This window comes from Empedobacter tilapiae (assembly GCF_004785645.1).
GTDB lineage: Bacteria > Bacteroidota > Bacteroidia > Flavobacteriales > Weeksellaceae > Empedobacter > Empedobacter tilapiae.
The window spans coordinates 1-57,671 of sequence record NZ_SRPE01000007.1; the positions used below are offsets into that span (position 1 = coordinate 1).

A 57,671-nucleotide genomic window follows, 5' to 3' on the forward strand; every position below is an offset into this window, starting at 1 on the left:
CGTTCGTTTGATCTTTCCTTATTCCTCGATAAAGTACTATTAAAATCAATCGGAACAAAAAGATGATTAATTCCTTCAAGATGATCAAAAATAATTCGTTCAGAAACTTTGCATCTCTCGTTATGAAAATATTTTAAATCAACAGGATGAATCTGTAAGCGTTTTGTAACAGATAATAACGTATCGTTCTTTTGGATTTTATGTACATAAAATTCAGTAGTTGACATAGTGGTAGGTTAGTAAGTTGTAATAAATATACTACATATTTTATATCTACCTGATTATAAGTGTTTAAATTACAATTTTAAATTTAATTGGGAGGCATTCTTATTAATGAAGAGATGGGGTAGAGTAATTCTTGTTCTAAATAAAAAATGCAGTAGTTTTTCTACTGCATTTTTTGTTTATGATTAACCTTCGAAGCTTCTTACAGCATCTAATGTTTTATTGATTTCTGCATCTTTAATTGCATCAGAAATAAACCAAGTTTCGTATCCAGAAGGAGCGATGTAAACTTCGTTCGTTAACAAATGATGGAAAAATTTATTAAATTTTTCGTGGTTACATTTCGTTACATCTGTAAAGTTTTTGATTTCTGTTTGTTCCGTAAAGAACACTGACATCATCGATCCTAAACGATTGATATGATTTGGAATTCCTTTTTCTGCAAAGATTTTAGAAATCTCTGTATCCAAAGTTTCTGTTGCGTTATCAATACGATTGAATAATTCTCTATCATTATTAATAATATTCAAAGTTGTGATACCCGCACGCATGGCAATTGGATTCCCAGATAAAGTTCCAGCTTGATAAACAGGACCAAGAGGAGCAAGGTGATTCATGATTTCGCGACGAGCAGCAAAAGCTCCAACAGGGAAACCACCACCAATTACTTTACCAAATGTTACGATATCCGCATTGATGTTTAAACGCTCTTGCGAACCTCCCATCGCTTGACGGAAACCTGTCATTACTTCATCAAAAATTAACAAAGCACCGTTTGCATCACAAATTTGTCTCAAACCTTCTAAGAAACCTTTTTCTGGAACAATACATCCCATGTTTCCTGCGATTGGTTCAACAATAATAGCTGCAATTTCATCTTTATTTTGTTCGAATAAAGTTTTTACATCTTCCAAATTATTGTATTCAGCTAACAACGTATCTTTCGCTGTTCCTTGCGTTACACCGGGAGAATTTGGATTTCCAAAAGTTGCAGCACCAGAACCAGCTTTTATCAAAAATGAATCTGAATGTCCGTGGTAACAACCTTCAAATTTTACAATTTTATCACGATTTGTATAGCCTCTTGCTAAACGAATTGCTGACATACAAGCTTCTGTACCAGAGTTTACCATACGAACCATGTCGATATTTGGAACGACAGAAGTTATTAATTTCGCAATTTCAGTTTCCAATTCAGTTGGTGTACCAAAAGAAAAACCATTTTTCATTTGCTCAACAGTCGCATTCAAAACACGCGGATCTGTATGCCCAATAATCATTGGTCCCCAAGAATTGATGTAATCCACGTAAGCACGTCCATCTTCATCATAAATATAAGCACCTTCGGCTTTTTTGATAAAAATTGGCGTTCCTCCAACAGATTTAAATGCACGAACAGGAGAATTTACACCTCCCGGAATATATTCTTGCGCGTCTTTGAATAATGCGCTACTTCTTTGATACAACATAATTTTCTACAAATAGTTGCACAAATTTACTGAATCTTAAATGAATTAAGAAGTGATTTTAATTAGATTGTCAGTTTATGAGTAGATTTATTTTCTAAATAATCAATTAAGGTTTTAATTAATTGATTTTCTTTTAAAATGGCTTGATTTCCAATCAAAAATAATTGTTCTTTTGCACGCGTTAAAGCAACATTCAGCTTTCTATCTACATTTCCTTGATCGTTCATATTCACCAAGGCATTCAATTGCGAATGATAGGTCACAGCAAAACTATACAGAATAATATCGCGTTGACTTCCTTGATAACGTTCTACTGTATCAACAGTAATTTGATCATGATTTGGAATATTTGCTAATTCTAATTTCTGTTTAATTAGTGCAATTTGATTTCGAAAAGGCGCAATAATTCCAATTGTTTTCTTTGCATCAAATGTTTTTTGATTGATTTCGTATAAATGAAGAATTTCTTGCACAAATTTTACAATCAAATCAGATTCTTGCACATTCGTTGAAGGTAGATAAGGATTTTCGTCAACATTGATAAATGCAAAACGATGAGTTGTAATAAAGTTTTGTAAATTATTTGATTGATTATAATTTTCGAAATGTAAATCCGCACGTTGACGATTTAAACTTTGCTTAATTTCTTCATTTAAATTTGGAATATCAAATGCTACATTCAATTTTCCATCATAAAAATAGTTGTTCGGAAAATCTGCAATTTCGGCGTGCATCCTTCCTTGATATGTCAATTGATCAAAAGCATTTTCGTAATTATTTCGTTCACAAAATTCATATAAACGCTCGAAAATTGAGTTTTTACGATTATAAAGTCCAATATTTTCTAATAATTCGTTATTCGTTTTTGCTAATTCAGGATTTTGTAAAACGATTGCAGGTAACTGTTTGTGGTCACCAATCATGATAAAACGTTCTGCTTTTGGGAGAATTCCAACAATTTGTGGTTCTAAAATTTGAGAAGCTTCATCAATAATAATTGTATCAAATTTTTTTAATTTTAGAATATCATTCTTACTCGAAATCGAAGCTACGGTCGAAACAAAAATGCGCTGTTTACGAATAATATCTTGAATCGTTTTTCTCGAAAATTTTTCTCCTTTTTGTTCTAAATCAGCATCTTTTTGCTCAATAATTTTATTCAATAAATTTTGATGAAATTCAGGAGAAGTAGATAATTCATTCCCAATTCTGATGAATTTTTGTTCAATTTGATTAGAAATGGCCGAATTGATTGATTCACATAATTCATCAACTGCACGATTGGTATACGCCAAAAGCAAAATATTACAATCCTGTTTTTCATAGATTTCTTTCACCAATTCTTTGATGATGATTGATGTTTTTCCTGTTCCTGGAGGTCCATTCAACAAAAAGTAATCTTTTGCGGAAAGTGCTTTTTTCAGAATTCGATTTTGTTCATCCGAAAGATTTGAATTAAAATAATCATAATCCATTTGACTTTTTGGAATAGATTGTGTTAAAATCAAATCTTTTTTCGCTTTAGAAGAATGAATTAATCCATACAAATTTCGGTACATCGAAACAAAAGAAGAATCCATAAAATCTCGTTCTAAAGCCCATTTTCCTGATGAATCAAACGAATCAAAAAAGCGTGTATTAGGTTGTTGATAACGAAAACGCAACACAATAAATTCTCTCGAAATACTTTTGATTGAGCATTTAAAAACTTGATTCGTTAGAACAGAATTTTTGAAATTATTTCTTGGATAAAGAATGCAAATATCACCTTCTCTAATCGAAATAAAATCATTCGCAGGATTGGTTCTTTTTAATTTAATTTCACGTTTTGGATCAGAAATATGATTTTCTACAATTTCTAAATCATAAATTATCTCGAAATTATTGTTTTTTTCTTCGAAAGTATTCAGCCACAAACTCGCCAAACCATTGTTGGAAGTCGATTGTCCCAAACCAAGTTTCGCCATATATTGCTCTTTCGCAATGAAATTGGTAAATGAATAAAAATAGGCTTTTTCTAATGGCGAACTATTTTTTATCGGATAGATAAATTTATCTAATTGTTCTTCTAAAATTTCTTTGAAACGAGGATTAATTTTTCGTTTAATAAAATTCGCAGGTTTAATCGAATAAATAGTTGATTCAATATCGGTTAGTGTATGATTTGCTAAACGATTTTCATTGATAATAATTCGATTTCGTAAATCAAAAATGCGTTGAACTCGCGCTAAAGTTGGCACATCAAAACGTAAATTTCCTTGATATACTTTCGAATAGAAAATATATCCTTCGGTGTTTTTGGTAACATCTTTAAATTCTAAATCATACAAAACACCAATAATTTGGTAATATAAAAAGAGCTGCGTCGCATGATTTGGTTTGACACTTTTTCCATCATCAGGAAAAGGTGCACCACCAGATTTCAGCTCGATAATTTTATTTTTTCCTTCTGGATTAATATCTAATAAATCCAAACGACCTTGAATACCATATTGTTCGCACAAAAATGAAGGTTCTATTAAAGCACGATCTAACGAAATATCATATTGTGGAAAATCCTCGGTCAACACTTTCTGAATACGATCAAAATGACCTTTTGCTTCCGAATAATAATCTTTCAAATCTTGTGGATTCGTCAAATCGTTGCAAGCCGTATATTCTAAAGGATAATTTTTAAAATCATTCTTGAAAATCTCATTAAAATCCGTTTTTTCAATGTTTTCTGTTGAAAAGTGATCGACAACCGAATTAGCAAAATTTCCTAAACGAATGTGTTTGCTGTTTGGTGCTTCTTCAAATTTTTTCTGAATATAATGCAATTCGGAAGTTCCATAATCTTGAAAGCATTCAGCAATTGTCGAAATATCAACCAAATAATCTGGTTCGAGAATGATAAAACGCGGATGATAAATTCCTTCTTCATCAATCGTTGAATTGACTAAATTTAATTGCGCACCAACCCAAAAATCTTCAATAGAAGTAAAGTTTTCATTTACGCCATCTTCATCAATTTGAACTGTAATATTTTCTTCTGTTTCATTATCTTCATGATCACAAATCAAACAATCTCGCTTGATTTCAATCACTTGAACACGCAATTTTTTTACCCGATTTAGAGTAAGAATTTTGTTGGTATAAAATTCTTTTTCAGGAAAATAATAGATAATTTCTGCTGGAATCATTACTTCATAAATCGAAGAAATAAAATCTGCAACATATTTATAATGTGTAAAATATTCGTGTTCTGTCGGTTCGTATTTCTCGCTCAGAATTCGTTGAGCCGTTTTACGAAATGAATGAATTTTAGTTGAAACTTGATATTGATTACAAATAAAAGATAGTTTCGAGAAAAAGTTAGAAAACTGTAAAGCTTCGTTTTTTGTCAATTCAAATGCAATATTTTCAACCAAACGTTTTAAATCTAAATATTTAGAATTGATTGGTTTATTGGAAAGTTGAATATTTAAAACTTCATTTAATAGTTGGTTTCCTATTTCTTCTCGATTCACGGCGATTAATTTGGTGTAAAATTAAGACTAAAAATTGTATTAAAAAGACGTTTAATCCCACGTTTTCCAATCATTACTTGTAAACAACCATTCTGGAGTTTTAATTTTACCTTGTTGCACTTTATACCAAGGATTTATTTTTTTATCCATCGGATTATTAAGAATCTGAATTTCTTGCGCAGGCATATAACTTTGAGCAAGTAAAACAATTTTTTCACCTTTTTCATTTTTTGCAAAATCGACTACCATAACGGCGTGTCCATAAGGATTTCCTTGTTGTAAAAGAATATCTCCAATTTTTACTTGATTATATTTTACCGATTCTAATTGATTTTTTAGAGAAGTTGTATTCGCATAACTGAAAATATATTCCAAATACCTCCAATAATTTTCTGGCGAATAATCTCCACTTGCAAAATCTGTAAATTTGCGTGGTTTTCCGTCTGATAAAAAGTTGAAAGAGATTTCATCATAACGCTTTTGTAGGTAGAGATAATCGGCTCTCAAACGCATTGTAGCATCTGCACATTGATGTAAATCTTTGTTTCCAATCGGTAAATCAATCACTGCATTGTACACATTATTTACAGGTTTTTCTTTTCCATTATAATATTTCACAAGTGTTCCAAAGTTTTTCAATTGCAAATGTTGTAGAAAATAGCCGAATTCATTTTGATTATAATTTTCTCTTTGAAAACCTTTAGGAACCGAATATCGATCAATTATTTTATTTTCTTTTTCGCTGATAAAACTTTCTTTCGTATTAATTTTTAGAATTGAATCTTGATGATTTTTAGAATTCGTAGGATTTTCATCTTTGCAACTGAAAATGAAAAATGGCAATATGAAGCAGATATATTTTTTCAAATTATTTAATTCTCAAAGGTGAAACAATGATAACAAATCCATCAGGATCTAAGAATGAAATTCCGTTATCATTCCAATATGGATTTTTAGATTTTATTGGTTTGATATGATGAAATTCTAAACGCTCAATAATTTCGTCATATTCTTGCTGCGTTGTTGGATAGAATACCAAACAATTGTCTTCATCAAAGCGATGATCGACATTTTCGTGAGTTGTTGTAAATTCTAAATGCCAGTTTAAATTTGGTTTTCCAATAAAAATACCATCATATCCATTGTGATTTTGAAACTCTCCAAGTATTTTAAAATTCAAAGCTTTAATATAAAAATCTTTTATTTCGTTGATTTGGTTGGTATGTCGAGCGACTCTAAATTGCATAAAATTCACTATTATTATTGATTGAAAATTAGTATATTTTATTGAATTTTATGGAAATAATTTTAGTACGATGAATAAAATACTTTTATTAATTCTGTTTATCATTTTTAGTACATTTAATGTGTTTGCTCAAAAACAAAAAGATTATAAGAGGGTAGAAGTTATTGTTTCAAAAGATCTTGAAAATAAATTAGAGCCAATTAAATCAAATTTTAATCGAATTAATTCAATTAAAAATTGGTCAAAAATAAAAGAAATTGAAACTGATGATTCTACCGAAGGTGGTTTTATTAATTATTATTTTTTGAACGATAAATTAGAAAAAATTGTGGTACGAAAATTTGGAGAATCTGGTCAATATTTGGCTGAATATTATTTATTGAATCATAAATTGTCTTTCGTTTTTGAACAAGATACAACTTATAATTTTTCTTTGTATTGGAAAGAATTTGATGATAAAAAATCGAAAATTGAAGATTCTCGTTATTATTTTGAAGATAGAAAATTGATTCATTTTATAGGAAAATCTAAAAATTATAAGACTGAAAGTGAAAATACTTTAGTTGAATTTGATGAATTAATTAAGATGAAAAAATGAATTAAATGTATTTCAGTTGTAATATTAAAAATAAAAAATCCGTCAATTGACGGATTTTTTATTTTTAATACACTTCTTCTTTTTTGAAGAAAACTGTGTCATTTCCTTTTCTAAATTTCAGTTCCGAATATCGAATCGTATAATCATCGGACATTCCATAAGTTTCTAAAATAAAATTATCCTTAAAACGATAATTTCTATTGGTTTTATGTTTTGCATTCGAGCCTAATTCTTCTTTCAGACTCAGTGTTTCTGGAGAAATTTTGAATCGAGGATCAGTTTCTATTCGATTAATAATTGTATTGACATCGGCAGAATCCATTATCAAAACCGTTTCTTGTTTCATGTTTTTAATTCCAGAAATATCTGTCGATACAATTTTTAAATTTCCTTTAAACCCAATTCCAGATTGGTGTAAATCGGTTTTCAAATCATCATTAGAATACATTTGACTTCTATAACCATATTTCACCATCGGAATCATCACAATAAAAAATATCGCAAGCGAAACAATCATTGCAGCTTTGTTGTAGCCTGCCATTCGTAATCCATAATAGATAAATGGAATCAAAATCAATAATAGAATTCCGAATATAATGATAGCAATTAATCCTGATTCCATTAGCCGTTAATCATATTTAAAAATTCGTCCTCGGTCAACACGACAACTGTTCCTATTTCTTCTGCTTTTTTTAGTTTACTTCCAGCTTTATCGCCAGCAACCAAGAAATTTAAGTTTTTAGAAACTGCAGAAATATTTTTACCGCCATGATCTTCCACCATTTTTTGGGCATCAGTTCGATTGAATTTTGTCAAAGTTCCTGTAAACAAAAACGTTTTGCCTTCCAAAGAATCTGACAAAGGTTTTGCTTCTTCACCAATCTCGAAATTCAATCCATAATCGCGTAAACGTTGAATCAAAATCTGATGTTGCTCTTCTTTGAAATAGTCTTTAATCGAAATTGCAATTTTTTCTCCAACATCCGTTACAGAAACCAATTCTTCCATTGTAGCATTCATCAAACGATCAATCGTTTGAAAATGTTTGACCAATTTTTTTGCAACTGTTTCACCTACATGACGAATTCCAATCGCATACAACACCTTTTCGAAAGGTTGCTCTTTAGATTTTTCGACAGAATTAATAATATTTTGAGCAGATTTTTCAGCCATTCTTTCCAGAGGCAAAATATCTTCTTTTTGTAAAGTATAAAAATCAGCAATATTATTTAACAAATTTGCTTTGTGTAACAAAACCGCTGTTTCGCCACCAATACTCTCAATATCCATTGCTTTTCGAGAAACAAAATGCTCTAATTTTCCAATAATTTGAGGTTCGCAACCGTTCTCATTTGGACAATAATGTTGTGCTTCGCCTTCGTTACGAATTAATTCTGTTCCGCAAGAAGGACAATTTTTAATGAATTCGATTTCTTCGGTTCCAGGTTGACGAACATCTGTATTTACACCGATAATTTTCGGAATAATTTCACCACCTTTTTCCACATAAACCATATCACCAATACGGATATCCAGCTTTTTGATGATGTCTTCGTTGTGGACAGAAGCACGTTTTACAATTGTACCAGCCAAAGAAACAGGTGCAAGATTCGCAACAGGCGTGATCGCTCCAGTTCGACCAACTTGATAATCGATGCTCAATAATTCGGTTTCGGCAGCTTCTGCTTTGAATTTATACGCCATTGCCCAACGCGGAGATTTTGCTGTATAACCTAATTCATCTTGTTGCGAAAAAGAATTTACTTTAATAACAATTCCGTCCGTTTCGTAAGGTAAATTTTTGCGTTCGATATCCCAATGGTCTACAAAAGATAAAACTTCTTCCAAAGAAGTACAAAGTTTTGATGTATGCGGAATCTTAAAACCTAATTCATCAGCGGCTTGTAGCATTTCCCATTGTGTAGAATAAGGTAAATTATTTCCAATAAAATAATACGGAAAACATTGTAAACCACGTTTTGCAACTTCGGTATTATCTTGTAATTTCAACGATCCAGAAGCGGTATTTCGAGGATTTGCATACAATTCTAAACCATTATTAGCGCGTTCTTCATTAATTGAAGCAAATTTATTGAGCGGAATTGTAATTTCGCCACGCATATAAAAACGTTCAGGATAATTTCCTTTCAATTTTAATGGAACAGATTGTATTGTACGAATATTATTGGTGATTTCATCACCTTGTGTTCCGTCTCCACGTGTTACAGCCTGTGTCAATTCTCCATTTTCGTACAAAATAGAAATCGAAGCGCCATCATATTTCAATTCGCAAACAAATTCTACTTTTTCACCTAACGTTTTCTCAATTCGTTTTTCCCAATCTTGCAAATCTTCAACTGAATATGAATTGTCTAACGAATACATTCTGAATTCGTGCGTAATCGTTGGGAAATTTTTCGTGATCATTCCACCAACACGTTGAGTAGGGGAGTTGACATCAAAAAAGATTGGATTTTCGTCTTCTAATCGTTTCAATTCTTTCAGTTTCAAATCAAATTCGAAATCAGAAATTGTCGGATTATCTAAAACGTAATAATTATAATTATGCTGAGTAAGCTCTTCTCGAAGCGCTAAAATTTTGTCTTGTATTTCCATTTTAAAAATGTTACTGAACAAAGATAAACACTTGAATTAATACGAACAATTTTTAAAATAATTTGGATTGATTTATATTTAGGAATATTTATTGCAACAATTATAAAAAATAATCAACTATGAATAATTTATTAGAAGTTTTAGATACAAAATCAAAAGGTTTTGAAAATACAGTTTCGATTGTTACAACTGGAGCAGCAGCGGGAATTGCAATTTCGAAGGCAATTAATAAGAATGAAAAAATTGGCGCTGTTGTGGGAGTAGGAGTAGGTTTGCTTGTTTATGCAATGTTTAGCCCTCAAAACAAATTGAAAAAAGTGAATAAAAAATTAGAAAAACAAATAGAAAAATTTGAAGCTAAATTGGAAAAATAATCTGTTTTTATATGTAAGTATCTTAACTTATTTGGTAAGTTTAATTTTACCTGTACATTTCATTTTTGTTAATTCCGATGAGTATTTAGGTTACGTATATGCTTATGTAGGTTGGATGACTTTTCCTTATTTGGACTTTTTTTGTTGGTTAGGAAATATTACGTTATTATTTTCATGGATATTTTACCGTAAAAATGTGAGTTTTTATGTTGCAATTCTAACTCTAATTTTAATGTCTTTTTATGGTATTAATCATTTGACAAGATTAGATATTTTGCAAGTACATGAGTATGATTTACCACTTTTCGGTTATTGGATTTGGTTATTTTCGTCCATTTTTGTCCTAATTTATCATTACAAAAAATATAAATTAAAAAGTCAAACTTTGTAAAGTTTGACTTTTTTCATTTTACGATATTCATAATTTGTTCTCGAAGATGATTAGATAGAATTTATTTTTATGATATTTTAAATATTTTTATCTTAATAATTATATTTATTTTTGAGTTAATTAATAATTTAAACACTTCAAAAACCTCTATTTAATGCTTATTTGGACTGATTTTCTTCTTTTTTATGAATATAATAATTTATTCCCAAAGATGATTTAAGTATAAATAAAATTTTCTTGTATAATTTATTGATTCTATATCAACTTATGTCTATAAAATTAATCGAGTTTAGTTTTGTTTAGAAAATTAGAATTTTTACATTTGTCATCACAATTACTCTACAAAAGCTATAGAGATTATATATGTAAAATGAACGAACTAAAAAATATATTAGAGAAAGCTGCAAAGCAATCAAACTTAGAAGAAAAATTATTGTTTTTAAATAATTATATAAACAATAAAATTGTTTTTTCTACAAGTTTTGGTTTTGAAGATCAAGTTATTTCTCATGCTATTTTAAGTCAAAAGTTAGATAAAATAGAAACTTTTACTTTAGATACAGGGCGAGTTTTTCAAGAGACGTATAATACGTGGAATAAAACTGAATTAAAGTATTTATCTAGAATAAAACCATTTTACCCACCAACAGAAGAGTTAGAAAAGTTTGTTGAAAAAAATGGGATTAATCCTTTCTACGATTCGATTGAACTAAGAAAACAATGTTGCTATATCAGAAAAGTAATTCCTCTGAATCGAGCTTTAAAAGAAGCTTCTGTTTGGATTACAGGTTTGAGAGCAGAACAATCGAATAATCGACATGACATGCATGAAATAGAGTTTGATGAAGAAAGACAATTATTCAAATTTAATCCTCTGATTGATTTTACAACAAAAGATTGTTTTGATTATTTAAAAAAGAACAGAGTTCCTTACAATCCATTACATGACAAAGGTTTTATAAGCATAGGTTGCGCTCCATGTACACGTGCTATAAATGAAGGTGAAGACTTTCGAGCTGGACGTTGGTGGTGGGAAGATCAAAGTAAAAAAGAATGTGGACTACACTCTAAATAGGTTCATGTGTTTATTTAATTTCAAGAGCTCAACTTACAGTTTAAGTTGAGTTTTTTGTTTAATTTTACTTGACAAGTTTCATTATGGAAATCGAGCAAATATTAAAACAAATTTCACCACTTTCATTACCATCTATTCAACAAATTGTAAATAGAATAGAATTGATTCATTTACCTAAAAATACTACCCTTTTAGATGCAGAGAAAATTGAGAAAAAAGTATATTTTATAAAAAAAGGAATTGTTCGAGCGTATACATTAGATGATGGAAAAGAGATAACATTTTGGTTTGGAAAAGAAGGAAATTCTATTTTATCAATGAAAAGTTATGTAGAGAATAAGCCTAGTTATGAAACGATAGAATTATTAGAAGATTGTGAATTGTATGAGATCAATATATCTGATTTACAACTATTTTACGCTACTAATTTAGAGATTTCAAATTGGGGTAGAAAACTAGCTGAAATTGAATTAATAAAAACTGAAGAACGTTTTATTTCAAGACAATTGAGTACAGCTATTGATCGATATAAAAAATTATTAGTAGAAGATCCTAGTTTAATAAATCGAGTTCAACTTGGTTATGTAGCATCTTTTTTAGGAATTTCTCAAGTTACATTAAGTAGAATTCGAGCAGAGATATAACCGAATTATTTTTTTACATATGTTAAAAAATAATATTTTTTTCTAATTCATCTTTGCAAAAAATATAAGTAAATATGAATTGGATTTTATTAGTTTTAGGAGGTTTATTCGAGGTTGGATTTACATCTTCTCTAGGAAAAGCAAAAGAAACAACAGGAACAGAAATGTATGTATGGTATAGCTGTTTTGCTGTTTGCCTTGTTGTAAGTATGGTTTTATTAATTAAAGCAACTCAAACTTTACCTTTAGGAACTGCATATGCTGTCTGGACTGGAATAGGGGCAGTAGGAACTGTTTTAATTGGAATTTTCGTATTCAAAGAACCTGCAAATTTTTGGAGAATTTTTTTCATTTTTACATTAATTAGTTCAATTGTAGGATTAAAATTTGTGTCAAACTAATTATTATAAATAGTACATTTTATGACAAAATGTCTTATTAATTGAAGTGTTTATCAATAATGTAAAGTGGTATTATTTTTGAAATAATAATATCAAAATATATTTATGAATAATAATAGAGATTATACTTTCGAAGAAATACCTGATAGCTCTCATAATGAGCAAGACTTTTATGCAAAATTTAGAGAAAGGTTAGATGATGTACAAAAGTTTCCAGCAGATTATTTATTCAAATTTATTTATCCTTCAAATGAGGAAACGATGAAAAGAATTAAAGATGTTTTTGCTGGTACAAATGCCGAATATGAATACAAAGCTTCTGCAAATAGAAAATATACATCAATTTCAATAAAATTATATATAATAGACGCTGATACAGTTATCAATTATTATAAAGAAGTTGCAAAAATAGAAGGAGTTATTATGCTATAAAAAAGCTGTCTTAAATAAGACAGCTTTTTTATTTTATCTCATTGTTTTTTCTATTCTTTTATCAGGAATTAGCCAAATTAAAGCAATTATACCATATACAATCACTCCAATTTCTGGCTTATAAAATGAAATAATAATACCAAAAATATATCCAATACTTGAGCCTATTTCTTTTATATTCTGACTGACAGACTTTCCTATAATAGATTCCCTTCCTTCTTGTTTTACAGCAACTTTCTCTATAATCATAAAAGCAATACTACTCATTAAAAGAACAAATCCATAAAAAGCAACAGGAAAAGTTGAGTGAAAATTTTCTCCCATCCAACCAGTTGAAACAGGCAATAAGGACAACCAAAAAAGTAAATATAAATTACTCCATAATATTCCTCCATTAACTTTCTCAATTGCTTGAAAAAGATGATGATGATTATTCCAATAAATTCCGACATAAATAAAACTAAATAAATAGTTTAAAAATTTTGGGAGATACGGTTTTAAACTCATTAAATCATCTCCTATAGGGACTTTTAAATCTAAGACCATAATAGTAATAATGATAGCCAAAACGCCATCACTAAAGGCTTCTAATCGGTTAGTTGTCATTATATTTAATTATAAATTTGAATGTAAAAATAATTATTTTTCGAAAATATTACATATTATTAATCCATTAACTACATGACATTTTTGATAGTATTCAATTGTTGTTTATTTGAAAATATCAAGTATATTTAATTATTATATAATTTGTCATTATAATAAAATGGTTATGAATATCTTTATTGCAGTTTTAAGAGGGATAAATGTAAGTGGGAAGAAAATTATCAAAATGGATATTTTGACTAAACTTTTAGAAGAGCTTAATCTAGAAAATGTAACAACTTACGTACAAAGCGGAAATGCAGTATTTTCCTCAAATTTAACAAATGTCAAAGAAATAGCAGATCTTATTCATGACAAAATACTTGAATCACTAAACTTTGAAGTTCCAGTCTTAATTCTTTCAATTAAAAAACTTAAAAATATTATAGAAAATAATCCTTTTTTGATGGATTTGAATATTGATAAGGAATTTTTACATTATACTTTTTTAGCAAATAAACCTTCAGAAATTAATACAGATAAAATTGAAAAAGTAAAGAATGAAGATGAACAATATTTTATTGTCGAAGATGTGGTTTATTTGTATTGTCCTTCTGGATATGGAAAAACGAAATTAACTAATATTTTTTTTGAGAATTTACTAAATGTAAGTGCTACAACTCGTAATCAAAATACAACAACTGCTTTATTACAATTAGCTTTGATGAGAGAAAATTAAAAAGAGAATTAAATTACAGATATAAAAAAAACCGTTATTAATCAATTAATAACGGTTTTTTCTTATTTTCTAAATGAAGTTATTCAGCGATTAATTTATCTAATAAATCATTAATTTCTTTATCGTTCCAATCTCTTGTTTTTGTTTCTTTCAACACAACTTCACCTTTTTTATTTAAAATATACGTTGTTGGAAAAACCTTTGGTAACATATTATTCGAAATAGGACTATTTGGCTCATAAACTGGCATTGTATAATTATTTTTTTGTAAAAAAGGATTAAAAACAGTCGGTTTATCTTGAATTGCAATCAATACAAATTTTACTTTTTGTCCTTTTGCTTCATACAATTTCTGAATGGTTGGCATTTCAGCAACACAAGGAGGACACCAGCTTCCCCAAAAATTTAGAAAAACAACTTCACCACTTTTCTTGAAATCAATCAAGTTTGTATTTGCAGCACCGTTATGACCAATTAAATCAATATCATAATCACTTTCTGTTAATTCTATCTCAGAACCAGCAACGTGGCTATTATCTTCCATTTTACTTTTAAAAAATGTACCGATTGGCGTAAACATAATAGCGACTAAAGCGACAACTACAACGATGGCAAAAATAATTTGTTTATTTCCTTTCATTTTTCTTTTCAATAAAATCTTACACAAAGATGCGAACAAATAACAAGTTGAACAAATTGAAAAAAATGATTAATTACCGATATTTTCGTCAATCAAATCTAAAATTTCATTTACAATATCTTCACCTTTATTGTTGTTATAATATTTTTGTAAATCTTCGTGAAAATCATCTGCTGAATATGTATCAGGATTACTTTTGAAACGCGCCAACATTTCCATTCCAGCTTGTGGACGAGGACCAAAACGGAAAGCTTCTTCATTTTCTTCATTCACTCCAATAATAATCGGAATAGAAGCTGCACCATTTGTTTTGTATTTTTCCATCAACTCCATGTTTTCATCACGTAAAACATAATGCGTCGAAACTTGAAGTGCATTTGCCAATTTCTCCACAACAGGCAAAATTTGAGATGCATCTCCACACCAACCTTCTGTAATTACTAATAATTTTAAATTATTTGCAGTTGATTTAACGCGTGTTTCTTGCGCAGGATTTAATTTGAATGTTTTAAAAATTCTGTTCATGCGTTGCAATCCCAAAGCATAATATTGTACATATTCTTTCGGATCATCATTTTCTATTTCGTTTTCCAAATCATCTTCAACGCGTGTAATATAATCTTCGTATGATAAACCTTTGTTGATGTATTCTGTTAAATTCATTTGATTCTAATTTGTTACAAATATAAAGCAATTTTACGAGCTTATTTTGTAACAACGATGACATTGTTTGTCGTTAAAATTTGGTAAATTGCGACTTTCGAAAGTAGAAAAATGTATCAAAATCCATTAAAAAAAACAATAGAATATTTAAAAGGTGCTGGACCTGAGCGTGCTAAAACATTGCAAAGTGAATTCAGAATTTTTAGATACGAAGATTTGATACAACATTTTCCTTTTCGTTATGTTGATAAATCGAAATTCTATAAAATCTCTGAAATTTCATCAACAGCAGCCGAAATTCAATTGAAAGGTAAAATTGTTAGTTTAGAAGAAATTAACCAAGGAAAAGTAAAACGTTTGGTGGGGAAATTTCAAGATGGAACTGGAACTTTAGAATTGGTTTGGTTCAAAGTTTCTTCTTGGCAAAAGGAGAAATTGAGAAATGATCTTTTCAAAGAAGTTGTGATTTACGGAAAACCAAATGTATTCAATAATAATTTCAGTATCACACATCCTGAAATTGAATTAGTTGAAGATGCGAAAAATATTCCGCTTGGATTATTTCCCGTTTATCCGAGTACTGAAAAGTTAACGAAAAAAGGAATTACGAATCGTGTTCTTCAAAAAATGATGATGAATCTTTTTGCTGAAAATATCGATATTCCTGAGAATTTACCTTTAAATGTTCTCGATCATTATAAATTAGTTGGAAGAAATGATGCGTTAAAAGCAATTCATTTTCCAAAAGATGTAACAGAATTAAATGCAGCGATTCGTCGACTGAAATTTGAAGAGTTTTTCTTCCTAAATCTTGCAAATCTCTCTCAAAAAGCAGTCAATAAACAAAAGAATAGAAGCAATCCCTTTCCAGAAATTGGTCATTATTTCAATACATTTTACAATGAATATTTACCTTTTGAATTGACAAATGCGCAGAAAAGAGTGATTAAAGAAATTCGTTTTGATCTTCGCCAACCTGCACAAATGAATCGTTTGTTACAAGGAGATGTTGGTTCTGGAAAAACGATGGTTGCATTATTAACGATGTTGATTGCAGTTGACAATGGTTTTCAGGCAGCTTTAATTGCACCAACAGAAATTCTTGCACAACAACATTATGAGAGCATTACAGAATTGCTGAATGGTTTGGATATTTCGGTTGAATTATTAACGGGTTCAGTGACAAAGAAAAAACGTCAACCAATTTTAGAAAATCTTGAAAATGGAAACCTTAAAATCATTATCGGGACGCATGCATTGTTAGAAGATAATGTGATTTTTCAGAATTTGGGATTAGCTATTATTGATGAACAACATCGTTTTGGAGTTGCGCAACGTGCTAAATTTTGGAGAAAAGCTAAACTTCCGCCACATATTTTAGTAATGACAGCTACACCAATTCCGCGTACACTTTCGATGACAATGTATGGTGATTTGGATGTTTCAGTGATCGATGAATTACCAAAAGGACGAAAACCAATTAAAACGCTTCATAAAACGGATGCGCATCGTTTGAGTGTCTTCAAATTTATGAAAGATGAAATTGCGAAAGGTCGTCAAATTTATGTGGTTTATCCATTGATTGAAGAATCTGCAAAATTAGAATTGAAAGATTTGATGGATGGTTACGAGAGTATTTCTCGTGCTTTTCCGTTGCCAGAATATGGAATAAGTATTGTGCATGGTCGTCAAAATCCTGCGGATAAAGAATTCGAAATGAATCGTTTCAAAAATAACGAAACTCAAATTTTGGTGGCTACAACTGTAATAGAAGTTGGTGTTAATGTGCCAAATGCTTCGGTAATGATTATTGAAAATTCTGAACGTTTTGGACTTTCTCAATTGCATCAGCTTCGTGGTCGAGTAGGTCGTGGAGCGGAGCAATCGTATTGTATTTTGATGACTGGAGCAAAGCTGAATGAAGTTTCGAAACGCCGTATACAAACGATGTGTCAAACAAATGATGGTTTTCAGGTAGCAGAAGTTGATTTGGAATTGCGTGGTCCTGGAGATATGATGGGAACGCAACAAAGTGGTGTTTTAAATCTTAAAATTGCTGATTTAGCGAAAGACAAAGAGGTTTTGTATGCAGCAAGAAAATGTGTAGAAGCTATTCTTTCACAAGATCCGACACTTTCTTCTCCGATTTATGACGCAACAAAAAAATATTTCATTGAAAATCATAAAGATAAAGTTGGTTGGAGTCAAATTTCTTAAAATTTAACATAAAGGAAATGATTTGTATAATTTTTTGGTATAATTTATGTTTGTTTAAAAACAAATACAAAACACCGAATTTTATTAGAAACTTTTAATTTTATTAATTGTGTTAAATAAAATTAACATTAAAAATTATTTTTAACACAACATTAGCGTCAACCAAAAAATTATAGATTATGATGTACACAAATTTAGAACTTATCAGAACTCCACAAGGAGTAGAGGTTGAAGGAAATTCACTATGGATGTTCAATCAGCATTTAAATTTAATGGTATTAATCACTAATGAATCGATAAAAATTAAACCTTCTATGTCTTTTCAACGATTTAGAAAAAATTAAGTAATATATCCTTAAAACCGCTAAATAAGCGGTTTTTTTATTTCTAAAATTCTTAATCATTTTTATTTATTCATTTATTGTGAAATAATATATCATCTTATTCTACCTTGTAAATAATTCAGTTCTAATTATTATAAAAATTAATTATACTTTATAGATTTTATAGATTTGATTTATAATTATAGCCGATTTAGTTTTGCTCTGTCTTAAAATGATAAATAAAGAATAAAACTATAATTATGATCAAAAGAAGTTTAGTATTAAGTTTAGCATTTCTTTCTACGATTGGATTTGCACAACAATTAACGACAAACACAGGTGCACCAGTTGGAGATAATCAAAATTCTAAAACAATCGGAAATAACGGACAAGTTTTGCTAGAAGACATTCATTTAATTGAAAAATTAGCAGCATTTGATCGTGAACGTATTCCAGAACGTGTTGTTCATGCGCGTGGAGCTGGAGCTTTCGGAGAATTTATTGCTGATAAAGATTTTTCTGATGTAACAATGGCTGATTTCTTGTCAACAGCTGGTAAAAAAACGCCATTATTTGTACGTTTTTCTACTGTAACGCATCAACAAGGTTCGCCAGAAACTTATCGTGATCCACGTGGATTTGCAGTGAAATTTTATACAGAACAAGGAAATTACGATTTAGTTGGAAACAACTTACCTGTTTTCTTTATTCGCGATGCGATCAAATTCCCAGATATGGTACATGCTTTCAAACCATCTCCTGTAACAAATGGTGCATCTGATCCAAATCGTGTATTTGATTTCTTCTCTAATTTGCCAGAATCTACGCATATGTTAACGTGGTTGTTTTCAGATTACGGAATTCCTGCAAATTTCCGTCAAATGGAAGGAAATGGTGTACATGCTTACAAATGGGTAAATTCAAAAGGTGAAGTAACTTATGTGAAATATAAATGGGTTCCTCAACAAGAAACGAAAAATTTAACGCAAGAAGAAGCAGATAAAATTCAATCGACTGCAATTGAGCATGCAACATTAGATTTACGTAATGAAATTGAAAAAGGAAACTTTCCGAAATGGGATTTATATGTTCAATTATTGAAACGAGAAGATTTTGATAAATTAGATTTCAATCCTGTTGATGTAACGAAAATTTGGCCAGAATCTGTTGCAAAATTAGTTAAAGTTGGAACAATGACATTGAATGAAAATCCAACGAATTATTTTCAACAAGTTGAGCAAGCAGCATTCGCTCCAGCCACTTTGGTTCCAGGAATTGAAGCTTCTGAAGATAAATTGTTACAAGGTCGTTTGTTCTCTTATTTTGATACACAGCGTCACCGTTTAACAGGTAATTTTCAACAAATTCCTGTAAATGCTCCAAAAAACAATGTGAAAACATACAATCAAGATGGTTATATGTCGATCCGAGAGCAAAAAGGTGATGTAAATTATCAACCTTCAACTAATCTTCCTGAGGTTGTAGATAATGCAAAATTCAAGTATTCAAAATCTGTTTTTCCTGCGGGAGCAACAACAACTCAGCACGTCATTGATAAAGAAAATAACTTTGTGCAAGCTGGAGATTTGTACAAATCATTCTCTAAAAAAGATCAAGATAACTTAATCAAAAATTTATCAGGAGCTTTGAATGCGGTTAAAAATAAAGTAATTGTTCATAAAATGATTGCACATTTTTACCAAGCAAATACAGAATATGGAACACGTTTGATGAAGGCTACAAATAGTTCTATGAACGATGTAAAACAATATTTACCAAAATAATTTCTATTGGATTGGAGTCGATTGAGTTCGACTCCATGACTTTCATAAAATCAATATTATCATGAAAAAGTATATATTTTTAGCCTTATTTCTATTCAGTTTTTCTTCAATTTATGCACAAGATTTGTTTAGTGCGGCGAGAGAAAATAATGTGAAGCAAATAGAAGAATTAATTTCGAATGGAAAGCATGTAGATGAAGCAAATCAACGCGGATTCACACCTTTAATTTTAGCGATTTATAACAATAGTTCAGTCGCTGCAAAAGTATTATTATCAAAAGGAGCAAATCCTAATGCGCAAGATTTATCTGGAAATAATGCGTTGATGGGCGCAGCTTTTAGAGGATTTCCTGAAATGGCAAATTTATTAATTTCGAATAAAGCTGATGTCAATCAAGTGAATTTCAATGGAGCTTCTGCTTTGATTTTTGCTGTAACATTTGGTCAAAATGAAATTGCTAAGAAACTAATCGAAGCTGGAGCGGATTTAAACATTAAAGATAATAATGGTAAAACTGCTTTAGATCATGCTATTTTACAAGAAAATAAAGAAATGATCGAGTTATTATCGATCAAATAATTTTTATATTCTTAATCTAATCAAAAAGGCATTCAGAATTTTTCTGAATGGCTTTTTATTATTTTGCAATAAACACCGGAATATTAACGCGATGTCTTAATTTATTAATCGTTTCTCCAAAAATAAAATCCATAAAACCTCGGTGTCCGTGTGAACCAACAATCAACAAATCTGCTTGATTTCGTTTACAAATTTCAGCAATCGAATTGATTCGATTATTGTAACCTAGTTCAATTTTAGTTTCATTAAACAGAGGACGAATGATTTCTGCATATTGTTCTAAACGTTTCAAATCTGATAAAGATTCTTCATCATTCGAACGCTCTCCCGTATATTTCGCAGAAGCACTTTCGACAATATGAACCAAAATAATGGCAGATTCAGTAGTAGCTAATTGCGTCGCATAATTGATGACTTTTCTATCCGTTTTCGAAAAATCTAACGCAACCACAATCTTTTTGAAATGCTGATTTGAAATTTCTTCCAATGTAAACTTCTCAAATGGTTCATGAATTTCTTTTTGATTTTCTTCATTTTTCTTCAGCATAATTGGAATAAAAAATGTCAGCAATAATAAAACTAAAAGTCCGATTTCTAATGCTACAAGAAAAATGTTTAAAGTGTAAGATTCACTATTTGCCATCCACTTATTAACCTCTTCATACACCAATTGCGCATTCAGAAATGAAATAATAAAAGCGATTGTCCATGCAAAAAATTTGGTTGTTGTATTGATTGCAAAATTCCCCATTTTCGCTTTATCACTCACAAAATGAATCAACGGAATTACTGCAAAAGCCAATTGCATACTCAGAATAACTTGACTGAAAATCAATAAAGATCCAACTTCTTTTTCGCCAAAAATAAGAATAACCACAACAGCTGGAACAACGGCTAATAATCGAGTTAAAATTCTTCTCAAAACAGGATTAATACGCAAATGTAAATATCCTTCCATTACAATTTGTCCAGCTAAAGTTCCTGTAACTGTTGAACTTTGTCCAGCTAAAATTAGAGCAACTGCAAATAATTTTGGAGCCAAATCTGTTCCTAAAGTTGTACCTAATAATCTATAAGCATCACTCAGTTCAGCAACATCGTGATAGCCGTTTTTATGGAATACGGATGAAGCTAAAATTAAGATTGCAGCATTGACAAAAAAAGCTAAATTGAGAGCAATTGCACTATCCCAAAAGTTATATTTGAGTGCTTTTTTGATTGAAAAATCATCGCGTTTTATTTGCCGCGTCTGGACAAGTGCAGAATGTAAATAAAGATTATGAGGCATTACAGTTGCACCGATAATCCCAATACTGATGTACAATGCAGCGCTATTTGGAATAGACGGAATGAATCCTTTTGCAACTTCTCCAAAATCTGGTTTTGCTAAAAACATTTCTGTTAAAAAACATAAACCAATCATAGTGATTAAACCAACAATGAAAAGTTCCATTTTTCGCATTCCTAATTTTTGAAGATAAAGTAGGAGGAAAGTGTCTAGAAAACTGATTAAGACACCATAAATTAAATCAATTCCGAAAAGTAAATTTAGACCAATTGCCATTCCTAAAATCTCAGCTAAATCACAGGCTGCGATAGCAATTTCCGCTAATATATACAACACGAAATTCATTCCTTTCGGATAAGTCTCTCGGTTGCATTGTGCCAAATCTTTTCGACGAACAATTCCTAAACGTGTACATAAACTTTGTAACAACAAAGCCATAATGTTACTCATTAATAAAACCCAAATCAATGTGTAACCAAATTGACTACCACCTGCTAAATCGGTAGCCCAGTTCCCTGGATCCATGTAACCAACACTTATTAAGTAAGCTGGTCCAAAAAAACTTAAAATTTTTCGAAACTTTCCTTTTTTTATTTGAACACTTTCGTGAACATCCTCTAATGATTTTGATTGGCTTGACATTGAATGATTTTTCTAATTCAAATTTATGTAAAAATGAATAAAAAAAGCAGTAATTGTAAGAATTACTGCTTTAAGAATAGTGTATGGAAAATAATTTACACTTGCGGAGAAACAAAGGCTAGACCTATGTTTCTTCTAGTAAATTCATGAATTAATTCATCTAAAACTGTTGGATCATCTATTGTAGATGGAATTGTAAAGGATGCTCCATCTGCTATTTGAGATAATGTTTTTCGTAGTATTTTTCCGCTTCGAGTCTTTGGTAGTCTATTAACTACAATTGAAGTTTTGAAACATGCAATACCCCCAATTTCTTTGCGTAATAAAGCGACTAAATCTTTTTCTATTTCATCTTCTGACTTTGAAGCATTTTCTTTTGTAACAATTAAACCGATTGGAATTTGACCTTTCAATTCATCTTTAATTCCAACAACTGCGCATTCTGTAATATCAGGATGAGAAGAAACTAATTCTTCCATCGTTGCAGTACTTAATCGGTGACCAGCTACATTAATAATATCATCAGTACGACCAGTTATAAACACAAATCCATTTTCATCTTTATATCCACCGTCTCCTGTTAAATAATGATCAGGAACTTGTTGAAAATATCCTTTAATAAAACGATGTTCATTTCTCCATAAACTTGTCATACAACCAGGAGGAAGAGGTAATTTAATCACTATAGAACCTTCATCTCTTAAGCCATTTTCTTGTCCTTCTTCATTTACAATTTTTATATTATACCCAAAAACAGGTAATCCAGCTGCGCCAGGTTCAGGCATTATATTTTCGACTCCAGCACAAATTCCTAACATTGGCCAACCGCTTTCTGTTTGCCACCAATGATCGATAACTGGCAATTTTGAAATTTCTTTTAACCAGTAATATGTAGAAGTATCACAACGTTCTCCAGCTAAAAATAATCTCTTTAAGCTAGATGTATCGTATTTATTAAATAATTTTCCTTCTGGATCTTCTTTTCTAATCGCTCTAATTGCTGTTGGAGCTGTGAATATGTTTTTGATTTTATGTTCTTCAACCATTCTCCAAAAAGCACCCGCATCAGGAGTTTTAATTGGTTTCCCTTCATAAATAACAGTCGTAACACCATAAATTAACGGCGCATAAACGATATAAGAATGTCCAACAACCCAACCAATATCGCTTGCAGTAAGAATTGTATCACCTGGTTCTAAATCATAAAAATATTTCATCGTCGAATTTAGAGCTGTTGCATAACCTCCTGTATCACGTACGACACCTTTTGGCGTTGAAGTTGTTCCAGAAGTATACAGAATATATAATGGATGAGTACTCGGAACTTCGATAGGTTCTACAGGTTGATGTTGATACATTTCATCATAGGTATGAACGTTGTCTGCTGATAAATCATCGGTATTATTTGGTCGCTCAAAAATGATAATATTTTTTGGCTTGTAAAGAGTTAGTTCAATTGCTTCATCAATCAATGGTTTATAGTTGATTTGACGATTAATTTCTACTCCATAAGATGCAGAAATAATAACATCAGGTTGTGCGTCATCTATACGAATAGCTAATTCTGGAGAAGCAAAACCGCCAAAAACAACTGAATGTATTACACCAATTCTAGCACAAGCTAGCATTGCAACTATTGCTTCAGGAATCATTGGCATATAAATAATAGCCGTATCTCCTTTTGATAATCCTAATGATTTTAAACCACCAGCAAATCTGCTTACTTTTTCTAGTAATTCATTATAAGTTATTTTTTCAACTATTCCGGTGACAGGAGAATCATAAATTAAAGCATCTTGTTCTCCTCTTCCAGCTTTTATATTTTCTTCTAATGCTAATCGGCTTATATTTATTTTGCCATCAACAAACCAAGAGTAATATCCATTCTCATTTTGCTTAAGAATTTGTTCTGGATAAACTGACCATGCTAATTTTTGAGACTCTTTTTTCCAAAAGAGTTCAGGCTCCTCAATACTTTTTGAGTATAAAGTTTTGTAATCCATTTATATGTGTGTTGTGTGTTTATTTGTTTTGTCAATTTACTAATTGTTTTGATTTAATAAATACTATTTGATTAATTATTTCAAGACTATTGTTTAATTTGTTAAATCATTAATAATATTTAATTAAAATTATTAAATTGATAAAATACTTACTATCAATATTGTTTAAATTATTAAATTAATAGTGTATTAAATACGTCATTCATTTAAATACAATAAATAATTATAGAATATAAAATATTTTGATTTTTAAATCTCTTTCATAAATAGAAAATATTGTATATTTATTTCCTAAAAAAAAGCAGATGAACAAAGGATTGAAAGGCTTTTTAACTATTACCAAAAATTACTAAAAGATGACACCTCACGTTATAACAAACGAACAATTAGAGAAAGAAAACATCGAAATAACAAGACGTTATAAAGAGATGCTTCAAAATACATATGTCACTTTATCAGATGAAGATAAAAAGCTGATTCGTAAAGCTTTTGATTTGGCTGTTGATGCGCACAAAGATCAACGCAGAAAAACAGGTGAGCCATATATCTATCATCCGATTGCTGTTGCAAAAATAGTTGCTGACGAAATTGGGCTTGGCGCTACATCAATTTCAGCGGCTTTAATGCATGATGTAGTAGAAGATACAGAATATACTTTAGAAGATATTGAAAAACTTTTTGGCAAAAAAATCGCAAAAATTATAGATGGATTAACAAAAATTGCTGTCTTAAATAAACAAGATGTTTCGATACAATCAGAAAATTATAAAAAATTATTACTGACTTTATCTGAAGATGTGCGTGTGATTTTGATCAAAATTGCAGATCGTCTACACAATATGCGTACGCTAGAAAGTATGCGCGAGGATAAACAGTTAAAAATAGCATCTGAAACCATTTTTATTTATGCGCCTTTGGCTCACAGAATGGGATTGTATAACATCAAATCAGAATTGGAAGATTTGAGTTTGAAATATACTAAACCAGATGCATATTTTAATATTGAACATAAATTAACAGAAACAGAAGCTGAAAGAAAAAAATACATTGATGATTTCTGTAAAACTATTTCAGAAAAACTTGAAGCCGAAGGTTTAGAATTTGAGATAAAAGGTCGTTCAAAATCAATTAATTCGATTTATAGAAAAACGGTTAATCAAGGAATTCCTTTCGAAGAAGTTTTTGATTTGTTTGCGATTCGTGTAATTTATCGTTCGGATAAAAAGAATGAAAAATTCTTAGCTTGGAAAATTTATTCGTTGGTGACGGATTTATTTATTCCAAATCCAAAACGTATGCGTGACTGGATTTCTCAGCCCAAAACAACGGGTTATGAATCGCTTCACGTAACTGTTATGGGACCGCAAGCGCGTTGGGTGGAAGTACAAATTCGTTCCGAAAGAATGGACGAAGTTGCAGAAATGGGTATTGCTGCACATTATAAATACAAAGAAAATGTATCAGACGATGAAACGAAAGTAGATGAATGGATTCATCAAGTTCGTGAAATGTTAGAACAAGAAGATACAAAAGATGCTATTGAATTTATGGATAACTTTAAATTCAATTTGTATTCGAAAGAAATTTATGTTTTTACACCAAAAGGAGATTTGCATTCATTACCAAAAGGAGCAAGTTCCTTAGATTTTGCTTATTCTATTCACACCAATGTTGGTGACCATTGTTTGGGTGCAAAAGTGAATGGGAAATTATATCCGTTATCTCATCAACTACAGAGTGGAGATCAAGTAGAAATTATTACATCTACTCAACAAAAACCAAAATTAGAATGGTTAGATTATGTTGTAACAAGCAAAGCAAGAAGTAAAATAAAGGCTTCTCTTAATTCTGACAAACGTAAAGTAGCCGAAGAAGGAAAAGAAATTATTCAACGAAAATTACGACATCTAAAAGTTGATTTTAGTGAAAATACAGTTAATCAATTACAGCAATATTTTAAGTTAAGTTCAAGTCAAGATGTATTTTACAATGTTGCTATGGGAATTATTGACAACAATGGTTTACGCAAATTTGCTGAACGAAATACTGGCTTCACTGGATTGATTAACCGCTTTAGAAAATCAACATTCAATACGACTAAAAAAGAAGATATTCCTGTTGATAAAACGAAATTAGATAGTCTTGTTTTTGGGAATGATGAAGAGCGTTTAGATTATGAATTAGCAAGCTGTTGTAATCCAATTCCAGGTGACAAAGTTTATGGTTTTATCACTGTTTCTAAAGGTATAAAAGTTCATAAAGTAGACTGTCCAAACTCAGTTTCTTTACAAGCTAATTATGCCTACAGAATTATAAAAGCTAAATGGATTGATTCTTCTCAACAAGAATTTAAAGCGTTGATAGAATTACAAGGTTTGGACAGATCTGGTATGGTAAGCGATATAACATTAGTTATTTCAAAAAATAATTCACTAAATATGCATAGTATTAATTTATCTGAAGATGCAGGTATTTTTGATGGAAAAATTACAGTTTCTGTTAAGAATAAAGCCGAATTAGAAAAAATTATGTTGGAATTAAAGAACATAGAAGGAATTCAATCTGTAAAGAGAACATATAAAAATTAGATTTATTAATAAATTGTTAACTTTATTAAAATTAACAATTTATGAAAAAAATAGTATTAGCTTTTGTGTTATTTCCTGTTTTAAGTTTTTCTCAGGAAAGTATTAATGAAAAGGTGCTGAATAGAATTATTCCAAGTTCTATATCAACTTCAGAATATGAAAATAACAAACCAGCTTATTTTATTGATGGAGAAAGAGTTGATAAAATTTTAATAGAAAAACTGAATCCGTCTGATATAAAATACATCAATGTGTCTAAAGTAGACAAACAATATCCAAATGGAAAAATTGATATTGTTTCGAAAAAAGAGAAAGAATCATAAAAATAGAAAAAGTCCAACAATTAGTTGGACTTTTTTATTCGCTGAAGTTACTAACAAAGGTACAAAGTTACACAAATCTTTTTGATAATATCGCTTCATTTCTCTTGAATAATCTTGTTAATTTTACATCCCGAAAACAAACAAACTCACGATGAACAAACAAAACTATAATCCAATTGAAGAAGTACTTGAAAAAATCAACGAAAAAGGAGGTTGGGTTAATACACATTCACACTTAGACAGAGCTTATTCATTGACTTCGGACACTTTCGCGTTATCTAATTCTTACCTAAAAGAAAAATGGCATTTAGTTGATGATATGAAACGTAATTCATCTGTTGATGATATTTATTTCCGTATGGAAAAAGCAATTAATTTCATGTTAGAGCAAGGTTGTCAAGCAATTGGTTCTTTTATTGATGCAGACGAAGTAATTGAAGATCGTAGTATCCAAGCAGCTCAACGCTTAAAAGATAATTACGGAAAAGACATCGAAATGCGTTTCGCAAATCAAGTTTTAAAAGGAGTTATTGATCCAAAAGCACGCGAATGGTTTGATATGTCTTCTGATTTTGTGGATATTATTGGAGGTTTACCTGCAAAAGATTTCGGTCGAGAAGATGAACATTTAGATATATTATTATCGACTGCAAAAGCAAAGAATAAATTGGTTCATGTTCATGTCGATCAATTTAATACGGATGAAGAAAAAGAAACGGAACAGTTAGCATTGAAAACGATTGAGCATGGAATGCAAGGAAAAGTTTCTGCAGTACACTCAATTTCAGTAGCAGCTCATCCAAGAAAATATCGTTATGAATTATACGATTTAATCAAGAAAGCAGATATGCACATCGTATCTTGCCCTACTGCGTGGATTGATCATAATCGTACAGAGCGTTTAGCTCCTTCACATAATTCTGTAACTCCAGTAGACGAGATGATTCCAAGAGGGATTAATGTTGCATTTGGAACTGATAATATTAATGATATTTACAAACCCTTTTCTGATGGTCATTTATTAACGGAACTTCGTGTAATGCTAGAGTCTTGTCACTTTTATGATGTAGAACAACTTTCAAATATTGCGACTGTAAATGGCTTAAAAGCTTTAGGAATTAAAAAATAAAATGTATATTTATACAGAATTAAAATCTCGCTATAGCGAGATTTTTTTTGGAACACAAAATTAAAAACCACAAAAATTATGCGATTAAATGTACATAACGAAACAGCTCAACTACAAACAGTAGTATTGGGAAGAGCAGAATCGAACGGAAAAAATCCAACACTTGATCAAACTTTCGATGCAAAATCTTATGAAACCGTAAAAAATAATGACTATCCAAAAGAAAAAGATTTAATTGCGGAAATGTCGGAATTCGAACAAGTTTTAAAAAAATATAATGTAGAAGTCTTACGTCCAACATTAATAGAAGATTGTAATCAGGTTTTTTCTCGTGATGTTGGTTTTGTGATTGATGATCAATTCTTTATTTCAAATATTATTCCTGATCGTTTAGAAGAGCTACAAGCTTATAGAGAGATAAAAAATCAATTTAAAGGAAACAAAATCAATTCATTACCAGAAGAAGTTTATGTTGAAGGTGGTGATGTTATTTTATATAATGATTATATTTTTGTTGGTACTTACAAACAACCAGATTTTAAAAATTATAAAACTGGTCGAACAAATGTTGAATTTATAGATTATATTAAAGAAAAGTTTCCAAATAAAAAAGTATTAGATTTTGAATTGAAAAAGAATGATCAAGATCCATATAAAGGAATTTTACATTTAGATTGTACTTTTAATCCTGTAGGAAAAGACAAAGCTATTATCTATAAAGATGGCTTTTTATTTGAGCATGAATATCAGCAAATTATCGGTATTTTTGGAAAAGAAAATTTATTCGAAGTAACAAAAGAAGAAATGTATTGGATGAATCCAAATGTATTTTCAATTTCTCCAGAAGTTGTAGTTTCAGAGAAAAATTTCACACGCTTAAATGATCATTTAGAAAATGTATGGAATATTAAAGTAGAAAGAATTAATTACCGAGAAGTTTCTAAAATGGGAGGATTATTAAGATGTTCTACAATGCCTTTAATCAGAAAATAAAATGAAACAAAAACAATATACGTCAACTATTTTAATGGTTGAACCAACAGCTTTTTATTACAATCCAGAAACGGCTGTTAATAATTATTTCCAAACAAAAACAACAGATTCTCAAGAAAGTATTCAGAAAGAAGCATTGGAAGAATTTCAAGGAATGGTTTCTGCTTTGCGTTCGAAAGGTGTAAATGTTATCACGATAAAAGATACTGCTTCGCCACATACACCAGATTCTATTTTTCCGAACAATTGGATTTCTTTTCACGATAACGGAAATGTAGTATTGTATCCGATGTTTGCAAAAAATAGGAGAGAAGAGCGTCGCGAAGAAGACGTATTGAGTTTGTTGGAAGAAAAAGGTTTTCATATTGATGATGTGATTGATTTTACATCCGCAGAAGAAGACGAAATTTTCTTGGAAGGAACTGGAAGTATTATTCTTGATCGCGAAAATGAATTGGCTTTTGCATGTATTTCTCAACGTACTGACGAAGATTTATTGGTTGAATTTTGTGAGGAATTAGAATATACACCTGTAATTTTCCATGCCAATCAAACAGTAAATGGAGAACGAAAACCTATTTATCATACAAATGTAATGATGTGTATAGCAGATAAATACGCGATCATATGCTTAGATTCTATCGATGATAAAAAAGAAAAGAAAGCGGTTTGTGAGTATTTGTTAGAAGCTGGAAAAGAAATTATTGCAATTACAGAAGCGCAAATGCATCAATTTGCTGGGAATATGTTGCAAGTTGGCGGTTTAGGGCAATCATATTTAGTGATGTCGCAAACGGCTTATAATTCGCTTAATCAAGAACAAATTTCTAAAATTGAGGCTTATAACCCAATTTTACCTGTTAAGATAGATTTGATTGAAAAATTAGGTGGAGGAAGTGCTCGCTGTATGATGGCAGAAGTTTTCTTACCAAAGAAATAAAAAATACACAAAAGGCTACGAATTTCGTAGCCTTTTTAGTTATATTCTGTCAAGTGTTTCCAAAAACGTTTAGGCATCATTTGGATTTGTAACTTCGAATTTTTTCTTGCTTCGATTGTTGTTGAATTAAAATAAGATTTCCATAATTCTTGGTACAAATTCTCATTTACATCAATGTATTCAGTTAGCGTAGTTGAAGATTTTGGTACGAAATTTAATTGTATTTGCTCAACATTCCCAGAAGATTTTTCATAATAAATTCCATATTTTCGAATCGTGTCATAAATAATCCAATTCTGATCCGCATATCTTTTTCTGAAATGATTAATAATTAAAGGTAAAACATTATATTTTGGATCAGTTTTCGCAAAAAATAAATCTTGATTAATCTTTTCAAACCGGATAAATGCTTCATGATGATGCTTTTCTCGATGAACCGCTCGATACATTTTCATGACATAAAAAACATAATCATTTCCATAATTTAATTGAACTGTTGGTGTTTCATTTATAACTAAACAACAATAATAGAACAGCTTTTCGTAGGCTTCAGCTTCTTCTGACAAGAAAACAGCTTGTACAGCTTTGTAACTGGTTTTATTTAGTTTGTCTTTCAGTTTTTTATGTACTCTTTTTGCTTTTGTTTCATCTGTAATCACAGTGTAAACTTCATCAAACATCGATGGTAAAAAATCTCTTTCTGAAACTACTTTTGTTTGCTTCGGTTTTCTGACATAATAATCAAAAATCAGCGTTAAAAAACCTTCAAAACTATTATCAAAAACATAAATTTCCATTAGTCAAAAAGATTTAATTGATTTGGTTGATTTTTAAGATATTTACTTTTACTAAAACTCAAAATTCGGTTTTTAATTTGCGAACCAAGCAAATCTTTTTGTTGAAATTGATCATCTGCACAAATCATGAAAAATTTTGCTCTATTATATGCAATTCCAAGACGTTTTAATTGATAAGAATATATTTTCCCAAACTTTCGAGCTGTAACAATTTTCTTCGCAGATTGAACACCAATTCCTGGAATTCGTAGAATTAAATGATAATCGGCTGTATTAATATCAATCGGATAAAGATGTAAATTTCGTAAAGCATAACTCAATTTTGGATCGATATCAGTATCCAAATGAGGATTTTGTTTATTAAGAATCTCTGTAACATCAAATTGATAAAAACGTATTAACCAATCTGTTTGATACAGTCTATTCTCTCGTAATAAAGGTGGTTGAGTTCCGATAGACGGCAACATATTATCATTGTGATTAATTGGAATAAAACCTGAATAATACACACGCTTCAACTGGAAATCATTGTAATATTGATTTGCTGTATACATAATTTGCATATCATTTTCGGGCGTTGCTCCAATCACCATTTGTGTAGATTGCCCAGCAGGAACAAAGGTTGGAGTAGATTTGACTAATTTCCGTTCAGCATTAAACTCAACTCGTTGTTGATGAATAAATCCTAAAGGTTTTTTTACATCTTCGTGTGATTTTTCTGGTGCAACTAATTTAAGTCCTTCTTCTGTTGGCATTTCGAGATTTATGGACATTCGATCAGCATACAAACCAGCTTCTTTCAATAATTCATCACTCGCTCCAGGAATCGTTTTGAGATGAATATATCCATTAAAATTCTCTTCAAGACGTAACTTTTTCGCAATCAAAAGCAAGCGTTCCATCGTGAAATCAGCATTTTTGAAAATTCCAGAACTTAAGAATAAACCTTCAATATAATTTCGACGATAAAAATTAATCGTTAAATCAACCACTTCTTGCACTGTAAAAGCAGCACGTTTTACATCATTACTTTTTCGAGAAACGCAAAAAGCACAATCATAAATACAATGATTCGTCAATAGAATTTTGAGTAAAGAAACGCATCGACCATCTTCTGTAAACGAATGACAAATGCCCGACATAGATGCATTTCCTAAACCTTTGTTTTGATTTTGTCTTTTACTTCCGCTCGATGAACACGAGACATCATACTTCGCTGCATCTGCTAAGATGCTCAACTTTTCATTAATTCGATCAAAATTCATTCTATTTTGCTTTATGCAAAAAGAATTCTTTTAAAAGTCAAACAATGTCGCTGAAAAAAGTTTAACAAAAAATTTAATCGTATTCTAAGTTTATTAAAAGTTCAGTCTTTAATCGACTGATAAAATTACAATCTAATTCAGCAAGAAGAATATCAATTAATTGAGATAAAAAATCGCGGTGAATATAATTGAACACAAAAATTTTTTCCTTAGTCATAAAATAAAAATCGAAAGAAATAAAATAACCAGAAATAGAGTTAATTTCTAAAGTAGCTAGCTCTTCAGGTTGAAAATAGTCACTTAATCTTGTTCGATAATTGTTTATTTTTTTTACTGAATTTGATGTAGAATCTATATATTCTAGAGTTAGATTTTCTATCTCATCATTGCAAAATTGTAGAGCGAATTCATTTTTAGGATAATCATTAATGCACAAATTGAAGCGATTATCTTTTTGATATAACTGAAAAAGTCGATTAAATTCTTGTACATTATTAATCATAATAGATGAAGTTAAATGATTGATTTGAATAAATTTAATAACATTTAATTAAATAATCAAATAAAAAAGAGCCAAAATAACTTGGCTCTTGTATTTCTAGTAACGTATTGTTCTTGTTGTATTTGAAATTGGTTGATCAATATCTTTTACAAATTGCGTTCGCTTTGTCCAATTTTTATGATCATCATATTGATACTTAATTGTTGATATATTCTTTACTTTTCCTGCTTCATCAATCACCGTTTCTTCGATAATATTATTGTTTTCATCAAATTTTCGAACATATTTATTGACTTGTTTATTGTCTTTGTTCATATAAGTTTCCTCTAAAGGATTACCTTTCGCGTCATTTTTATAATTCAACGTATAAGTTCCTTGGTTATATTTCACTAATGTTTTGACTAAAAATCCATTTTGATATTGAAACGTTTTTTCGATAAAAACATCCGAATCTTCCAATAAATTAGTTTCTCTTTCGTAAGTTACATTCTGATTTTGGTCTAATTTATATTCTGTTTTAGAAACATTGACATCATTTTCGCTTTTCGTGACAATGTAACCGTCTGTTGTATATTCATAATCAAAATTGAAAACTAAACTTTCGTCATTGTTTTTCATTTCTCTCGAAATCAATTTATTCGATTCATTATAATTAAATGTTTCAGTAAAAGTTTTATTTCCAGCTTCATCAAAATAATCACGTTTTGTAGGATTTCCATCTTTATTGTACGTTGATTTTGTGTAATACTCGGTTTCATAACCTTCGATAAACTTCATCCGAATACGTGCTTTTTGCATCGATTCTTCGATAAAAGTTGGATTTCCTAAAACATCATTTTGTTGTAATTCAGGTTTTTGAGCAAATGCAAAACCTGAAAATAATATGGTAATTAAAGCAATGTTTTTTAACATATGTTGTATTTTTTTATTCTTGAATAGAATGATTAACCAAAATTAATCCAAAAATGTAAATTTCTTGATCTATTTAAAGGTGAACGTAAAAACTAGAACTTATATTTGAAAAAAAATAAAAAAAATGAGCACAAAATTTAAACTCTTAGGAAATCAACCTGCATTTATTGATGTTTCATTATTATTGATACGTATCGCAGCAGGAGGATTTATGTTTACACACGGTTTTGGAAAATTGCAAAAATTAGTCAATGGAAATTTCGAATTTGGAGATCCAATTGGACTTGGCCCAGAAATTTCTTTAGGTTTAACTGTTTTTGCGGAAATACTTTGCGCTTTCTTAGTTTTTGCTGGATTATTTACTCGGTTGGCTTCAATTCCATTAATTATTACCATGTTAGTTGCTGTATTCATCGTACATGTAGATGATGATTTTGGTAAAAAAGAATTGGGATTATTCTACTTAATCAATTATTTAGTTATATTTTTATCAGGTGCAGGAAAATATTCTTTAGACAAATTGATCCTTAAAAAATGATAAAAACATTAACCTATAGCTTATTGATTTGTTCTTCTGCATTATTTGCTCAATCAAAAAATATGAAAAACATTGTTTATACGCCATTAACAAAGGCAGAAACGACATTAATAAAAGAAAAGAACTCGTATGATCCTTTTCGTGTTTTATTAACGAATTCAGATGCTGATACAAAAATCTTAAAAGCTAATTCTATTGATATTGATCCAAAAGATCCTTCAATAAAATTATTAGCAGATCGTATGTATGCGACTGTTCAAGACGAGGCAAGTAAAGGTGTTGGGATTGCAGCTCCTCAAATTGGAATTAATAGAAACGCGGTTTGGGTACAACGTTTTGACAAAGAAGAAGATCCTTTTGAGTTTATTATTAATCCTAAAATCACATGGTATTCGGACATTGTTCGTCACGGTCGCGAAGGTTGTTTGTCTATTCCTGATATTTTCGGAAAAGTGTATAGAAGCTTGGTTCTTCGATTAGAATATTATGATTTGGATGGAAATTTTCATGATGAAACAGTTGAAGGTTTTACAGCGGTTATTTTTCAACACGAATACGATCATTTAACAGGAACGTTATTTACAGATCGTATGAAAGAGCAAGAAAAACTAAATTATGTTAAAGCAGAAGTGATGAACGATGTTTTTTACTTGAAAAAAACAGGTTCTTTTACAGATGACGACGATGATGAAGATTAAAAATTTCTTAAAACGTAGAAATTATTATGCTTGGCATAGTTTTTAGTTTAATTTTGCAAAAACTTATTTAGAAAATTGTTAGCATACACTACATATAATCATCCAACGAGTACAGAATGGGTGACTTTTGTTCATGGAGCAGGAGGAAGTTCTACGATTTGGTTCAAGCAATTACGTGAATTTCGCAAACATTTCAATGTTTTGTTAATGGACTTGAGAGGACATGGACGTTCTAAGAAAAACTTGAAAGCGCTTTTCGAAAAACGTTATACTTTCAAATCAGTTTCAAAAGATGTTATTGATGTTTTAGATCATTTAAATATTGATAAAACACATTTTGTTGGGATGTCTTTGGGAACGATTGTGATTCGACAATTGGCAGAAGATTATTCGGAGCGATTCAAATCAATGGTAATGGGAGGCGCAATTATGAAAATTAATTTTCAATGTCAATTTTTGATTAATGTTGGAAATACATTCAAACATATGTTACCTTATTTGATCTTGTATCGAATTTTTGCTTTCGCTATAATGCCAAAAAATACGCACAAAGAATCAAGGTTATTATTTATCAATGAAGCGAAAAAATTGTATCAAAAAGAGTTTTTGAAATGGTTCAAACTTACTGCGGATGTCAATCCGTTGCTAAAATGGTTTCGAAAAGTTGAATTGAATATTCCGACTTTATATGTGATGGGAGCAGAAGATCATATGTTTTTGCCTTCGATTCAGGAATTAACAAAAGCGCATACTAAACATTCAGAATTGATTGTTATCGAAGATTGTGGACATGTTGTAAATGTCGATCAACCACAAATTTTTAATGATAAAGTAATTGAATATATTCATCGAATTAAATAAAATACTGAAAAAAGCTTCCAATTAGGAAGCTTTTTTTAGTCTATATATCGTTGTATAAAATTATATCCTAAATCGTAATAATGTTTTTGATTATTTTCAAAAGTTAATTCAAATTGTTGACCATTTCCTTTTATACTAAGTAATTTACAAGGATTAATTTCTCCTAATTCTTCACCAAAATAATAGTAATAAAATTCTGTTTTATAAGTTTGTTGATTTTTTATTGATATTTTATTTGAAGGATGCTTCATTAATTCTGTCCAAAATAAGAAAGTTTGTGCTTTGCTTAATTGTTTTCCATTAATATTGATTAAACTGAGTAGTGGGAAGTATTCAGATTCATGGTATTTCTTTTTATTATTCATTAAAGAACCTGAATAAGTAAGAGCTAATTCTAAACTCGAATAAGAAGGATTCATTGGATAAGCATAAACACGTATCGATTTTATAATTTTATCCTTCTTTATGACAAGTAACAAATCTTCTGATTGATCTGTAATTTGTTCTTCATAATTATCTTTTAATGAAAGTAATTCTGCGTCATTAATTTTCTGCTCTAAAAATTGATGAAATTTTTTATCTAATTTACCTTCAAAAACGCCCTTTTTTCCATTAAAAGCTTCATTAGCGCTAATAATAGTTCCATTTTTTTGAATAGCGATATTTATTATACTACAACTTCCATAACAACCACTTGTCGTATAGATAATTTGATCATAATCTAATGGAGTTTTGGTATTATTATCTCTTCTTCCAAGTGTATCAAGACTCGAATCATTATTATATTTGATAACCATTTCTTCTTTATTTATTGATAAAATTTTAAAAAATGGTTTTGGTTTACTGATAGAATCAAAATAATGAACTGTTGAATCTTTTACATTGAATTTGATTGAATTACCTAAAAATTTAGTAGGTATAAATTTTTTATGCTCTCGAATTCCATAAGTTTCATAGATACCATCATAATATCCTTTATTATTATATATTGAATCCTGATCGAATTTATAAATAACTGGATCTAAAACTGCCATTTTAGTTGACCAGACATCTTGTATTTGTTCTAATAATTTATTGTCAGCTTCCGAATTATTTTTACAAGAATTAAAAGATAATATAAGTATAAAAAAATAGATGTATTTCATAAATAATATATTCAATTAAGATACAATAATTTATTTATGAAAAAAAGCTTCCAAATTGGAAGCTTTTTTTAGTTTATTTTGATCTTTTTTCTAACAAATCTGGGCGCCGTTCTTTTGTACGTTCAATTGCTTGTTCATGCAGCCATTCCTCTATTTTAGGAAAGTTACCCGAAAGTAAAACATCAGGAACTTTAAGACCTTTATATTCGGCTGGACGCGTATAAATTGGCGGCGCTAACAAATCATCTTGAAACGAATCTGAAAGGGCAGAAGTCTCATCACCAATTACGCCAGGTAACAATCGGATAATAGAATCAGCCAAAATAATTGCGCCAAATTCTCCACCCGAAAGTACATAATCACCAATCGAAATTTCTCGCGTCACATACATATCACGAATACGTTGATCGATACCTTTGTAATGCCCACAAATCATCATAAGATTTCCTTTCAACGACAAATCATTCGCAATTGTTTGATTCAACGTTTCACCATCTGGCGTCAAATAAATAATTTCATCATACGCGCGTTCATCTTTCAATTTCGAAATCATTTTGTCCAAAGGTTCGCACATAATTACCATTCCAGAAGTTCCTCCGTACGGATAATCATCTACATGACGATAACGTCCTTTTCCAAAATCTCTCAAATCGTGAACATGAATTTCAGCTAAACCTTTGTCTTGCGCACGTTTCATAATCGAGGCAGAAAATGGACTAACTAATAATTCGGGTAAAACAGTGATAATATCTATTCGCATGCTGCAAAGATATTTGTTTAGCTACGTTTGCGCAAGTTTAAATCTATTTTTTGAATTTGATTGTTTTAACAGAATTTATAAATTCTTTTCGTGATTTTTCATCTAAATTGTAACCAATAAAATTAAATTTTGAAGTTGAGTTTTTAATAGTATCCATATAAACTGCAATTAATTTATGATGATTTGATTGTATAAGTTTTGCTTTTTGATGATCAATAACAATATAAGAAATCTGATATTCTGATTGTACGATAGAATCAATATTAGTTTTGTGAAGTTTATTGATATACAACTCAGAGATTTTCTCCAATCCTAAATCAGGATTATTATATAAAATAGTTGTAAAAATACTATCTGCAATTTTAGCATTAATATCAAAATCTCCACCTGCAAGTCTGCCATAATCATAATCTAAGGTATCATTATTTGGTGTAATAATTCCTCCAACTTCAGTATCAATTCCGCCTAATTTCACTTTTTTCCAATCTTTCGGAATTTCCATAGAGAAACTTCTAAATTGAATCGTTTTATAATTGCTTTTATTGCAAGAAATTAATCCAAATAATATAATGAATGATAAATATTTTAATTGATTATTCAAATGATTGATATTCTTTTAAAATTAATAAATATAATTGATATTATTCATTAGCCTTATTCAAATGAAATCGAGTAAATTTGTCTAAAATTTTAATCAAATGTTTTTATATAACAGACATAGACGACTACGCAAAAATGAATCAATTCGTAGTATGATTCGCGAAAATCATTTGTCACCAAACGATTTTATTTTACCAATTTTTATGGCTGAAGGAGAAGGTGTGAAAGAAGAAATTGCTGCAATGCCAGGTATTTACCGCCAATCTCTTGACAATACTGTAAAAGAAGTAAAAGAAATTTGGGATTTAGGTATAAAATCAGTTAACATATATTGTAAAGTTAGTGATAACTTAAAAGATAATACAGGTAAAGAGGCTTGGAATCCAAACGGATTGATGCAAAATACAATCAAAGCAATTAAAGATGCTGTTCCAGAAATGATTGTAATGCCTGATGTTGCCTTAGATCCATATTCAATTTATGGTCACGACGGAATCATCAAAAATGGAGAAGTTATTAATGATGAAACTGTTGATGCTTTGGTAAAAATGACGTTATCTCATGCAGAAGCAGGTGCCGATTTTGTTGCGCCTTCCGATATGATGGATGGTCGAATAGGAGCGATGCGTGCTGCGTTGGAGGAAAACGGTTTTCATAATGTAGGAATCATGACGTATGCTGCGAAATATGCGTCATCTTTTTATGGACCTTTCCGTACAGCCTTAGATTCTGCGCCAGTTGATTCTCAAGAAATTCCGAAAGATAAAAAAACCTATCAAATGGATTACCATAATTCACAAGAAGCGTTGCGTGAAGCGATTGCAGATGTAGAAGAAGGTGCAGATATTTTGATGGTTAAACCAGGTATGGCTTATTTGGATATAGTGAAATTAATAAAAGATAATTTGCAAGTTCCAGTTTCAGTATATCAAGTTTCAGGTGAATATGCGATGATTAAAGCTGCTGTAGAAAAAGGCTGGTTAGATAATGATAAAGTTATTTTAGAATCTCTAACAAGTTTTAAAAGAGCAGGAGCAGATCTTATTTCAACTTACTTTGCAAAAGAAGCTGCAAGATTATTAAACGAATAATTAATAACATATAAAAAAACCACTTCTTTAGAAGTGGTTTTTGTTTTTCTTAAAGCGAATATTGAATCATTTTCGCTGTAAATTTTTGCTTTTCTAAAGTAGATAGAAAATATTGCTGCTCCGCAATAGCTTGTTCTTTTTTCTGATAATTTTTTTCGTAACCAGTCTGAATCTCTTTTAAAGAAGTAATAGACCCATTTTTCAATAAATAATTTTGAAATTTTGTATATCTATCAGCTAATTTGCCATAGATATCTCTATTATTAATGTTTGCTTCATAAACATCAGTTACAAAAACCTCATTATTTTGTCCATAAGCTATGGAAAAAAAATAATAAGTTTGGTTACTCTTTATTTGACTGAAAACCACCCCAGAAATAAAGAATAAAAATAATACTAAACCTTTTTTCATTCAACCTAATTTTGAGTGCACAATTTAAACATAATATATATATTTAAACGGGCTATTGTGTAATTTTATATAATTCGGTATAAATTTTTTATATTTGTGTCCTAAAATTGACTCAAAATGTTTCAAAATCTTCAGGATAAATTAGATAAAGCATTACATACCTTAAAAGGAAAAGGACAAATTACAGAAATTAACGTTGCTGAAACTGTAAAAGAAGTACGTAGAGCACTTGTTGATGCCGATGTTAGTTATAAAGTTGCAAAAGATTTTACAAATACAGTAAAAGAAAAAGCTTTAGGTGAAAACGTAATTACATCGCTTAATCCTGGACAATTAATGGTAAAAATTGTTCACGATGAATTAGCAAAATTAATGGGAGGTGAGGTTACAGAACTTAAAGTAGACGATAATCCGACAATTATTTTGATTGCTGGTTTACAAGGTTCTGGTAAAACAACTTTTTCTGGTAAATTAGCTAATTTCCTAAAAACTAAGAAAAACAAAAAAGTATTATTAGTTGCTGGTGACGTTTATCGTCCAGCAGCCATCAATCAGTTACAAGTTTTAGGAGAGCAAATTGGTGTGGATGTTTATGCTGATTTAGAAAACAAGAATCCTGTAGAAATTGCTCAATCAGCGATTGCACAAGCAAAACAAAATGGAAATAATGTAATTATTGTCGATACAGCTGGTCGTTTAGCGATTGATGAACAAATGATGGATGAAATTCGTCGTGTTCATCAAACAGTTAATCCAACCGAAACTTTATTTGTTGTAGATTCTATGACAGGTCAAGATGCGGTGAATACTGCAAAAGCTTTCAATGAAGTTTTAAATTATAATGGAGTTGTTTTAACAAAATTAGATGGTGATACGCGTGGAGGAGCTGCCTTAACAATTCGCACTGTTGTAGACAAACCAATCAAATTTATTTCTACTGGAGAGAAAATGGAAGCTTTAGATGTTTTCTATCCAGAACGTATGGCGGATCGTATTTTGGGAATGGGTGACGTTGTTTCGTTAGTAGAGCGTGCTCAAGAACAATTTGACGAAGAAGAAGCAAAACGTTTACAAAAGAAAATTGCAAAAAATAGCTTCGATTTTGATGATTTCTTAAAACAAATTCAACAAATCAAACGTATGGGTAATATGAAAGATTTAGTTGGAATGATTCCTGGCGCTGGAAAAGCTTTGAAAGATGTAGATATTGATGATAATGCCTTTAAAGGTGTTGAAGCGATTATTCATTCAATGACAAAAAAAGAGCGTCAAAATCCAAATATTATCGATAATTCTCGTAAGAAAAGAATTGCAGCTGGATCTGGAACATCTTTGCAGGAAGTAAATCAGTTATTGAAACAATTCTCTGAAATGGGAAAAATGATGAAATTTATGAATTCTACAAATGGTAAAAAGATGATGGAAACAATGTCTAAGAATATGCCAGCTGGTGGATTTCCTGGAATGCCAAAAATGTAAAAAATTTTAAAATTATACTTTAAAAAAAACCTCCTTTAAAAAGAGGTTTTTTTTTATTAATATAGCTATTAGCTTTTTTTATTTAACATAATATATATTATAACATTAATATTTCTACGAAATATTAATGTTAATAATCTTTATTATGTTAAATAGATTAATGATAATCTTCATTATCTATTCATATTCATCCAATCAATCCAACTATTAATTTGAGTTTTACTTACAAAGACAGCTTGTTCTGTTTCAGGTTTTGGACAAAGATGAAGTTCTACTTTTTGACTTGAATGTTTGATGATTACATTAATTGCATCAATGTGGACTATAAATTTTCGATTGATTTTAAAGAAAATGTTTTCGTCTAATTTATTTATAATATCCTTTATTGTATCATCGTAAATATAGGTTTGCTCATCTTTCGTTTTTATAAAAAGATGTTTTCCTGATGCAAAAAAATAAGCAATTTCATGTTCCCCTACAGAACGTAATTTGTTTCCATTTGTCACTAAAAAACGATGTATAATCTCAGACGGAGTATTTTGTAAAACTACAATAGATTTTAACGTTGACGAAATATCAAAACTCTCTCGAATGGTTTTGAATTTATGTAAAGCTAAATGCAATTCATTTATTTCAAATGGTTTTAGAATATAATCAATCGTGAAATGCTTGAAGACTTTCATCGCATATTCATCGTAAGCTGTAGTAAAAATAATTGGGGTAAGAATTTCAACTTCCTGAAAGATTTCAAAACTTTTTCCATCTCCTAAATGAATATCCATAAAAATCAAATCAACCGAATTTTCTCTAAAAAACTCAGTTGCTTGCTTTGTAGAACGTAAAACTGTAATCGAAGAAATGTCAATAATAGCTTGCTCTTCTAATAAGTTTTTTAGATAAGTAACAGCCAATAATTCGTCTTCTACAATTACTATTTTCATATTAAGCAAAAGTATAAAAAAACCGTCTAAATGATAAATAAAGACGGTTTAAAAATGTTATAAATGAGGATTATTGAGCTTAGCTGCTTGTGGAATTTCTATTGTATAACGAACATCATTTTTCTGTAGAATATATTCTTTATCCGAAATATGATGTATAATTTGCTTTTGATCTGCTCTACGTAAATCGTACCAACGTTGTCCTTCTAATGCAAATTCTCTGAAACGTTCATCTAAAATAAACTTCATCAATTCAGTAGAATTCATCACAGAAATTTCAGCTTGTAATTTTGCAAAACCAGTTGATGTGTAACGATTTTGTAAAACAGAAAACAATATTGCTTTAGCTTGATCTAATTTGTTTAATTTCAAATACGATTCAGCTTTAATAAAATATAATTCAGCTACACGGAAAGATGTTTTAAACTCTGAATTTCCACCTTTAATAATTTTATATTTCGAATCGGATTTCTCAAAATAAAGAGAAAAACGTAAATCATTTTCAGTATTATAACTGTTCAACAATTCAGGTGAGACATATGCCATAAATTGTACAGCATTGTTCAATGTGTTGTCTAAAGCTAAAATAGATTCAGTAGATGTATAATGATTTGGAACTAATTTTGTCGTATTTAAATTAACTAAATCACTTTTAATTTTAAGTGCTTCATCAGAAAAATCAATTGCTTTTTGCCATTCATTTTTATACAAAGCGATTCTTGCTTCTAAAGCATTTAAGGCTACTTTAGAAAATCTATAATTCAACCCAGCCAATTGCTGATCCATTTTCATCAATTTCGTCGCTTGATCTAAATCAGACTCAATATGATTATAAACTTCTTGAACAGATGATGGTTTAAGCGTTGCTTCTAAATCTACTTTTAAATTTAAAGGAACTCCCCTATCCGTATTTGATGTTGCTGAATTATACGGTTTACCATATAAATTAACCAAATCAAAATATGCATAAGCGCGTAATGCGTATGCTTCTGCTAATAATTGATCTTTTTCAGCAGAGTTTTTCATTGTTTTTGGTCCTTCGTTGATGATTTGATTCGCATAAAAAATCACCGTATAAAAACTAACCCAAGGAAATTGAATAGATATTTGATCTGGATTTGTATCTTTCCATTGTGCAATTTCACGATAGGAAATAAAGTCATTTGATGATTCATTCAATGTAACCTCATCAGTGCGTAAAGCTGTCAACGACTTATGTGTTGGATATTTTGAATAAGCATTTGTTAATACCATTCGATAATCTTCTACCGTTTTTGGAATCACTTTTCCATCTGGTTCAATATCCAAATAATTGTCACAACTAACTGCTGTAAAGCTAACTACAACTACGCTTAATAATAAAAATATTTTTTTCATTTGATTTAAAATTTAGAAAGAAACATTAAGTCCTACTGTTACAGATTTTGCAATTGGTTGTGCATAAATATTTCCGTAAGTTTCTGGATCAAAATAACCTTTATAACCATTACTAAACACAAATAAATTACGTCCTTCTAAACTAAAACGAGCGCTTTTGAAACCGACAATCTCAGCATATTTATTTGGTAAAGTATACCCAAGACGAATACTACTGATTCGCATATAACTAATTTCCTTCGCCCAAATGTCTAATAAATTGTACGCATTTGCATTGTTTCCTGCAAACCATTTGTTTGTCATCCAGCTATCGTTATCGCCTTTAATTGGACTTGTAATCCCTGGAAGTGTAGAACCTGCTTCGAAAATATCTTGTGTATAATTACGACCTGGATCCAATTCCATTCCACGATAAGAAGGCGTTTTCATCACCGTTTGTTTTAAATTGAACGCAGCAGAAATCGTTAAATCAAAATTGTGAATTTTAAAATTATTGATAATACCTCCTGTGAATTTAGGATCGCGATCTCCGATGTATGTAAATAATTTACGTTTTTCTTCGCTTGTTAATTTAGAATCAACAATTTCTCCTGGTAAAAAGTCTTCGTATAAGTCATATAAAGCAAAAAATTCTTTTGCAGAAACTTTTTCATCTCCTTTCCAGAACATTGGATTTCCGTGTTCGTCAAATCCAGCTGTTTTTAAAGCAAAAATTGCATTTACAGGTAAACCTTCACGAGATGGAATTAAACTATTTTCACGTTGTTGTTCTTTAAGAACTTTACTTTTATTGTGCGCAAAATTAATTGTTGTCGACCATTTAAAGTTCTTCTTATCAATGTTGCGTGTTGTTAGAGCAATCTCAAAACCTTTGTTTGTCAATTCTCCCCAGTTCACCATTGTATACTCAAAACCTGTTTCTAAAGGCGTTTCGCGCATACTAATCATATCTGTTCCTTTACGATTGTAAACATCAACAGCAAGGTTGATACGATTTTTGAAAAGACCTAAATCTAACCCAACATTTGTATTCGTTGTTTTTTCCCAACGCAACAAATCATTCGGTAAATTAATCGCATTGATAATATCTTCTTTATTACCTGGCAAAATTGTTGCATCGTTATATTCACCAATAAAGAAAGGTGAAGTGTTACGATCAATATTTCCTTGTAAACCATAAGAAGCGCGTAAACGAAGATTCGAAATGAAGTCAACATTCTCCATAAACGACTCTTTTGAAACTAACCAAGAAGCTGAAACTGCCCAAATTGGTAAGTATTTATATTTTTTATTAACTCCGAATAAATTTGTACCATCATAACGAACACTACCAAAAACAGTATATTTTCTGTCTAATGTATACGAAGCAGTTGCATATGTAGATACATAAGCATTCTCATCCGTAGGCATTTCTCTGTACGTTTCGTAACGTTTTTCTGCAGCAAAACTTGAATTAGGGAAAACAATTGGCGTACCTGTTTTAGTCGTTTTATTGTAACCAAAAGCACGTGTTAAAGTCGTCTCATTTTGTGTATGACGAATCTCTGTACCAGCCATCAAATCGATTTCATGACGATTGTTAATTGTAGTACTGTATGTTCCTTGTAACTTCCAGTTATATTGGAAAAATTCGTTGTCCCAATTTTGCTTAACTCCTCCGTCTGGTAAGAAATACAAATATTGTCCAGATTTATAATAACGCGTTCCTTCTCTCATTTTACGTGTAAAATAAGTTTCTTGCTCAGCGTATTTTTCTGTTTTGTTACTATCGTACTGGATCCCTAGTTGTGATGTTAATTTTAAACCTTTTGCTAATTGATAATTAAGATCAATAATACCTTTTAACGAACGGTTTTTTAATGTATAATTTGTATTTTCTCTTTCTTCAATAAAATTGAACGGAACAGAACGATCTTCAAATCCATCAATATCGTTATCATAACGATAAGAACCATCTGCATTAAATGGAGATAAATATGGATTCGCATTTCGAGAATAATTAATCGGATTGATTGATGCATCAGCATCTGTTACAAAAGATTTTTTATCACTTGAAGTTGCAAAAATAGAAATCCCTACATCTAATTTATCGTTAAGTTTATAATTGTTTTTTAAAGTAAGATTATAACGCTCAAAACCTGTTCCGATTGTAGTTCCTTGCTCATCATAATAACCCAATGAGAAGTAATAATCAGAACGATCATTTCCTCCAGAAATACTCAAACCATATTGTGTATTAATTGCATTACGATACAATAATTTCCCCCAATCGGTTGTATTATTTCGTAAAGAATTAATTTGATTTTGTGTGATAAGATCTAAAGAATTGAATCCTCCATTTCGTAAAGCATTTAATTGGCCATTCTTTTGCAAAATTCGCATTACTTCACCTTTATCTGTACGATACGTTAAATCATCTCGACCAGCAAGTATTAATTCAAGATCAACTTTCTGTGAAGCATTTAGTAAGTTTAAACGACCAAAATCAGGACGAGCCGTTACAAATGTATTCGCAGAAAAATTAACCGTCATAGCGCCTTTTTTACCACGTTTTGTTGTAATAGAAATTACACCATTTGCAGCTCTTGCTCCATAAATAGCCGTTGCAGCAGCATCTTTAAGAATTGTAATATCTTCGATATCGTTTGGATTTAATCCAGCGATAGAAAAGTTTTGCAATTGATCGATGTTATCTTTATCACTAAAGTTTGGTACATCATTTCCTTCTAATGGTAAACCATCAATCACCCATAACGGATCTTGTGGACCTGAAAGAGAAGCCGTACCACGAATCCTAATTTTACTTGGAGAACCAGGCGAACCAGTTTCTGTAGAAACAGCTACACCAGCAATTTGTCCGCTTAACAATTGGTCAACACTAGCAACACCAGCTTGTTGAATATCATCCATTTTTACAGTTGATACTGCTGATGTTAGTTTACGTTTTTCGATTTTTTGATAACCTGTAACAACAACTTCTTTTAGATCATTATTTTCTGGAAGAGCTTGACCTAAAGTAGATTTTAAGCTCACATGATATGTTGTTAAATCTGTAGAAAGTTCAACCAATTTAGAATCGTAACCTAAATAACTAATTAATACAGATTTTGTATTTGCAGGAACCTCTAACGAAAAGAAACCATCTTCATCTGTAACAGTACCAACCGTTACACTTTCTATAATTCCTTTTTGATCTGTTTTTGTTGAAATTGATTGAGCTTCAATTTTAACAGACGCACCAGCAATTCCAGCCAACGATTTATCGTCTTGAACCGAACCTGTAATCACTCTCTTTTCTTGAGAAAACGCAATACTTGCCGCAAAAAGTGGCAAAAGAATGAGTGTCTTTTTCATTTCTATATCTTACTTTAAAGCTTCTTTAATACGGATGATTAAATCAGCATAATGCGCTTTTGTAGACGCATCTCCATTATTCTTTTTCTTGTTTAACAAAGTTAACACGCGTTGCAATTCTGCTCTTTTATAAGTTGTCACTTCCGACACTCTTTTCATAGAAGAATAATTGATATTACGCGCCATTTTTTCTTCGTCTAAATAATTACAGATAGTTGGTACTCGTAGGTTTTGGTCAATTGTAAGTCCTGCAACAGTTGTTTTCTCAAATAATTTGTTTGTTGAAACAATTAAGGCATCAACATAATTTTTCTGAGTCATTTTTTCAAGAATTGTTAAGTTTGATTTTTTATCAAAAGCTGCACTTCTAACTTGATCAAATAAATTTTCAACTGTATATATTTTTTCGTTTGAATTTAATTCTTGTTGTTTCAATTCATTTTCTAACATGCGCAATAAGCGATCGTCTGTAAATAAATTATAAATCAATCCATATTGCATTTCTCTTGCTAATGTATACGGCGTTTGCTCGTAAGGTCCCATTGGAGAATTTTTGATAGCATACGTTTTATCTAAAATATCATTGAAAAATAACCATTTTGGCAAATTAATCACATTTTCATTTAAATAATTAACTGCTTTACGTTGCATATCCGCAGGAACTGGTTCGTATGCTTTTTTATCAATTCCGAAATATGTATTATTCAAATAAATTCCACCAACATTTGCTAAAACATGATTCGAATATAAATCCCATTGTCCGATTGTTTGGTAATATAATTTCCCCGTATCGATATAGCTTTTCCCATCTTCGTACGTCCATTTCAAAATATTTTCTGAAACACGTCTTAGGTTTTTCATACCATATTCACTCGCTAAAACAGCATCATCACCTAAATCTTCAGATTGAGAACGAGGATCGATTGTACTTAAATAACTTTGTTGTTCACCATAGAAATACATTGGATCATCTTCGTGTTTTTCAATCATTTTACGAAGCGAAGCTTTCTCTGTTTCTTGATTTGGAAACCAACGATATCCCCACTCGATTGCATATTTATCATACAAACCGATTTTTGGCGTAATCGCTGTAACACCATCTTCTGGCTGTGCTACATAATTGTAACGCGCATAATCCATAATAGATGGCGCAGTACCTCCCATTTTATCCGTAAATTCTTTCGAACGTAAAGATTCTACTGGATAAGAAAAAGATGCGCCCATATTATGTTTGAGACCAAATGTATGACCAACTTCGTGAGAAGATACAAATCGAATTGCTTCTCCCATATGTTCGTCACTAAATTTATTTCCTCTTGCTTTAGGATCAATTGGACCAGTTTGAATACGCATCCAATCATGCAAAGAAGTCATTACATTATGCCACCAAATAATATCAGCCTCTAAAATTTCTCCACTACGCGGATCAACAACAGAAGGTCCCATCGCATTCGATTTTGGAGAAGCTGCATACGTAATTACAGAGTAACGTACATCATCAATATCAAAATCTATGTCATCAGTCGTTGGTTCTTTAGCTATAATTGCATTTTTAAAACCAGCTTGCTCAAAAGCAACTTGCCAATCGTGTACACCTGCAATAATTTTTTGGCGCCATTGTTTTGGTGTTGAAGGATCGATGTAATAAACAATCGGTTTCTTAGGTTCAACTAATTCACCTTTCAAATATTTCTCTTTATCCTCATCTTTTGGTTCCAAACGCCATTTTGTAATAAAACGTTGATCTTCCATTTTGTGTTGAGCATCATTAAAAAACCAATGTTTTTCTGTGAAATACCCGACACGATTATCTGCTAACCTAGGTTGCATAGGAGTTGTCGAAAGTAAAACAATATTACTTGTAACACCTAAGGTAACAGCCAAATCTACCCCTCCTTCATTCACACTTGTCGTTAACTGAGACTTAACTACAATGTTTTCTGGAAACGTTTTTACATTTTCCACATACGATAGATTTGCCTTTACCGAACCTCCTAAACCTACATTCGTTAATACATCATTAAAACTTTTTTGATTTCCATCAAAAATTTTGTTCACTTTAATCGCAACAGCTGTCGAATCGTTATTTTGAGCTTCTATATCAAAAACCTCTATAATCGATTCTGAAAAATTATCTTTTACTGAAGTTGTAATTGCATCATTTTTAGGCGAAGAAACTTGTGGAACAATTGTTTTAACCCACACTTTTTTAGCTACTTTATCATGATAAAAAGAAATTACTTTATTTTCGTAATTCATTCCTTTATTCAATCCTGCCTCATTTACTTGCATTGGAACTTGAGATAATTTATTAACAACCAGAAATTGGCGTCCAAATAAACTATCTGGAATTTCGAAATAGATATCTGTTTTAACTTGAATTGTATTGAACAAACCTTTCTTATAAGTTCCTTTCTTTATTAATTCATCAATTTTTTTAACTTTCGTTACAGTCGAATCTTTTTTCTCTGTTTTATCTTTTTCAACTTTTTTTTCAACTTTTTTTTGTCCATAAACAACTGCCGAAGACATAGCTAAACCAAGATATAGTGCTAATTTATAATTCTTTCTTTCCTTATTCTGACTCATTCAAACGTTAAATTATCATTAATTATGGCATAAACTTAATAGCTGTTCTTTTATAATAATAGTTTTTGGGAGTGAATGGATAATATTTTGGAGTGAACGGTTATTTTGAGTCAATGTAAGGTAAAACGCAAACAAATTCTTCCTTTTCAACTTTTGTTGAGAAATTATAGATTTGATAAAATTTATAGATTTTTAGTAAATATTTTAAACCAAATTTTTCATTTTCAATTGCTTTATTTTTTTTCTGGAATGTATTTTTGACGATAATAAAATCTGATTTTACATCAATATTTATTATCAAAGGTTGATCAATTGTAGCAATATTATGTTTAATTGCATTTTCCACAACAATTTGTAAAGCTAAATATGGAATATTTTTTTCTAAACTTTTTGAATCTTCTATCTGTAAATCAAAAATCAATTCTTCTGAAAATCTACTTTTATGCAAATCCATATATTGTTCAATAAAGTTTAATTCATTTTTTACCAAAACAACATTCTCCTTTGGAGGAACTATAAGGTAACGATAAATTTTAGAAAGATTCATTGTGAATTTCTGTGCATTCTCCTTGTTCAAACCAATTAACATATAAAGTGAATTCAACGAATTAAATAAAAAATGTGGATTAATTTGATTTTTTAATTGTTGCAACTGCGTTAAAGTATTTGCATTTTTAATCTTTTCATTTTCAATTAGCAATCTGTTTTTTTCTTCAATTATAGATGCTTTTTCTTTGTAAGTTTTAGATGTTATCTTATTAAATAACAAGAATATAATAATAATTAAAAAGACAGTTCCTAAGAAAATAAAACTGATATAAAATTTAGTACGTTCTACTTTTTCATCAATAATATAACTTAAATGATTAACGACAATATATCCATCAAAATTTTTGGTATGCAAAGGTTTAATAAAACGTTTTATTTCTGTATCTTTTATAAATTCAGATGAAGCTTCGTTTAATGTATATTTATCTTGGGGAAAATTAGATTTAATTGTACTTGTTATTGTGTCATTTACTTGTATATCTGTAAATTCGAAAATATTTTCACCAATAAATTTTTCATTTGGATGTGTAATACAAATTCCATCTTTATTAAAAACATATACATAATTCGTTGAAGTAACATCTATTGTTGTAAAAAAATGATATAAATCGTATAAATTTATAGTTGAACCATAATACATATTTTTACTTTCTGACAATTGTATTGAATCATAGTTTATCCAATATAATGTATCCTTATAATCTAGTAAAAAGTTGTTGATTTTTTGTTCTTTAGAAATATAAATTGAATTGAATTCGGTAAGATTAGATTGATTAATCGTTTTGGCAAGAATACTTTTATCAGTTAACTTTTCTTTTTTGGGATCATAAGTAGTAAACCAATCATTTCGAACTAATTTTCTGTTCGAATTTAATTCGTTTAAAACTAAAAAGTGATCTGCAAAATTCTTTTCATCACTTTTTTTTACTACATTCTTAAGAACTTCTTGATATTCTTCTATATTTTTAAATTCAAACTCAATTGCTTCAGATTTTCGTAAAAATCCTTTTAGAACAAAATCATTATTACTTTTTTGACTTTCATTATTAATTAAAAAACTTAAGATAACAAGAGCAATAATTGCAATAATACTTACAATTAAAGCAATGACATAAATTGATTTATTTGATAAATTTAAATGAGAACGAATTGACAAAATATTTTTTTGCAAAAGTAAGTGATGTTATTAAATCAAAAAAGAAATCATCGCTTATATAACATAACAAAATTTCTTCATTTACAATATGATATAAACTTAAAAAATCTCCCAAAAGGGAGATTTTTTAAGTTTTATGACCTGTTATTAATCGAAATAAAATGTGGTCATGCCAAATACAACAAAATATGAATAAAACTTCCTGCAGCCTCTTCAAATCCAAAATAACCAACTGTTCAATATGTAAGTTGGATTGTAGCAATTGTTATTACTAAATCCCTTATAATAGATGATTTTAAAGTGGTTATATATTGTAAAAACAATTGTAATGATTCAATTATAAATTAAAACATTGGATGTTGATTTGCAGATTCTTTCGGAACATCTTGTTGCACATCCCAATGTTCAACTATTTTACCATCTTTTAATCTAAAAATATCAATTACAGATTTTAGTGAACCATCTGGATTAGTATCTTTAATATGCAAGAAGACTAAATCTCCTTCTGCAGCAATATGCTGAACATCTATTTTATTTTTTGGAGCATCTTTAAACCAAACTTCCGCTGCTTTCTTAAAGGCAGCAGAACCATCTGCAACAGTCGGGTTGTGTTGTATATATTCTGGAGCAATATACTTATCAACAGCTCTTAAATCTTTATCTCCAAACATCTGTTGATAAAATTTGAGTACAATCTCTTTATTGGATTCAATTTCTGAATTTACATTTGTTTGGCTTGTTTCTGTTTTATTTGTACAACTTACCATCTGAGTTGACAATAAAATTGTTGAACCAATTATAATTGGAATAATAATTTTCTTCATTCGTAATAGATTTTAAATATAAATTATCAAAAATCTTTCCGAACTCTATTATTTTGTTTTTTCTTTTCTAGTAAATAAATGTGAAATAATTTCTAATTTATCTTTTTCGAATAGATTTAAATTATCAATAAAAAATGGGGTAAAATGAAAACTGTGTTGATCTATAATTCCAAATTCTTTTCGATTTGACTCATAAACAACAGAACCAGTTCGTAAAAATGGTTTTGTAGATACTTTATATACTACAATATCATTTGTAAATAGTCGTCGATTTCGTTTGTCTAAAACTTCAATTCCAATATCTATCGTATCAAATTGTAAAGGAGTTTTATGCCAAGAAAACTCATTATATCCTTTAAAATAAGTTATACCATTTTCTTCTTTTGCAAAACCTTCTATTTTATTCTTATTTCGCAATCGATAATATGCAGACGTTTTCATCTGGCAAATTTGCAATAAAAAAAAATAAAATAGAAAGGAACAATATTAAAAATAGATGTTTAAATTTATCCTCCGAAAATAATAGAAAATAATGTATAAAGTTTATCCGCAAAAAAGATACAACGAAACCTTATCGTTACTAAAAAAGTTTGCTACACCTTCTGATAAAATTCTTGATCTAGGAGTTAAAAACCCTTTTACAGATGTAATGTTAGAAAATGGTTATAATGTAAATAATACAAACGGTGACGATTTAGACTACTATTATAAGGATTTACAAAATTATGAAGCTAATTTTGTAACAGCTTTAGAAATTTTAGAACATCTAGTTAATCCAATGGAAGTGTTGCGTAATTTACCTGGAAACAAATTGTTAGCGTCAATTCCTATGCGCTTGTGGTTTTCACCTGCTTATCGTAATCAAAATGATCCGAGAGATGTACATTATCACGAATTTGAAGATTGGCAATTTGATATGTTAATGGAAAAAGCTGGATGGAATGTTATTTATCGTCATAAATGGACTCATCCATCAAATAAATTGGGCATAAGACCCTTATTAAGAAGAATTACACCAAGATATTATGCTATCTACGCAGAACGAAAAGAAGACTTTACTTACTAAATATTCAATTGTTATCCCAGCACATAACGAAGAAGATTTTATTTCAATAACTTTAGATTCTATTGTGAATCAAACAGTTTTACCATATGAAGTTATTGTAGTGAATGACCATTCAACGGATAAAACACAAAATATAGTAGAACAATTCACTGCTAAATATCCTTTTATTAAATTAAGAAATATTGTTTCTAAAGATGAGCATCAACCAGGAAGTAAAGTGATTCAGGCTTTTCTAAAAGGTTATGAATTCATTAATCCTAATTACGATATTATTGTTAAATTAGACGCAGATTTAGATCTTCCATCTAATTATTTCGAAACTATATTACATCATTTTAATCAAGATGATAAAATTGCAATGGTAGGTGGTTTTGCTTATATTAAAAAAGATGGAAAATGGATTTTAGAAAATCTAACCGATAAAGATCATATTCGCGGTGCTTTTAAAGCTTATCGAAAAAAATGTTATGAAAAAATTGACGGACTTCGTCCACACATGGGATGGGATACTGTTGACGAACTTTTGTGTAAATATTATGGTTGGAAGATCTTTACAGACGAGTCTTTACACGTAAAACATTTGAAACCCACAGGAGCAAGTTATAATAAATCGGCACTTTATAAACAAGGAAGTGCTTATTATGCTTTAGGATATGGATTTTGGATTACATTGATTGCTGGCACAAAATTAGCTTTACGAAAAAAGAAACCATCTTATATTTTGTATTATTTAAAAGGTTTTTTTGAAGCAAAATCTAATGGAACGAAAAAAATGGTAAATAGAGATCAAGAAAAATTCATTAGAAATTATCGATGGTCTAAAATGAAACAAAAAATAAAAGGCTAAATTTGAAAATGCGTTATTGGTTAACATATATTTTTGCTACTATTCCTTTGATCAGTTTTGCCCAAAATAAACTGATTACGGGATCTGTCGTAGTTGATGAAGGTAACGGTTATTATACAGCAGTTTCTGATGTGCGCATAGAGAATCTGAAATCTGAAAGTAAAACTTATACAAGTTCTTCTGGATATTATTCAATTCAAGCAAATGTTGGAGATACAATATTATTTGAAGCTGACTTCTTAATTTCAAGAAAGATTGTTGTTAATCAAAATATTTTTGACAAAGGCTTTCTGCAAGCTCACTTAGATATTGAAACCATAGAATTAGGTACTGCAACAATTGGAAAGGGACCTTTACAACCAAAATATCATCGCGATGATAAAACTGATTTATATGATAAAATAGGACTCGATCAACGTTTAAGAGATTTAGAACCAAAAAGAGATATTGCAAAGTTTAAACCATTAGACGTTTTGAATCCTGTGAGATTAATAGGACATATGAATGGATTTTACCGTGATCAGCGTAGAGTTAGAAACTATGAAACAAAATTTTCATTAATTCAAGAAGTAAAACATTATTACCCTATCGAGTTTTATACAAGACAGTTAGAAATTCCTGAATATAAAATTGAAGAATTTTTATATTATGTAAATGCTCGTTATCCACTTCAAGATAAAGTTTTGAGTAGACAATTTGGAACCATTATGATCGATCTAGAATCTTATGCTAAAGATTACCTAAAAGAGTTAAGTCAAAATAATTAATAAATCTTAACGGAACTGTAAAATTGACACAATAAACGTTAACAAAACATCTAACAATTTTTTATAACTTATATTCGTGCAAATAATTAAAAGTATTAATAATAAACAATTGAAATCAATAGTTACAATTCTAATTTTGTTGTTTTCAACATTCATCTTTGCACAAGAAAAATGGGTTCAAGGAAATATTATTATCGATGATTCTGATGATACAGCTGAAGGTATTTATATAACAAATTTGAGAACAAATCATACAACAATTTCAAATTTCACAGGAACTTTTCTAATTCAAGCAAAAGTAAATGACACTTTAAAAATTCAGTCTGATTGGTATGAAAATAGATTGATTATTTTAAGGCCTAATTTATTTAATAAACAGTCTATCGTTGTTCATCTTGCTGTACAAACTATTCAGCTAAATACAGCTTTTATTGGACCTAAATTGACAGGTATTTTAGAAAAAGATGTAAAAAATGGTAAAAAAGTAGATGTTGTTACAAAGTTATATAAAAGTCTTGGTGTTAACCCAGATTTAAAACCTATAAAAGATACATCTTCTTTAAAAGCTGGTTTATTGAGCGGAGATATTACCTTAACGCGATTGGATATTGGTCGTTTATACGACGTGTTTTCTGGAAAAGCTAAACAACGAAAGGCTTTAATAGATTACGAAGATAAATTTGATAAAATTACGAAAATTAAAAATTATTTTGGAGAGGATTATTTCACAAAAGATTTACAAATTCCTAAATTTAAAATTCGCGATTTTATAGAAAATGCTCTAACAAATACAGGATCTACAATAGAGTTAAATGATGTAAATTATTTTAAATTATTACAACTTTTTAATTCTTATAGTAAAATATATCTCGATTATTTATATGGTATAGTTCCAAATAACACAAAGATTCAACAAAAGGATACAATAGATAATTAACAAAAAAGAGCTTATTATAAGCTCTTTTTGATTTAAATATTATTTTTACACAAAATTAGATTTCTAAATTAATTGGTTATAATGTAACTTTGTAGTTATTTTTTATCTGTAAAATGTCTAATTATTTTCAATATTTTAAACAATCAATTTCAACTTACAAACTTCCAAAAAAGTTTGATTATCCATTTTATTACGAACCAAATCCTATTGCTAAATTAGCTTGTGCAGAAGTACAAGAATACCTAAATAATCAAACTGATTTTGTTCATGATTTCGGTTTACAAAAAAAACATACCTCTACTCCAATTGGTAAAATGTTTGGAGTATTGGTAGTTCAAAATAAGATTGGAGAAATTGGTTATTTAACTGCTGTTTCAGGAAAGTTAGCAAATACAAATCAACATAAAATTTTTGTTCCTCCAGTTTTTGATATGCTAAATAAAAATGGTTTTTTTCTAGAGCAAGAACAACGTTTGAACGAAATCAATCGTATATTAAAATCATTAGAAAGTAATCAAACTTATCTTCTACTTAAAGAAGATTTTATTGAATTTGAATTAAATTCTAAATTAAGAATAGAAGAAAAAAAACAACTTTTAAAACTAAATAAAAAAGATAGAAAATCGCAACGAGAAAATATTTCTCTCACTTTATCTAATAATGAATTACAGTTTTTTGAAGAAGATTTAATTAAACAAAGTTTACGTGATAAATATGAGTTTAGAAAATTAAATGAAGAAATTGAAATTGAAAAAAAACAATTTTTAGATAAAATAGATTTATTTGAAATCGAAATAAATTCATTGAAAGAAGAACGAAAAACAAAATCGAATTCACTCCAAAATCAATTATTTGATCAATATCAATTTTTGAATAAATTTAATCAAAAGAAAGGTTTATTGGATATTTTTTCGAATACTTCTTTTCAGCAACCGCCTGCTGCTGCAGGAGAATGTGCAGCTCCAAAACTACTTCAGTATGCTTTCCAAAATGAATTAGAGCCGATTTGTATGGCTGAATTTTGGTGGGGAGATTCACCCAAATCAGAAATCAGAAAACATGGTCATTATTATCCAGCTTGTACAGGAAAATGTGAGCCTATATTAGGACATATGTTACAAGGAATTGAATTAAATGAAAATTTACTTTTAACACAAAATTCTCAGGTTGAAGAATTAGATATTTTATACCAAGATGATGATTTGATCGTGATTAATAAACCTGAAGAATTTCTTTCTGTACCTGGAATTGAAATTAAAGATTCTGTTTATCTTAGAATAAAACAACTATTTCCGCTTGCAACTGGACCTATCATTGTTCATAGACTAGATATGTCTACTTCTGGAATTTTAGTTTTAGCTCTAAATAAAGAAAGTCATAAGATTCTACAACAACAATTTATTAAAAGAAAAGTAGAAAAAAGATATATTGCCTTATTGGATGGTAATATAACAGATAATGAAGGTTTTATTAATTTACCATTGCGAGTAGATTTAGATGATAGACCAAGACAGATGGTTTGCTATGAATATGGAAAAATAGCTCAAACAAAATACGAAGTAATAAAACGAAAAGATAATAAAACACTTATTTATTTTTATCCAATAACTGGTAGAACACATCAATTGCGAGTTCACGCTTCACATGTTTTAGGACTTAATGCTTCAATTATTGGAGATGATTTATATGGTTCAAAAGCCAATCGTTTACATTTGCATGCAGAGTCTTTAGAATTTACACATCCTAAAACCAAAGAAATCATGAAATTCGAAGTAGATCCTAATTTT

Annotated in this window: 54 protein-coding genes (1 of these 54 running past the window's edge); 27 read left to right on the top strand and 27 right to left on the bottom strand. The window is 29.9% G+C overall.

The annotated features are described in order from the left end of the window. The 5 genes from E4J94_RS10525 to E4J94_RS10545 form a co-directional block, all read right to left on the bottom strand. Window positions 1–227: hypothetical protein (locus tag E4J94_RS10525; RefSeq protein WP_135835768.1), on the bottom strand; the 227-nt coding region annotated here is incomplete at its 3' end. 183 nt (window positions 228–410) lie between these two features. Further along, a complete protein-coding gene (hemL, locus tag E4J94_RS10530; protein ID WP_135835769.1) occupies window positions 411–1,694 on the bottom strand; it encodes a glutamate-1-semialdehyde 2,1-aminomutase in 1,284 nt (427 codons plus the stop codon). A gap of 62 nt (window positions 1,695–1,756) precedes the next feature. Continuing rightward, window positions 1,757–5,203, bottom strand: a complete 3,447-nt coding sequence (locus E4J94_RS10535; protein ID WP_135835770.1) for an ATP-dependent helicase — start codon at window positions 5,201–5,203, stop codon at window positions 1,757–1,759. Between the two features lie 51 nt (window positions 5,204–5,254). Continuing rightward, window positions 5,255–6,070, bottom strand: a complete 816-nt coding sequence (locus E4J94_RS10540) for a DUF4846 domain-containing protein (protein ID WP_135835771.1) — start codon at window positions 6,068–6,070, stop codon at window positions 5,255–5,257. A gap of 1 nt (window position 6,071) precedes the next feature. Further along, window positions 6,072–6,449, bottom strand: a complete 378-nt coding sequence (locus tag E4J94_RS10545; RefSeq protein WP_135835772.1) for a VOC family protein — start codon at window positions 6,447–6,449, stop codon at window positions 6,072–6,074. Window positions 6,450–6,519: 70 nt separating this feature from the next. Here E4J94_RS10545 and E4J94_RS10550 point away from each other — a divergent pair, with 70 nt between their 5' ends. Next, window positions 6,520–7,047 carry a hypothetical protein gene (locus E4J94_RS10550; RefSeq protein ID WP_135835773.1) on the top strand — a complete coding sequence of 176 codons (528 nt, stop codon included), beginning with the start codon at window positions 6,520–6,522 and terminating at the stop codon, window positions 7,045–7,047. Window positions 7,048–7,111: 64 nt separating this feature from the next. Here E4J94_RS10550 and E4J94_RS10555 read toward each other — a convergent pair whose 3' ends face one another. After that, entirely contained in the window at window positions 7,112–7,669 is a 558-nt protein-coding gene (locus E4J94_RS10555; RefSeq protein WP_135835774.1) for a hypothetical protein, read from the bottom strand. Next, window positions 7,669–9,663, bottom strand: coding sequence for an NAD-dependent DNA ligase LigA (gene ligA / locus E4J94_RS10560; protein WP_135835775.1), 1,995 nt, complete (start codon window positions 9,661–9,663; stop codon window positions 7,669–7,671). The genes E4J94_RS10555 and ligA overlap by 1 nt, the downstream gene beginning before the upstream one ends. A gap of 119 nt (window positions 9,664–9,782) precedes the next feature. On the opposite strand from ligA, the gene E4J94_RS10565 reads away from it, so the two are divergent. From E4J94_RS10565 to E4J94_RS10590, 6 genes are all read left to right on the top strand, one after another. Then, window positions 9,783–10,037: a hypothetical protein gene (locus tag E4J94_RS10565; RefSeq protein ID WP_135835776.1), complete on the top strand. Its 255-nt coding sequence runs from the start codon at window positions 9,783–9,785 to the stop codon at window positions 10,035–10,037. Further along, complete coding sequence (locus E4J94_RS10570) at window positions 10,015–10,428, top strand: hypothetical protein (RefSeq protein WP_135835777.1); 414 nt, start codon at window positions 10,015–10,017, stop codon at window positions 10,426–10,428. Before E4J94_RS10565 ends, E4J94_RS10570 begins: the two co-directional genes overlap by 23 nt. A gap of 370 nt (window positions 10,429–10,798) precedes the next feature. After that, window positions 10,799–11,503 carry a phosphoadenylyl-sulfate reductase gene (locus E4J94_RS10575; RefSeq protein WP_135835778.1) on the top strand — a complete coding sequence of 235 codons (705 nt, stop codon included), beginning with the start codon at window positions 10,799–10,801 and terminating at the stop codon, window positions 11,501–11,503. An 83-nt stretch (window positions 11,504–11,586) separates the two neighbouring features. After that, window positions 11,587–12,147 carry a Crp/Fnr family transcriptional regulator gene (locus E4J94_RS10580; RefSeq protein ID WP_135835779.1) on the top strand — a complete coding sequence of 187 codons (561 nt, stop codon included), beginning with the start codon at window positions 11,587–11,589 and terminating at the stop codon, window positions 12,145–12,147. A 74-nt stretch (window positions 12,148–12,221) separates the two neighbouring features. After that, window positions 12,222–12,548: a DMT family transporter gene (locus E4J94_RS10585; protein ID WP_135835780.1), complete on the top strand. Its 327-nt coding sequence runs from the start codon at window positions 12,222–12,224 to the stop codon at window positions 12,546–12,548. A gap of 105 nt (window positions 12,549–12,653) precedes the next feature. Next, window positions 12,654–12,980 carry a DUF493 family protein gene (locus tag E4J94_RS10590; protein WP_135835781.1) on the top strand — a complete coding sequence of 109 codons (327 nt, stop codon included), beginning with the start codon at window positions 12,654–12,656 and terminating at the stop codon, window positions 12,978–12,980. A gap of 33 nt (window positions 12,981–13,013) precedes the next feature. On the opposite strand, the gene E4J94_RS10595 is transcribed toward E4J94_RS10590, so the two are convergent. Continuing rightward, the gene (locus tag E4J94_RS10595; RefSeq protein WP_135835782.1) at window positions 13,014–13,586 is read right to left on the bottom strand and encodes a TMEM175 family protein; all 573 of its coding nucleotides are present in this window, start codon (window positions 13,584–13,586) and stop codon (window positions 13,014–13,016) included. 166 nt (window positions 13,587–13,752) lie between these two features. Between E4J94_RS10595 and E4J94_RS10600 the strand changes: the two genes are divergently transcribed. Continuing rightward, the gene (locus E4J94_RS10600; protein ID WP_168801859.1) at window positions 13,753–14,304 is read left to right on the top strand and encodes a DUF1697 domain-containing protein; all 552 of its coding nucleotides are present in this window, start codon (window positions 13,753–13,755) and stop codon (window positions 14,302–14,304) included. Between the two features lie 79 nt (window positions 14,305–14,383). Here the strand turns inward: E4J94_RS10600 and E4J94_RS10605 are convergent, their stop codons facing one another. Continuing rightward, window positions 14,384–14,944: a TlpA family protein disulfide reductase gene (locus E4J94_RS10605; protein ID WP_135835784.1), complete on the bottom strand. Its 561-nt coding sequence runs from the start codon at window positions 14,942–14,944 to the stop codon at window positions 14,384–14,386. A gap of 69 nt (window positions 14,945–15,013) precedes the next feature. Beyond that, entirely contained in the window at window positions 15,014–15,607 is a 594-nt protein-coding gene (locus tag E4J94_RS10610; RefSeq protein WP_135835785.1) for a thioredoxin family protein, read from the bottom strand. A 111-nt stretch (window positions 15,608–15,718) separates the two neighbouring features. Between E4J94_RS10610 and recG the strand changes: the two genes are divergently transcribed. From recG to E4J94_RS10625, 4 genes are all read left to right on the top strand, one after another. Next, window positions 15,719–17,824: an ATP-dependent DNA helicase RecG gene (recG, locus tag E4J94_RS10615; protein WP_135835786.1), complete on the top strand. Its 2,106-nt coding sequence runs from the start codon at window positions 15,719–15,721 to the stop codon at window positions 17,822–17,824. A gap of 179 nt (window positions 17,825–18,003) precedes the next feature. After that, the gene (locus E4J94_RS17610; protein WP_168801860.1) at window positions 18,004–18,168 is read left to right on the top strand and encodes a hypothetical protein; all 165 of its coding nucleotides are present in this window, start codon (window positions 18,004–18,006) and stop codon (window positions 18,166–18,168) included. A 239-nt stretch (window positions 18,169–18,407) separates the two neighbouring features. Then, window positions 18,408–19,931 (top strand): catalase, encoded by a 1,524-nt coding sequence (locus tag E4J94_RS10620; RefSeq protein WP_135835787.1) that lies wholly within the window; start codon window positions 18,408–18,410, stop codon window positions 19,929–19,931. Between the two features lie 61 nt (window positions 19,932–19,992). Next, window positions 19,993–20,511, top strand: coding sequence for an ankyrin repeat domain-containing protein (locus E4J94_RS10625; RefSeq protein ID WP_135835788.1), 519 nt, complete (start codon window positions 19,993–19,995; stop codon window positions 20,509–20,511). Between the two features lie 58 nt (window positions 20,512–20,569). Here the strand turns inward: E4J94_RS10625 and E4J94_RS10630 are convergent, their stop codons facing one another. After that, window positions 20,570–22,441 carry an Nramp family divalent metal transporter gene (locus tag E4J94_RS10630; protein WP_135835789.1) on the bottom strand — a complete coding sequence of 624 codons (1,872 nt, stop codon included), beginning with the start codon at window positions 22,439–22,441 and terminating at the stop codon, window positions 20,570–20,572. 95 nt (window positions 22,442–22,536) lie between these two features. Further along, window positions 22,537–24,444: an AMP-binding protein gene (locus tag E4J94_RS10635; protein ID WP_135835790.1), complete on the bottom strand. Its 1,908-nt coding sequence runs from the start codon at window positions 24,442–24,444 to the stop codon at window positions 22,537–22,539. A gap of 356 nt (window positions 24,445–24,800) precedes the next feature. On the opposite strand from E4J94_RS10635, the gene E4J94_RS10640 reads away from it, so the two are divergent. The 5 genes from E4J94_RS10640 (at window position 24,801) to ctlX (ending at window position 30,417) form a co-directional block, all read left to right on the top strand. Next, the gene (locus E4J94_RS10640) at window positions 24,801–27,032 is read left to right on the top strand and encodes a RelA/SpoT family protein (RefSeq protein ID WP_135835791.1); all 2,232 of its coding nucleotides are present in this window, start codon (window positions 24,801–24,803) and stop codon (window positions 27,030–27,032) included. Between the two features lie 41 nt (window positions 27,033–27,073). After that, on the top strand, window positions 27,074–27,355 hold the full coding sequence (locus E4J94_RS10645) for a hypothetical protein (RefSeq protein WP_135835792.1): 282 nt from the start codon (window positions 27,074–27,076) through the stop codon (window positions 27,353–27,355). Between the two features lie 151 nt (window positions 27,356–27,506). Further along, window positions 27,507–28,484: an amidohydrolase family protein gene (locus E4J94_RS10650; protein ID WP_135835793.1), complete on the top strand. Its 978-nt coding sequence runs from the start codon at window positions 27,507–27,509 to the stop codon at window positions 28,482–28,484. Between the two features lie 78 nt (window positions 28,485–28,562). Next, window positions 28,563–29,477, top strand: coding sequence for a dimethylarginine dimethylaminohydrolase family protein (locus E4J94_RS10655; RefSeq protein ID WP_135835794.1), 915 nt, complete (start codon window positions 28,563–28,565; stop codon window positions 29,475–29,477). Window position 29,478: 1 nt separating this feature from the next. Further along, a complete protein-coding gene (gene ctlX / locus E4J94_RS10660) occupies window positions 29,479–30,417 on the top strand; it encodes a citrulline utilization hydrolase CtlX (protein WP_135835795.1) in 939 nt (312 codons plus the stop codon). Between the two features lie 35 nt (window positions 30,418–30,452). On the opposite strand, the gene E4J94_RS10665 is transcribed toward ctlX, so the two are convergent. The 4 genes from E4J94_RS10665 to E4J94_RS10680 all read right to left on the bottom strand — a co-directional run bounded on the left by E4J94_RS10665 (window position 30,453) and on the right by E4J94_RS10680 (window position 33,893). After that, complete coding sequence (locus tag E4J94_RS10665; protein ID WP_135835796.1) at window positions 30,453–31,214, bottom strand: TIGR03915 family putative DNA repair protein; 762 nt, start codon at window positions 31,212–31,214, stop codon at window positions 30,453–30,455. Then, window positions 31,214–32,479 carry a putative DNA modification/repair radical SAM protein gene (locus tag E4J94_RS10670; protein ID WP_135835797.1) on the bottom strand — a complete coding sequence of 422 codons (1,266 nt, stop codon included), beginning with the start codon at window positions 32,477–32,479 and terminating at the stop codon, window positions 31,214–31,216. Before E4J94_RS10670 ends, E4J94_RS10665 begins: the two co-directional genes overlap by 1 nt. Before the next feature lie 73 nt (window positions 32,480–32,552). Continuing rightward, window positions 32,553–32,981 (bottom strand): hypothetical protein, encoded by a 429-nt coding sequence (locus tag E4J94_RS10675; protein ID WP_135835798.1) that lies wholly within the window; start codon window positions 32,979–32,981, stop codon window positions 32,553–32,555. A 96-nt stretch (window positions 32,982–33,077) separates the two neighbouring features. Further along, window positions 33,078–33,893 (bottom strand): hypothetical protein, encoded by an 816-nt coding sequence (locus tag E4J94_RS10680; RefSeq protein ID WP_135835799.1) that lies wholly within the window; start codon window positions 33,891–33,893, stop codon window positions 33,078–33,080. A gap of 124 nt (window positions 33,894–34,017) precedes the next feature. Here E4J94_RS10680 and E4J94_RS10685 point away from each other — a divergent pair, with 124 nt between their 5' ends. From E4J94_RS10685 to E4J94_RS10695, 3 genes are all read left to right on the top strand, one after another. Further along, window positions 34,018–34,431, top strand: coding sequence for a DoxX family protein (locus E4J94_RS10685; protein WP_135835800.1), 414 nt, complete (start codon window positions 34,018–34,020; stop codon window positions 34,429–34,431). Continuing rightward, a complete protein-coding gene (gene def / locus E4J94_RS10690; protein WP_135835801.1) occupies window positions 34,428–35,129 on the top strand; it encodes a peptide deformylase in 702 nt (233 codons plus the stop codon). Before E4J94_RS10685 ends, def begins: the two co-directional genes overlap by 4 nt. A gap of 75 nt (window positions 35,130–35,204) precedes the next feature. Then, on the top strand, window positions 35,205–35,990 hold the full coding sequence (locus E4J94_RS10695; protein ID WP_125349375.1) for an alpha/beta fold hydrolase: 786 nt from the start codon (window positions 35,205–35,207) through the stop codon (window positions 35,988–35,990). 35 nt (window positions 35,991–36,025) lie between these two features. On the opposite strand, the gene E4J94_RS10700 is transcribed toward E4J94_RS10695, so the two are convergent. The 3 genes from E4J94_RS10700 to E4J94_RS10710 all read right to left on the bottom strand — a co-directional run bounded on the left by E4J94_RS10700 (window position 36,026) and on the right by E4J94_RS10710 (window position 38,397). After that, complete coding sequence (locus tag E4J94_RS10700) at window positions 36,026–37,135, bottom strand: DUF6438 domain-containing protein (RefSeq protein ID WP_135835802.1); 1,110 nt, start codon at window positions 37,133–37,135, stop codon at window positions 36,026–36,028. A 73-nt stretch (window positions 37,136–37,208) separates the two neighbouring features. Further along, on the bottom strand, window positions 37,209–37,895 hold the full coding sequence (trmD, locus tag E4J94_RS10705) for a tRNA (guanosine(37)-N1)-methyltransferase TrmD (RefSeq protein WP_038334131.1): 687 nt from the start codon (window positions 37,893–37,895) through the stop codon (window positions 37,209–37,211). 43 nt (window positions 37,896–37,938) lie between these two features. Further along, a complete protein-coding gene (locus E4J94_RS10710) occupies window positions 37,939–38,397 on the bottom strand; it encodes a hypothetical protein (RefSeq protein WP_135835803.1) in 459 nt (152 codons plus the stop codon). 196 nt (window positions 38,398–38,593) lie between these two features. Here E4J94_RS10710 and hemB point away from each other — a divergent pair, with 196 nt between their 5' ends. After that, the gene (gene hemB, locus E4J94_RS10715) at window positions 38,594–39,586 is read left to right on the top strand and encodes a porphobilinogen synthase (RefSeq protein WP_135835804.1); all 993 of its coding nucleotides are present in this window, start codon (window positions 38,594–38,596) and stop codon (window positions 39,584–39,586) included. Between the two features lie 49 nt (window positions 39,587–39,635). Here the strand turns inward: hemB and E4J94_RS10720 are convergent, their stop codons facing one another. After that, window positions 39,636–39,998, bottom strand: coding sequence for a hypothetical protein (locus E4J94_RS10720; RefSeq protein WP_135835805.1), 363 nt, complete (start codon window positions 39,996–39,998; stop codon window positions 39,636–39,638). A gap of 117 nt (window positions 39,999–40,115) precedes the next feature. Between E4J94_RS10720 and ffh the strand changes: the two genes are divergently transcribed. Then, on the top strand, window positions 40,116–41,477 hold the full coding sequence (gene ffh, locus E4J94_RS10725) for a signal recognition particle protein (RefSeq protein WP_135835806.1): 1,362 nt from the start codon (window positions 40,116–40,118) through the stop codon (window positions 41,475–41,477). A 173-nt stretch (window positions 41,478–41,650) separates the two neighbouring features. Here ffh and E4J94_RS10730 read toward each other — a convergent pair whose 3' ends face one another. The 7 genes from E4J94_RS10730 to E4J94_RS10760 form a co-directional block, all read right to left on the bottom strand. Next, entirely contained in the window at window positions 41,651–42,418 is a 768-nt protein-coding gene (locus tag E4J94_RS10730; RefSeq protein ID WP_135835807.1) for a LytR/AlgR family response regulator transcription factor, read from the bottom strand. Between the two features lie 57 nt (window positions 42,419–42,475). Then, window positions 42,476–43,795, bottom strand: coding sequence for a RagB/SusD family nutrient uptake outer membrane protein (locus tag E4J94_RS10735; RefSeq protein ID WP_135835808.1), 1,320 nt, complete (start codon window positions 43,793–43,795; stop codon window positions 42,476–42,478). Between the two features lie 12 nt (window positions 43,796–43,807). Then, window positions 43,808–47,149, bottom strand: a complete 3,342-nt coding sequence (locus tag E4J94_RS10740) for a SusC/RagA family TonB-linked outer membrane protein (RefSeq protein WP_135835809.1) — start codon at window positions 47,147–47,149, stop codon at window positions 43,808–43,810. Between the two features lie 9 nt (window positions 47,150–47,158). Next, complete coding sequence (locus E4J94_RS10745; protein ID WP_135835810.1) at window positions 47,159–49,738, bottom strand: zinc-dependent metalloprotease; 2,580 nt, start codon at window positions 49,736–49,738, stop codon at window positions 47,159–47,161. 100 nt (window positions 49,739–49,838) lie between these two features. Further along, entirely contained in the window at window positions 49,839–51,458 is a 1,620-nt protein-coding gene (locus E4J94_RS10750) for a histidine kinase (RefSeq protein ID WP_135835811.1), read from the bottom strand. A gap of 329 nt (window positions 51,459–51,787) precedes the next feature. Then, on the bottom strand, window positions 51,788–52,267 hold the full coding sequence (locus E4J94_RS10755) for a nuclear transport factor 2 family protein (RefSeq protein ID WP_135835812.1): 480 nt from the start codon (window positions 52,265–52,267) through the stop codon (window positions 51,788–51,790). A 48-nt stretch (window positions 52,268–52,315) separates the two neighbouring features. Continuing rightward, entirely contained in the window at window positions 52,316–52,708 is a 393-nt protein-coding gene (locus E4J94_RS10760; protein WP_135835813.1) for a hypothetical protein, read from the bottom strand. Between the two features lie 91 nt (window positions 52,709–52,799). Here E4J94_RS10760 and E4J94_RS10765 point away from each other — a divergent pair, with 91 nt between their 5' ends. From E4J94_RS10765 to E4J94_RS10785, 5 genes are all read left to right on the top strand, one after another. After that, window positions 52,800–53,333 (top strand): class I SAM-dependent methyltransferase, encoded by a 534-nt coding sequence (locus tag E4J94_RS10765; RefSeq protein ID WP_135835814.1) that lies wholly within the window; start codon window positions 52,800–52,802, stop codon window positions 53,331–53,333. Continuing rightward, a complete protein-coding gene (locus E4J94_RS10770) occupies window positions 53,293–54,180 on the top strand; it encodes a glycosyltransferase (RefSeq protein WP_135835815.1) in 888 nt (295 codons plus the stop codon). The genes E4J94_RS10765 and E4J94_RS10770 overlap by 41 nt, the downstream gene beginning before the upstream one ends. Before the next feature lie 8 nt (window positions 54,181–54,188). After that, window positions 54,189–54,947 (top strand): hypothetical protein, encoded by a 759-nt coding sequence (locus tag E4J94_RS10775; RefSeq protein WP_135835816.1) that lies wholly within the window; start codon window positions 54,189–54,191, stop codon window positions 54,945–54,947. Between the two features lie 109 nt (window positions 54,948–55,056). Next, window positions 55,057–55,884 (top strand): hypothetical protein, encoded by an 828-nt coding sequence (locus E4J94_RS10780; protein WP_246034305.1) that lies wholly within the window; start codon window positions 55,057–55,059, stop codon window positions 55,882–55,884. 113 nt (window positions 55,885–55,997) lie between these two features. After that, window positions 55,998–57,671: the 5' portion of an RluA family pseudouridine synthase gene (locus E4J94_RS10785; protein ID WP_135835817.1), read on the top strand. The gene runs 9 nt beyond the window's last position; 1,674 of the gene's 1,683 nt are visible here — the first part of the coding sequence; it begins with the start codon at window positions 55,998–56,000; the stop codon falls past the right edge of the window.

Excerpts from the sequence above, each read along its gene's own strand:
- E4J94_RS10670 (WP_135835797.1), bottom strand. The coding sequence starts at position 32,479 with ATGAATTTTGATCGAATTAATGAAAAGTTGAGCATCTTAGCAGATGCA.
- E4J94_RS10590 (WP_135835781.1), top strand. The coding sequence starts at position 12,654 with ATGAATAATAATAGAGATTATACTTTCGAAGAAATACCTGATAGCTCT.
- E4J94_RS10550 (WP_135835773.1), top strand. The coding sequence starts at position 6,520 with ATGAATAAAATACTTTTATTAATTCTGTTTATCATTTTTAGTACATTT.
- E4J94_RS10545 (WP_135835772.1), bottom strand. The coding sequence starts at position 6,449 with ATGCAATTTAGAGTCGCTCGACATACCAACCAAATCAACGAAATAAAA.
- E4J94_RS10775 (WP_135835816.1), top strand. The coding sequence starts at position 54,189 with ATGCGTTATTGGTTAACATATATTTTTGCTACTATTCCTTTGATCAGT.
- E4J94_RS10680 (WP_135835799.1), bottom strand. The coding sequence starts at position 33,893 with ATGTTAAAAAACATTGCTTTAATTACCATATTATTTTCAGGTTTTGCA.
- E4J94_RS10565 (WP_135835776.1), top strand. The coding sequence starts at position 9,783 with ATGAATAATTTATTAGAAGTTTTAGATACAAAATCAAAAGGTTTTGAA.
- ligA (WP_135835775.1), bottom strand. The coding sequence starts at position 9,663 with ATGGAAATACAAGACAAAATTTTAGCGCTTCGAGAAGAGCTTACTCAG.
- E4J94_RS10765 (WP_135835814.1), top strand. The coding sequence starts at position 52,800 with ATGTATAAAGTTTATCCGCAAAAAAGATACAACGAAACCTTATCGTTA.
- E4J94_RS10665 (WP_135835796.1), bottom strand. The coding sequence starts at position 31,214 with ATGGAAATTTATGTTTTTGATAATAGTTTTGAAGGTTTTTTAACGCTG.
- E4J94_RS10655 (WP_135835794.1), top strand. The coding sequence starts at position 28,563 with ATGCGATTAAATGTACATAACGAAACAGCTCAACTACAAACAGTAGTA.
- E4J94_RS10745 (WP_135835810.1), bottom strand. The coding sequence starts at position 49,738 with ATGAGTCAGAATAAGGAAAGAAAGAATTATAAATTAGCACTATATCTT.
- E4J94_RS10585 (WP_135835780.1), top strand. The coding sequence starts at position 12,222 with ATGAATTGGATTTTATTAGTTTTAGGAGGTTTATTCGAGGTTGGATTT.
- trmD (WP_038334131.1), bottom strand. The coding sequence starts at position 37,895 with ATGCGAATAGATATTATCACTGTTTTACCCGAATTATTAGTTAGTCCA.
- E4J94_RS10730 (WP_135835807.1), bottom strand. The coding sequence starts at position 42,418 with ATGAAAATAGTAATTGTAGAAGACGAATTATTGGCTGTTACTTATCTA.
- E4J94_RS10700 (WP_135835802.1), bottom strand. The coding sequence starts at position 37,135 with ATGAAATACATCTATTTTTTTATACTTATATTATCTTTTAATTCTTGT.
- E4J94_RS10610 (WP_135835785.1), bottom strand. The coding sequence starts at position 15,607 with ATGAATTTAACAGAATACATCAACAAAGGTTTATCATACGAAGATTAT.
- E4J94_RS10650 (WP_135835793.1), top strand. The coding sequence starts at position 27,507 with ATGAACAAACAAAACTATAATCCAATTGAAGAAGTACTTGAAAAAATC.
- E4J94_RS10770 (WP_135835815.1), top strand. The coding sequence starts at position 53,293 with ATGCTATCTACGCAGAACGAAAAGAAGACTTTACTTACTAAATATTCA.
- E4J94_RS10620 (WP_135835787.1), top strand. The coding sequence starts at position 18,408 with ATGATCAAAAGAAGTTTAGTATTAAGTTTAGCATTTCTTTCTACGATT.
- E4J94_RS10675 (WP_135835798.1), bottom strand. The coding sequence starts at position 32,981 with ATGATTAATAATGTACAAGAATTTAATCGACTTTTTCAGTTATATCAA.
- E4J94_RS10740 (WP_135835809.1), bottom strand. The coding sequence starts at position 47,149 with ATGAAAAAGACACTCATTCTTTTGCCACTTTTTGCGGCAAGTATTGCG.
- E4J94_RS17610 (WP_168801860.1), top strand. The coding sequence starts at position 18,004 with ATGATGTACACAAATTTAGAACTTATCAGAACTCCACAAGGAGTAGAG.
- E4J94_RS10630 (WP_135835789.1), bottom strand. The coding sequence starts at position 22,441 with ATGTCAAGCCAATCAAAATCATTAGAGGATGTTCACGAAAGTGTTCAA.
- E4J94_RS10600 (WP_168801859.1), top strand. The coding sequence starts at position 13,753 with ATGAATATCTTTATTGCAGTTTTAAGAGGGATAAATGTAAGTGGGAAG.
- E4J94_RS10635 (WP_135835790.1), bottom strand. The coding sequence starts at position 24,444 with ATGGATTACAAAACTTTATACTCAAAAAGTATTGAGGAGCCTGAACTC.
- E4J94_RS10605 (WP_135835784.1), bottom strand. The coding sequence starts at position 14,944 with ATGAAAGGAAATAAACAAATTATTTTTGCCATCGTTGTAGTTGTCGCT.
- E4J94_RS10580 (WP_135835779.1), top strand. The coding sequence starts at position 11,587 with ATGGAAATCGAGCAAATATTAAAACAAATTTCACCACTTTCATTACCA.
- E4J94_RS10595 (WP_135835782.1), bottom strand. The coding sequence starts at position 13,586 with ATGACAACTAACCGATTAGAAGCCTTTAGTGATGGCGTTTTGGCTATC.
- def (WP_135835801.1), top strand. The coding sequence starts at position 34,428 with ATGATAAAAACATTAACCTATAGCTTATTGATTTGTTCTTCTGCATTA.
- E4J94_RS10720 (WP_135835805.1), bottom strand. The coding sequence starts at position 39,998 with ATGAAAAAAGGTTTAGTATTATTTTTATTCTTTATTTCTGGGGTGGTT.
- E4J94_RS10645 (WP_135835792.1), top strand. The coding sequence starts at position 27,074 with ATGAAAAAAATAGTATTAGCTTTTGTGTTATTTCCTGTTTTAAGTTTT.
- E4J94_RS10555 (WP_135835774.1), bottom strand. The coding sequence starts at position 7,669 with ATGGAATCAGGATTAATTGCTATCATTATATTCGGAATTCTATTATTG.
- hemL (WP_135835769.1), bottom strand. The coding sequence starts at position 1,694 with ATGTTGTATCAAAGAAGTAGCGCATTATTCAAAGACGCGCAAGAATAT.
- recG (WP_135835786.1), top strand. The coding sequence starts at position 15,719 with ATGTATCAAAATCCATTAAAAAAAACAATAGAATATTTAAAAGGTGCT.
- E4J94_RS10640 (WP_135835791.1), top strand. The coding sequence starts at position 24,801 with ATGACACCTCACGTTATAACAAACGAACAATTAGAGAAAGAAAACATC.
- E4J94_RS10685 (WP_135835800.1), top strand. The coding sequence starts at position 34,018 with ATGAGCACAAAATTTAAACTCTTAGGAAATCAACCTGCATTTATTGAT.
- E4J94_RS10760 (WP_135835813.1), bottom strand. The coding sequence starts at position 52,708 with ATGAAAACGTCTGCATATTATCGATTGCGAAATAAGAATAAAATAGAA.
- E4J94_RS10625 (WP_135835788.1), top strand. The coding sequence starts at position 19,993 with ATGAAAAAGTATATATTTTTAGCCTTATTTCTATTCAGTTTTTCTTCA.
- hemB (WP_135835804.1), top strand. The coding sequence starts at position 38,594 with ATGTTTTTATATAACAGACATAGACGACTACGCAAAAATGAATCAATT.
- E4J94_RS10755 (WP_135835812.1), bottom strand. The coding sequence starts at position 52,267 with ATGAAGAAAATTATTATTCCAATTATAATTGGTTCAACAATTTTATTG.
- E4J94_RS10710 (WP_135835803.1), bottom strand. The coding sequence starts at position 38,397 with ATGGAAATTCCGAAAGATTGGAAAAAAGTGAAATTAGGCGGAATTGAT.
- ffh (WP_135835806.1), top strand. The coding sequence starts at position 40,116 with ATGTTTCAAAATCTTCAGGATAAATTAGATAAAGCATTACATACCTTA.
- E4J94_RS10735 (WP_135835808.1), bottom strand. The coding sequence starts at position 43,795 with ATGAAAAAAATATTTTTATTATTAAGCGTAGTTGTAGTTAGCTTTACA.
- ctlX (WP_135835795.1), top strand. The coding sequence starts at position 29,479 with ATGAAACAAAAACAATATACGTCAACTATTTTAATGGTTGAACCAACA.
- E4J94_RS10575 (WP_135835778.1), top strand. The coding sequence starts at position 10,799 with ATGAACGAACTAAAAAATATATTAGAGAAAGCTGCAAAGCAATCAAAC.